At 60.8% G+C, this 57,671-nt stretch carries 31 protein-coding genes and 2 pseudogenes (2 of these 33 cut by a window edge); 17 read left to right on the forward strand and 16 right to left on the reverse strand.

What is annotated here, in order from left to right; all coding sequences use genetic code 11:
• On the forward strand, nucleotides 1–243 hold the 3' end of the coding sequence (locus N1037_21625; GenBank protein UWS81818.1) for a glycosyltransferase family 2 protein. It extends 723 nt beyond the left edge of the window; 243 of the gene's 966 nt are visible here — the last part of the coding sequence; its start codon lies beyond the left edge, outside the window; its stop codon occupies nucleotides 241–243.
• Entirely contained in the window at nucleotides 240–1,406 is a 1,167-nt protein-coding gene (locus tag N1037_21630; GenBank protein UWS81819.1) for a glycosyltransferase, read from the forward strand. The genes N1037_21625 and N1037_21630 overlap by 4 nt, the downstream gene beginning before the upstream one ends.
• A 55-nt stretch (nucleotides 1,407–1,461) precedes the next feature.
• Here N1037_21630 and N1037_21635 read toward each other — a convergent pair whose 3' ends face one another.
• Complete coding sequence (locus tag N1037_21635; protein ID UWS81820.1) at nucleotides 1,462–2,430, reverse strand: hypothetical protein; 969 nt, start codon at nucleotides 2,428–2,430, stop codon at nucleotides 1,462–1,464.
• Nucleotides 2,431–2,659: 229 nt separating this feature from the next.
• Between N1037_21635 and gmd the strand changes: the two genes are divergently transcribed.
• The 3 genes from gmd to N1037_21650 are packed head-to-tail and all read left to right on the forward strand — an operon-like array spanning nucleotide 2,660 to nucleotide 5,893.
• Nucleotides 2,660–3,778: a GDP-mannose 4,6-dehydratase gene (gene gmd, locus N1037_21640; protein ID UWS81821.1), complete on the forward strand. Its 1,119-nt coding sequence runs from the start codon at nucleotides 2,660–2,662 to the stop codon at nucleotides 3,776–3,778.
• A 4-nt stretch (nucleotides 3,779–3,782) separates the two neighbouring features.
• Nucleotides 3,783–4,730: a GDP-L-fucose synthase gene (locus N1037_21645; GenBank protein ID UWS81822.1), complete on the forward strand. Its 948-nt coding sequence runs from the start codon at nucleotides 3,783–3,785 to the stop codon at nucleotides 4,728–4,730.
• Nucleotides 4,727–5,893, forward strand: coding sequence for a DegT/DnrJ/EryC1/StrS family aminotransferase (locus N1037_21650; protein ID UWS81823.1), 1,167 nt, complete (start codon nucleotides 4,727–4,729; stop codon nucleotides 5,891–5,893). The genes N1037_21645 and N1037_21650 overlap by 4 nt, the downstream gene beginning before the upstream one ends.
• Here the strand turns inward: N1037_21650 and N1037_21655 are convergent.
• A complete protein-coding gene (locus N1037_21655) occupies nucleotides 5,890–7,074 on the reverse strand; it encodes a DUF2793 domain-containing protein (protein ID UWS81824.1) in 1,185 nt (394 codons plus the stop codon). The two genes, N1037_21650 and N1037_21655, sit on opposite strands and share 4 nt — an antisense overlap.
• A 384-nt stretch (nucleotides 7,075–7,458) precedes the next feature.
• On the opposite strand from N1037_21655, the gene N1037_21660 reads away from it, so the two are divergent.
• A complete protein-coding gene (locus N1037_21660) occupies nucleotides 7,459–9,507 on the forward strand; it encodes a hypothetical protein (protein UWS81825.1) in 2,049 nt (682 codons plus the stop codon).
• A complete protein-coding gene (locus tag N1037_21665; GenBank protein ID UWS81741.1) occupies nucleotides 9,477–9,749 on the forward strand; it encodes a hypothetical protein in 273 nt (90 codons plus the stop codon). The genes N1037_21660 and N1037_21665 overlap by 31 nt, the downstream gene beginning before the upstream one ends.
• Before the next feature lie 128 nt (nucleotides 9,750–9,877).
• On the opposite strand, the gene N1037_21670 is transcribed toward N1037_21665, so the two are convergent.
• The 3 genes and pseudogenes from N1037_21670 to N1037_21680 form a co-directional block, all read right to left on the reverse strand.
• The gene (locus N1037_21670) at nucleotides 9,878–10,204 is read right to left on the reverse strand and encodes a hypothetical protein (protein ID UWS81826.1); all 327 of its coding nucleotides are present in this window, start codon (nucleotides 10,202–10,204) and stop codon (nucleotides 9,878–9,880) included.
• An 18-nt stretch (nucleotides 10,205–10,222) separates the two neighbouring features.
• Nucleotides 10,223–11,233: pseudogene (locus tag N1037_21675) on the reverse strand (calcium-binding protein).
• 968 nt (nucleotides 11,234–12,201) lie between these two features.
• Nucleotides 12,202–14,427, reverse strand: a complete 2,226-nt coding sequence (locus N1037_21680; protein ID UWS81742.1) for a M10 family metallopeptidase C-terminal domain-containing protein — start codon at nucleotides 14,425–14,427, stop codon at nucleotides 12,202–12,204.
• Between the two features lie 1,279 nt (nucleotides 14,428–15,706).
• On the opposite strand from N1037_21680, the gene N1037_21685 reads away from it, so the two are divergent.
• On the forward strand, nucleotides 15,707–18,412 hold the full coding sequence (locus N1037_21685; protein ID UWS81743.1) for a HAMP domain-containing methyl-accepting chemotaxis protein: 2,706 nt from the start codon (nucleotides 15,707–15,709) through the stop codon (nucleotides 18,410–18,412).
• Nucleotides 18,413–18,497: 85 nt separating this feature from the next.
• On the opposite strand, the gene N1037_21690 is transcribed toward N1037_21685, so the two are convergent.
• A complete protein-coding gene (locus N1037_21690; GenBank protein UWS81744.1) occupies nucleotides 18,498–19,076 on the reverse strand; it encodes a hypothetical protein in 579 nt (192 codons plus the stop codon).
• A gap of 28 nt (nucleotides 19,077–19,104) precedes the next feature.
• On the reverse strand, nucleotides 19,105–19,398 hold the full coding sequence (locus tag N1037_21695; GenBank protein ID UWS81745.1) for a hypothetical protein: 294 nt from the start codon (nucleotides 19,396–19,398) through the stop codon (nucleotides 19,105–19,107).
• A 566-nt stretch (nucleotides 19,399–19,964) separates the two neighbouring features.
• On the opposite strand from N1037_21695, the gene N1037_21700 reads away from it, so the two are divergent.
• Both N1037_21700 and N1037_21705 read left to right on the forward strand, forming a co-directional pair.
• The gene (locus tag N1037_21700; protein UWS81746.1) at nucleotides 19,965–25,649 is read left to right on the forward strand and encodes a hypothetical protein; all 5,685 of its coding nucleotides are present in this window, start codon (nucleotides 19,965–19,967) and stop codon (nucleotides 25,647–25,649) included.
• 13 nt (nucleotides 25,650–25,662) lie between these two features.
• Nucleotides 25,663–26,361, forward strand: coding sequence for a CpXC domain-containing protein (locus tag N1037_21705; protein UWS81747.1), 699 nt, complete (start codon nucleotides 25,663–25,665; stop codon nucleotides 26,359–26,361).
• A gap of 38 nt (nucleotides 26,362–26,399) precedes the next feature.
• Here N1037_21705 and N1037_21710 read toward each other — a convergent pair whose 3' ends face one another.
• The gene (locus N1037_21710; protein ID UWS81748.1) at nucleotides 26,400–28,646 is read right to left on the reverse strand and encodes an EAL domain-containing protein; all 2,247 of its coding nucleotides are present in this window, start codon (nucleotides 28,644–28,646) and stop codon (nucleotides 26,400–26,402) included.
• A 671-nt stretch (nucleotides 28,647–29,317) separates the two neighbouring features.
• On the opposite strand from N1037_21710, the gene N1037_21715 reads away from it, so the two are divergent.
• Complete coding sequence (locus tag N1037_21715) at nucleotides 29,318–31,420, forward strand: DEAD/DEAH box helicase (protein UWS81749.1); 2,103 nt, start codon at nucleotides 29,318–29,320, stop codon at nucleotides 31,418–31,420.
• Nucleotides 31,421–31,593: 173 nt separating this feature from the next.
• Here N1037_21715 and glmM read toward each other — a convergent pair whose 3' ends face one another.
• From glmM to N1037_21750, 7 genes are all read right to left on the reverse strand, one after another.
• Nucleotides 31,594–32,937, reverse strand: a complete 1,344-nt coding sequence (gene glmM / locus N1037_21720) for a phosphoglucosamine mutase (GenBank protein ID UWS81750.1) — start codon at nucleotides 32,935–32,937, stop codon at nucleotides 31,594–31,596.
• A gap of 299 nt (nucleotides 32,938–33,236) precedes the next feature.
• Nucleotides 33,237–33,494 carry a hypothetical protein gene (locus tag N1037_21725; protein ID UWS81751.1) on the reverse strand — a complete coding sequence of 86 codons (258 nt, stop codon included), beginning with the start codon at nucleotides 33,492–33,494 and terminating at the stop codon, nucleotides 33,237–33,239.
• 146 nt (nucleotides 33,495–33,640) lie between these two features.
• A complete protein-coding gene (locus N1037_21730) occupies nucleotides 33,641–34,339 on the reverse strand; it encodes a YjbF family lipoprotein (protein UWS81752.1) in 699 nt (232 codons plus the stop codon).
• The gene (locus N1037_21735) at nucleotides 34,336–36,588 is read right to left on the reverse strand and encodes a YjbH domain-containing protein (protein UWS81753.1); all 2,253 of its coding nucleotides are present in this window, start codon (nucleotides 36,586–36,588) and stop codon (nucleotides 34,336–34,338) included. Before N1037_21735 ends, N1037_21730 begins: the two co-directional genes overlap by 4 nt.
• A 151-nt stretch (nucleotides 36,589–36,739) precedes the next feature.
• Nucleotides 36,740–38,614, reverse strand: a complete 1,875-nt coding sequence (locus N1037_21740; protein ID UWS81754.1) for a polysaccharide biosynthesis protein — start codon at nucleotides 38,612–38,614, stop codon at nucleotides 36,740–36,742.
• Nucleotides 38,615–38,911: 297 nt separating this feature from the next.
• Entirely contained in the window at nucleotides 38,912–39,523 is a 612-nt protein-coding gene (locus N1037_21745; protein UWS81755.1) for a sugar transferase, read from the reverse strand.
• Nucleotides 39,520–40,530: an NAD-dependent epimerase/dehydratase family protein gene (locus tag N1037_21750; protein ID UWS81756.1), complete on the reverse strand. Its 1,011-nt coding sequence runs from the start codon at nucleotides 40,528–40,530 to the stop codon at nucleotides 39,520–39,522. The genes N1037_21745 and N1037_21750 overlap by 4 nt, the downstream gene beginning before the upstream one ends.
• 104 nt (nucleotides 40,531–40,634) lie before the next feature.
• Here N1037_21750 and N1037_21755 point away from each other — a divergent pair, with 104 nt between their 5' ends.
• The 6 genes from N1037_21755 (at nucleotide 40,635) to N1037_21780 (ending at nucleotide 56,194) form a co-directional block, all read left to right on the forward strand.
• The gene (locus tag N1037_21755; GenBank protein UWS81757.1) at nucleotides 40,635–41,750 is read left to right on the forward strand and encodes a polysaccharide biosynthesis/export family protein; all 1,116 of its coding nucleotides are present in this window, start codon (nucleotides 40,635–40,637) and stop codon (nucleotides 41,748–41,750) included.
• Between the two features lie 249 nt (nucleotides 41,751–41,999).
• A complete protein-coding gene (locus N1037_21760; protein ID UWS81758.1) occupies nucleotides 42,000–42,434 on the forward strand; it encodes a hypothetical protein in 435 nt (144 codons plus the stop codon).
• Between the two features lie 60 nt (nucleotides 42,435–42,494).
• Nucleotides 42,495–43,727 (forward strand): hypothetical protein, encoded by a 1,233-nt coding sequence (locus tag N1037_21765; GenBank protein ID UWS81759.1) that lies wholly within the window; start codon nucleotides 42,495–42,497, stop codon nucleotides 43,725–43,727.
• A 115-nt stretch (nucleotides 43,728–43,842) separates the two neighbouring features.
• Nucleotides 43,843–44,643 (forward strand): methyltransferase domain-containing protein, encoded by an 801-nt coding sequence (locus N1037_21770; protein UWS81760.1) that lies wholly within the window; start codon nucleotides 43,843–43,845, stop codon nucleotides 44,641–44,643.
• Between the two features lie 33 nt (nucleotides 44,644–44,676).
• Nucleotides 44,677–47,883: an FG-GAP-like repeat-containing protein gene (locus tag N1037_21775; GenBank protein UWS81761.1), complete on the forward strand. Its 3,207-nt coding sequence runs from the start codon at nucleotides 44,677–44,679 to the stop codon at nucleotides 47,881–47,883.
• A gap of 376 nt (nucleotides 47,884–48,259) precedes the next feature.
• Nucleotides 48,260–56,194 (forward strand): Ig-like domain-containing protein, encoded by a 7,935-nt coding sequence (locus N1037_21780; protein ID UWS81762.1) that lies wholly within the window; start codon nucleotides 48,260–48,262, stop codon nucleotides 56,192–56,194.
• A 107-nt stretch (nucleotides 56,195–56,301) separates the two neighbouring features.
• Here N1037_21780 and N1037_21785 read toward each other — a convergent pair.
• Nucleotides 56,302–57,671: pseudogene (locus tag N1037_21785) on the reverse strand (Tn3 family transposase); it runs 214 nt beyond the window's last position.

The raw sequence follows: 57,671 nt of genomic DNA on the forward strand, positions 1-57,671 counted from the left end.
CATCAGGTCCTGCGAGAGACGGCGCAGGCCCCGCGCTTTGTGCTGCCAATGACCACATTTTATCTGCGCCTGTTTGATTGGGTCCAACTGACGCTTGAAGAGCACTACCATGCCGAGTTTCAGCACCGGATCGCGGCGTTCCTGTTGGCCAACCATGACCTGGCAACCATGACGCTCATTGCTGACCGCGCCCCAGATCTGGCGCATCGGATCAATGGGCATATCCGGCGGGGGTGGTCGTGAGATTTTCCTTCATCGTCACCTCCTGGAACATTGAGGACTATATTGCCCCCTGCCTGGACAGCCTGGCCCCCTGTCTTGAACCAGGGGATGAGCTGATCGTAGTCGATGACGGCTCGGATGATCGGAGCTGCGAAGAAATCACCGCCTGCCTGCGCCAACTAGAGGGACGGGGGGTCAGCCTATGCCCGGTCTTTCTGGGGGCCAATACGCAGGGGGGGGTTGGGATTGCCGGCAATGTGGGCCTCAATGAGGCCACAGGCGAGGCGGTGTTTTTTGTCGATGGGGATGACTGGGTCGATGCGGCAGGGTTTGGCGCTGCCCGGCGGCGCTTTGAAAGGCAGCCCTGTGATATATTGATTGCCAATTATAGGGTCTATGATGCGGTCCAGGACCGTTTTTTGAAACCTCCAGACCATACTTTGTGGTCTGGCGCGAGGGCGCGCATGACGCTGCAGGAGCGCCGCCATCTCGCACTGCAGATGGTTGGGGTGCCCTGGCGCAAGATCTATCGGCGGGGGTTTCTGGAGCAGCAAAAGATCCGTTTCCCCGAGGGGGATTTCTTTTACGAAGATAACCCGTTTCACTGGCAGACCTGTTTGAAAGCGGCGGAGATCGCCTTTCTGGATGTTCCCCTGTGCAGCCACCGGATTGGGCGTCCGGGGCAAACGATGGCGGCTACCGGGGCAGAGCTGGCGGTGTTCTTTGACCACTATGAACGGATTGTGGCGCAGTTGCCGGATCCGCAATATCGCCCGGATGCACTGCGCTGGCTGCTGGAGAACATGGCCTGGCATATGGAGCGGCTCAGCGCTGAGAGCCAGTGGACCTATGCGATGCGGGCGGAAGACACTCTGAAATCCATTGCCGAAGCAGATTGGCAAGCTCTACGTCATGATGTGGTGGCCCAGCGGGCCTTGGGGATTGCGCGCGCCTTGGCGCAGGGGCAATTGGCCGAGGTTATTGCCATCTGGCAACACCAGCGGGTGCAGCGCCAGCTTCAGGGTTTTGAGGAGCGGCTTGCGCAGATCGAACTGGCGCAAGATCAGGGGCGCGGGCAATTGGATCAGCTGGTGAGATGGAGCGAAGGACAGCGCGCGTTGCAGGAATTCCAGGCCCTGCAAACCCTTGCATCGCAGGGCGAGGACAAGAGTTTCACATCCTGAAGCAAGGCCAGAGCGCCGCTGAGGTGTCATTGCAGCGCAACCTCCGCAGCGGGGCCTAGCCTGAGGCTGGGGTCCAGATCTCGACGCGGTCCAATTTGGCGATGGCGTCGAGATCCAGTTGATAGACCAGATCAAGATCGTGCGACTGGCGGGAAGTCCAGGGGGTATAGGCGGTATTTTGGGCGCTTCTGGGATGCCTTTTAAGACATTGGGCCAGATCCGCTGGGCTGACCTTTCCCGTTTCTTGATGCAGATGATGCAGGGCTGTGACAGCAGCATGGGAAAACCCTTCGCGCCGCGCCGCTTTGTTGGGGGTCTTGTGTGGATCTTTGTTTTGTCCAATCCGCGGAGGGGGCAGACCCGCGATCCAGGCCAGGAGGGCGGTCTCTTGGCCGCGCAGGTCTTCGGCGCGATAGATCCGCAGCCGTGACTGTGGAAAAGCTGCCCGCAAGCGGTCGATGACAGCGTACCAGGAGAGGGCAGTCAGCGGCAGGGAGTTGAAACTACTGAAGGGTCGAAAGGGCATCGATTTTAGCACCTCGCAATAAAGCGAGGGCAGATATTGGGCAAAACCGCGGATGCCGAGCACGATATCGGGCGCCTCCAGATCCAGCGTTGTGGCTACGTGAAGGGCGCGTTCTGCACCTTCGGGATACAGGCCACTTGGGTGGAGGGCATCCTGGACCAGCGAGAGGATGTTTTCGTCAAAGAGCAGATAACGTGCCATGGTCTCCTCCGCATGTCTTGGCAGCGGTGCGACAGGCGTTTTCTGTGCTGTGGCTGAAGGATATAGCAAGGGGCGGGTGTAGAGGCTGCGAAAGGCCTGCATGCCAATGTAAAGATACTGCGCGTCGGCCAGGGCCTGGGTCGAGTCCGCCAGCAGCTCCTGCAGATAGGTGGTGCCGGTCTTATGCGCCCCAAGCCACAGAATATCGCGCCGCGGCAGGTTTTGCCGGGGGGAGGGGGCGGATCGGCTGGGAGAGGCGCTGGAAAGAGAGTTAGGCATCGGTTTTTGGGAAGTCATGCTGCGCCTGTGTCAGGGTTTTGAAATTCAACAGTTTTTCCGTTTTTTGAGAGCTCTTCGACAGCCCGCAGAAAGATAACCTAACAGGGGAGGCCTGTTGTCAAAAGCCATTTGATGAATGGTATCCCCTGCGGTCCTGATTTAACATGGGATGCCGCGTATTTTGATGTGCTAACCCATCGAGGTGATCCATACGGGAAACGCTGATTTTGTTTGGTAAGGATGATACATGAAAAAAGCTCTGATTACCGGTGTGACCGGCCAGGACGGGTCCTATCTGGCGGAGTTCCTGCTGGAGAAGGGCTATGAGGTACATGGCATCAAACGTCGTGCCTCGTCGTTTAATACCCAGCGGGTGGATCACATCTATGAAGATCCCCATACCGACAATGCCCGCTTCAAGCTGCATTACGGCGATCTGACCGACAGTTCGAACCTGACGCGGATCCTGTCGGAGGTGCAGCCCGATGAGGTCTACAACCTTGGCGCTCAGTCCCATGTGGCGGTCTCGTTTGAGAGCCCGGAATATACCGCCGATGTGGATGCCATGGGCACATTGCGCCTGCTCGAGGCGATCCGCTTTTTGAAGCTGGAAGGCAAGACCCGGTTTTATCAGGCCTCCACCTCGGAACTCTATGGTCTGGTGCAGGAGACGCCGCAGACCGAGACCACGCCGTTTCACCCGCGCAGCCCCTATGCGGTGGCCAAGATGTATGCCTACTGGATTGCGGTGAACTACCGCGAGGCCTATGGCATGTATGCCTGCAACGGCATCCTGTTCAACCACGAGAGCCCCCGGCGCGGCGAGACATTTGTCACCCGCAAGATCACCCGCGGCTTGGCCAATATCGCCCAGGGGCTGGAGCCCTGCCTGTATATGGGCAATATCGACGCGCTGCGCGACTGGGGCCATGCCAAGGACTATGTGCGGATGCAGTGGATGATGCTGCAGCAAGACGCGCCCGAGGATTTTGTCATCGCCACCGGTGTGCAGTATTCGGTGCGCCAGTTTATCGAATGGTCAGCGGCGGAACTGGGGATCACCCTGGCGTTCAGCGGCACCGGCCTGGATGAGATCGCCACCGTGGCGGCGATCACCGGCGACAAGGCTCCGGCGCTGCGGGTTGGCGATGTGGTGCTGCGCATTGATCCGCGCTACTTCCGCCCCGCCGAGGTGGAAACCCTGCTGGGCGATCCTGCCAAGGCCAAGGCCAAACTGGGCTGGGTGCCAGAAATCACCGTGCAGGAAATGTGTGCCGAAATGGCGGCTCATGATCTAAAGGCGGCGCAGCGCGCAAGGGTGCTGAAGGATCACGGCTACAGTGAACCCGTCGCGCGGGAGGATTGATCCCATGAGCGCAGAACAGGGCCGCAAGGCAACCATGCTCTTGACCGGCGGTGGTGGCCTGGTGGGGCGCAATATCCAAGAACACGCCCGGGCGGCCGACTGGACCATTCTGGCGCCGCGCAGCGCCGAGCTGGATCTGACCGATGCCGCAGCGGTGGACGCCTATCTTGCCAAACACCAGCCCGATCTGGTGGTGCATGCGGCCGGCCGGGTGGGGGGCATCCAGGCCAATATGGCCAATCCGGTGGCCTTCCTGGATGAAAACACCGCCATGGGGCGCAATATCATCATGGGCGCTTACCGGGCCGGGGTGCGCGGGTTTCTCAACCTGGCCTCGACCTGTATCTACCCCCGCGCCGCCGAAAACCCCCTGCGCGAAGACATGGTGCTGACCGGCCCGCTGGAACCCACCAATGAGGGCTATGCCCTGGCCAAGATCATGGCGCTGCGCCTGTGCGACTATATCCGCCGCGAGGATGCGGGCGCCCAGTACAAAACCCTGATCCCCTGTAATCTTTACGGGGCGCATGACACATTTGACCCCAAACAGTCGCATCTGCTGCCGGCCATCATCCACAAGGTGCATCAGGCGCAGAAAACGGGCGAGACCAGCGTCGAGATCTGGGGCGATGGCACGGCCCGGCGCGAGTTCATGTTTGCCGCGGATCTGGCCGATGCGGTGCTGCGCGCCGCCGCCGATATGGACAGCTTGCCGGGCAGCATGAACATCGGTCTGGGCCAGGATCATAGCATCAATGACTATTACGCCACCGTGGCCGAGGTGATTGGCTGGACCGGTGATTTCAGCCATGATCTGAGCAAGCCGGTGGGGATGAAGCAGAAACTCTGCGATCCCGCGCGCCAGCAGGACTGGGGCTGGCAGGCCCCGACCCCGCTGCGCGACGGCATTGCACAGACCTATCGTCACTATTTGGAAAGCGGATACGCATGAGCCCCATTTACCCCCTCGCCACGTCTTCCTGGGATCAGGCGGAACAGGATGCGCTGCAGCGCGTCATCGACAGCGACATGTATTCCATGGGCCCCGAGGTGCGCGCCTTTGAGGAAGAATTTGCCGCGCATTTTGGCAGCAAACATGCGGTGATGGTCAATTCCGGCTCCTCGGCCAATCTGCTGATGCTGGCGGCGCTGCGCTATACCAAAAATGACGATCTGCGGCTGATGCCCGGCGATGAGATCATCGTCCCCGCCGTCAGTTGGTCCACCACCTACTATCCGCTGCAGCAGTACGGCCTGCGGCTGAAATTTGTCGATATCGACCGCGCCACCCTGAACTATGACCTGAACGCCCTGGAAGCGGCGATCAGCGATAAGACCCGCGCCTTGATGGTGGTGAACCTGCTGGGCAACCCCAATGATTTTGCGGTGCTGCAGGCGCTTTGTGCGCCGCGCGGCATCGTGATGATCGAGGACAATTGCGAATCCATGGGCGCCAGTTTTGACGGCAAACAGGCCGGCACTTTTGGGGTCATGGGGTCTTATTCGTCGTTCTTCTCGCACCATATCTCCACCATGGAAGGCGGCATGGTGACCTGCGACGACGAAGAGCTTTATCATGTGATGCTGTCCCTGCGCGCCCATGGCTGGACCCGCAACCTGCCAAAGTTCAACCATGTCACCGGCGAGAAATCTGAGGATCCCTTTGAGGAGAGCTTTCGCTTTGTGCTGCCGGGCTACAATCTGCGCCCGCTGGAGATGTCCGGCGCGCTGGGGCGCGAACAGCTGAAGAAACTGCCGGATCTTATCAAAGGGCGGCGCGCCAATGGCGCCTTGGTGCAGGCGCAGCTGGGCAACCACGCCAAATTTGCCATCCAGCAGGAAATTGGCTGTTCCAGCTGGTTTGGTTTCTCATTGGTCATTCGCGAAGGCTGCGGGCTTGCCCGCGCCGATCTGGTGAAACAGCTCCTGGCCAAGGGCTTTGAGTGCCGCCCCATCGTGGCGGGCAATTTTGCCAAGAACCAGGTGATGCAGTATTTCGACTATGAGATCCACGGCAGCCTGACCAATGCCGATTACATCGACGCCAATGGGCTGTTTGTGGGCAACCACCACTATCCCATCCCCGAGGCCGTTGCGGCCCTGGCCGAGATCTAGCGCAGCAGCCATTCCTCGACCTGCTGCGACACCTGCCGCATGCGCTGCCAGCGGGCGGCGCAGGGCTGACCCCGGCGCAGGCGCAGTTTGCCCATCAGCCCCACCAGCGCCCACTCCGGGCGGCTGCTGCGGCGCTGATAGGGGCGGGTGGGGTCATAGCTGGGGTCTTCCTGGCGCTGGCCCGCCGCGTCCAGCAGCAGGGCGCCAAAGCCATCGCGTTGCCAGCGTCCTTTCCAGCCGCCCATATCATCATCGCCAATCAGCGCCGGGGCGGCGCTGATCACGCCGATGGGCTCTTCTCCGGCCTGGGCGGGGCGGATGCACGCCCCCTGCAGCACCACGGCCAGCCCGCGCCGATCTTCGCCTTCCGGGTTGCCATCGCCCCATTCAAACCATTCCGCATAGTCAGCGCCGCCCCCCGACCAGGCGCCGTCACAGGCGCCATTGCCATCTGACCCCAGCCGAAAGGCCGGGCCACTGCCATCGCCGGCCAGCAGATAATCCGCGCCGCTGCCGACAATCTCCACATGGGCCGAGGGGCTGGCCGTGCCAAAGCCGGCATTGCCGCTGGCGGTTAGCGCCAGGGCGGTGGCCCAGCTGCTGCCATCGCTGGAGAGCTTGACGCTGAGGTCGTCATTGCCCAACAGGCCGATCTCGGCGCGGCCGGACCAGTTGGATTGAAACAGCGCCGCGGCGGTTTCGGCCGGGGCAGATTTATTCAGCTTCATCTGATGGCCGGCGCCTGCATGGCTGAATAGGCTGGCCTCAGCGGCCACCGCCAGCCGGTTGCTGCTATCGGCGCTGGTATTGACCCCCACCTGGGCCAGGTTCTGGGTCTCGGCGCTGAATTGCTGCCAGGTGCTGCCCTGCCAGATCCGCAGCTCAGCGACATCAACCCCCCAGGCGCGCCAGCCGATTTGCGGTGCGATGAACAACCAGCCTTCGCCCTGCCAGATTGCCAGCTGTGCGGCCTGTCCGGCCCAGGCCCCGGTGGGCAGCGCCCCCAGGGCATAGGCATCGCCTGGGCTGGGGCTGAGCGGCGGGGTTTCAGCATCAAAGGCGCTGACCCGCAGCTGCACCAGCGCGTCCAGCAACTGCAGGGCCTCATTATGGGTCACATGTTTTTGCGCCTGCGCGGCCAGCAGATAGGGCAGGGCGAGGATGGGCGAGGTCTCGGACATGGGGTTTGGGCTCCTGTGGGGCTGCGGGAGAGGGGGGAGAGGGGCTGGAAAGGCGGCAAAGCTACGCGTCAGCATCGGCTTGGCGGATCAAAGCCGCGCTAAGGGCGCGTCCGCCGGGGCGGCAACAGCCCCTCGCAAACCTGTCAGATCCGGGCAGATCCGGGAAAATCCGGGGGACAGCGGCGGAAACAAAGCGCCCATTTGGCCGCGATCGTTGCCCAAATGAACAAAGAGTGACGGAATTTCCCCCGCAGGACCCGGCCTTAGGGATTGTCTTCAATCTGTAAACAATCTCCGCCGTTCTGCCCCATTCTGATCCCGATCCCTGCCGCGACCGCATGGGAGCTTGGCCTGGGTTCTCCAGACAGGCCGGGAGTGTGGGACATGGAATTTAAGTTTCAGCAGCGTTTTCAGACAGGCAGTGATCGCTTTGATGCGGATCTGCGCGATCTTGCGGTGGTGCAGACCGCAAGCGGCAGCTGGCTCTATGCCAGCAATGGGATGAATGGCGGGCTGAGCCTTTATCGTCTGGATGGCAGCGCTGCGGCACCGCAGCTGGTGCAGCGCTACTGGCATGAAAACGCCAGCCTTGGCACCGGCGGGATCACCTGTGGCGAGATCGGCGGCGAGATGCGCCTGCTGTCGCAGCTCAGCAGCTCGGGGGCCTTGTTGTCATATGAGATCGGCAGCAATGGAAACCTGGCCCGGCAGCAGCAACAGGGGCTGGAGAGTGGATCTGCTGGTGGGCTGGAGGCGCTGGTAACGGTGCCGGTAGAGGCGGGCCAGAATGGGGGGCACAGCCTGGTCTATGGCATCAATGCCGCAGGCGAGCTCAAGGGCTGGCAGCTGGATGCATCGGGACAAAGCCTGGGCGCGGTGGCCAGTAGCGGTGCCTCCGCCGCCTATCACCTGCCCGGACACAGCGCGCTGGAGATCAGCGCCGATGGTGATCTGTTGTTTGCGCTGGATGCCATGGGGCATGGGGTGCGCAGCTATCGGATCACCACCCAGACCGGGGCGCTGCAGGCGGCGGATAGCTTTGGCATGGCAGAAGGCCTGCCGGTGTCGGCCCCCAGCGCGCTGCACAGCTTTCAGGCCTATGGCGCCAGCTGGCTGCTGCTGGCCGCCTCCGGGACTGGATCGCTCAGCCTGTTGCGGGTGGCGGCGGATGGCAGTCTCGACCTCAGGGATCAGCTCAATGATACGCTGGCCACGCGGTTTGGCGGCGCTGCGGTGCTGGAGGTGGTGCAGGTCGGCGACCATGTGCTGGTGCTGGCGGCTGGGGCGGATGATGGCATCAGCCTGCTGCGGCTGCTGCCTTCGGGGCAGCTGTTGCATGTGACCAGCCTGGCCCATGCCCAGGGGTTGGGGCTGGAAAATGTCACCGCGCTGGAAACGGCCGTGCTGGGCGACCAGTTGGAGATCTATGTCACCTCCGACACCGCGGGCGGTATTTCCCGGTTTAGTCTCGATTTTTCGACCCTTGGGGTGGTGCGCAGTCTTGATCAGGGCACGCTCTGGGGCAGCGCCGGGGATGATCTGTTGCAGGGGGAAACGGGCCAGCCGGGGGCGGCAACGGGGGCGGTGACCCTGAATGGTGGCGCTGGCGATGATATTCTGGTGGCCAGTGGCGCTGGCAGCCGGCTGAGCGGCGGTGCCGGGGCTGATTGCTTTGTGGTGGGCCCGACAGCGGGGGTGGTGACGGTGACAGATTTCCGTCCCGGCACCGATCAGCTGGACCTGTCGCTGTTCTCTGGCCTGTACAGCCCGGCGCAGTTGCAGGTCGAAAGCCTCTCCGGGGGGATGCGCCTGACCTTTGGCGACAGCCAGATCGTGATCCTGCGGGCCGGCGGCGGGGGGCTGAGCCTGACGGATCTCTGGCCCGATGGGCGCTTTGCGACGCCGGACCGTCTGACCCAGGGCGACTGGATCGAGGATGGCATCACCTATGGCGGCGGGGGCGATGATCGCTTGCAGGGCCAGGCGGGAACGGACCGGATCCAGGGTTTGGGCGGGGATGACAGCATTCAGGGGCAGGGCGGTGGTGACCAGATTTGGGGCGGCGATGGGGCGGATCGCCTGAAAGGGCAAAAGGGCGCTGATCACATCTGGGGCGAGGCCGGTGCCGATAGGCTCTGGGGCGGTGGCAAGGCGGATCATCTGCAGGGGGGCACTGGCGATGACACCCTACGCGGTGGCGCTGGCAGGGACCGGCTCGAGGGGGAGGCCGGGGCGGATTTGTTGAAGGGGCAAAAGGGGGCGGACCGGATGACCGGAGGCACCGGTGCTGACACAGTGTTTGGTGGCGTTGGTAAGGACCGGATCTGGGGCGGGGAGGGCAACGATCGACTGATCGGCGACAGCGGTCGGGATCGGCTTTATGGGGGGCGGGCGAGGATCTCTTGCTGGCGGGCAGGGGGCGCGATGATCTGAGTGGCGGGGGCGGTGCCGATGTCTTTGTCTTTGGACGGAATCATGGTCAGGACCGGGTCCTGGATTTCACGCTCGGAGAAGATCTGATCGACCTGAGTGGCGTGTCGGGGCGCGGGTTTGACTATGACGATCTACAGATCCGTCGCAGTGGCACATCCACTGTGATTGAGACCGGAGCCGGCGAGATCACCCTGGAGGGGCTGCGCCCTGGCGAGATCACGGCGGATGATTTCCTGTTTTGACGACAAAATACCAGGGCTGATTCCGGGGCTGATTTATGTACCTGGCGGCAGCCCATATAAAACCCGGCCTTCCTGGAGAAGGCCGGGTTCAAAGACGCGTCATGAAAGATTTCTGTCTGAGGATGCCCCTAGAACAGGAAATCATCCGCGTTGAGGTTGTCCATATCCCGGTTCACCAGGGTGAGGGTATTGCCGGCGTCATCGCTGATCACTGCGTTGTTGCCGCTCTGCGTGGCATGGTTGTTGATCAGATCGTTGAAGTCATTGATTCCAAAGGCATTGCGCAGATCGATCTCATCGGTGCCGCCAAAGCCGACAACCCGGTCATCGCCTGAGGAGAAGACAAAGACATCAGCGCCGCGGTTGCCCAGCAGCACATCATTGCCGTTGCCGCCATCCAGGGTGTCGCGACCACCGCCGCCGACCAGACGGTCGTTGCCCTCGTTGCCCTGCAACAGGTCATTGCTGCCCTGACCTTTCAGGGTGTCATTGCCGTTGCCGCCATCCAGGGTGTCGCGACCAGAGCCGCCGTCCAGAAGGTCGCGGCCATCGTCGCCCTGCAACAGGTCATTGCCGCCCTGACCTTTCAGGGTGTCATTGCCGCCGCGCCCTTCCAGGCGGTTGTCCTGGCGGTTGCCAGTCAGGATGTCATTGCCCTCGCGGGAGCCGCGCACATGTTCGATGTTGCTGATATGATGGGTAAAGCTTTCGCCACTCCAGGTGCCGGTGGCCTCGCCGCTGCCCAGATTGACATTCACCGCATCGACCTCGCTCCGGTCATAGCGCAGCAGGTCAAAGCCGCCCTTGCCATTCAGGGTATCATCGCCTGCCATCAGGATGAAGCTCTCATCCCGGCCTGACCCGGTGACCTTGTCATCAAACATGCCGGTGCGGATCTCATTGACATTGCCGTCGCCGGTGATGCGGTCACTGCCGCCCTGGCCATCGTCATTGACGCGGCCGCGGCCCAGATGTGCCACCACGCCATCTTCGGCATTACGGTAATCCAGGCGCAGATAACCCTGGCTTTCACCAATGACAAACCTGTCATTGCCGCCCTGACCGCGCAGCTGTGCCCAGCCGCCATCGGTGACGGTGAAGCGGAAGATATCGTCGCGGGAGGTGCCATAGATCCCCAGGCCATCCGCCATCATCGGGTTTTGCACATCCACCAGGGTGGTGGTACCACGCCCGGATTTGCCGATGGTGCCGGTATTGGCATTGCCATCAATCTCGACCACGATGCGACGGTTCAGATCACTATGCCCAAGGCTGACAAACCCATGATCGATTCCTGACATGATGACACGGTCATTGCCGGTCCCGGCCTGCACATAGTCATCCCAGGTATTGTCACCGGTCACCAGGCGGTCATTGCCATTGCCGCCCAACAGGGTGTCATTGCCATCGCCACCAATCAGCGTGTCATTGCCACGCCCACCTTCGAGAAAGTCGTCGCCGTCGGTGCCGATGAAACGGTCATTCTGGGCCACATCGGCAAAGACACTGCTGAGCGGAATATCCTGGTTTGGTCCGGCGGCACCGGTGGCGGGGCCAACGGCGACAATGCTGGCTTCAAAAGCGTTCCATTGCGCGGCGGTCTGGAGGTTCGGGATCGGATCGCCGCCCAGAATAAACAGGGCATCGGCATCCACGTTGGAATATCCGGGCACATCGGCATCTTCAAAGAACAGCTGCAGCACCACAGTGGTGCGCTGGATGCCGCCGTCGTTCCAGGTCACCTGAAAAATAGATTCGCTTTGTGAATCAAGAGGATCACCATCAATCCGGGCCTGCCCGCCGGTGATCTGAATATCAGAAATCGGGGTATCCGCATCTGGATTTGGATCCACTGTATTGGTGTAGCGGAGGGTGGTTGTGCTGTCGGGCACTGCAACAGAGAAATTGATGTCTTGTAGAATGCCTTGAACTGGATAATTTCCGGTTTGGCCGCGCAGGACGGCAATGCCAGTCAGGGTATAGGTGGTCATAATGTCTGTCCCTAAATAGTCGAACTTTGTACATCTGTCTGTTTTGTGAATCAGAGAGGCTCAGTGTTGGTGGCCCTAAGTTAAGCGGATTTTTATTTAGAATGCAAAACAACACTCCCGGTTTTAGCGACCGGGATTGTTGTTTTGGCGTTAGTCTCAACCCCTAAGCTTTGGACCCATTAGTCTTACGTGTGCAGTTTGACAGGTTTTTTCGCTGGTTAGGAGCATATTCGCAGAAATAGTGGTTCTATTTCAATTAGATGTGACGCGTCCAGCGGGAAAACCTGTCAAACCCGAAGGGCGGCGATATCACTTCATTTCAATGTCTCGGATCGCTTGCAAATAGAACCACTATTGGCTGCGCACCCCAAGCCCCTGAAATCTCGTGAAATAGCCGCTGAGCATGTAAGATTAATGGGTCCAGAGCTTAGAGGCGCCGAGATCTCTTGGTGTTGAAGTTATCAGAACAGGAAATCATCCGCAGCAATATCATCAATGGTGAGATCCGTGAGGCGCATGCTGTTGCCCGCGTCATCGGTGATCACCAGGCCACGGCTGCCCAGGCTGGCGTGATTGGCGACCAGATCGGCAAAATCAGTGATGCCACTTGCACTGCGCAGGTCCAGCAGATCCCCCTCGCCAAAGCCAAAGGCCCGGTCATTGCCTCCGGAGAAGACGAAGGTGTCATCGCCACGGCCGCCATAGAGCCGGTCATTGCCATTGCCACCGTTCAGCTGGTCGCGGCCATTATTGCCAAAAAGCCGGTCATTGCCATTACCGCCATTCAGGCGATCATGATGGGTGCCGCCCAGCAGCCGGTCATTGCCATTGCCACCAAAAAGCCTGTCATTGCCACCATCGCCTTCCAGCCTGTCGCGCCCGCCATTGCCATAGAGCCGGTCGCGGCCACCATTGCCGTCCAGCAGGTTGGCGCCGTTGTTGCCGATCAGCCGATCGCGGCCAGAGCCGCCCCAGGCATCTTCGACATAGTTGATCACCTGGCCAGACTCGTCACGCACCGTAGCAGCGATGGCAATATTGTTATCAATCTCGCCAATCGAGGAGAAATTCCCGTTGCGCAGGTCGATCCGACTGCCGGTGCTGAGATCCGAGGCATCAATCAGGTCGTGACCGCCGGCATCCCAGATGGTCAGGATCACATCACGGTAGACACCGTCTTCGCCAAGCACCTGCATCCCAAGATCATTGGCCTCATTGGTGGCATATTGGTATTCCAGCTCGGGGCCATCGATGGCATCGGGGGCTGGATTGCCATCGCCAAAATAGACCGTATCTGTGGCCCGGGTGGTGGTATTGGCGCCATAAAGCTCTTGCAGGGCCTGGATGTCCCAGAGCATCGGCGTCAGGGAGAAGGCCTGATCAATCAGGGCTTCGCCGTCCTCTGCCGGGTGGGGCACATAGGACATTACCGTATACTGGCTGTTGGTATCCGGATCACCGGGGCTTTCATTGGGGTGGCGCAGCCCCAGGGCATGGCCCATCTCGTGCAGATAGGTGTTCCAGCTGGTATGGCCAAAGATCGGGCCGCCACTGTCGCCGACACCCGGCACAAATTGGCTGTCGTTGCTGCGGTTGATCCACATGTCACCGGCCCGCGACGGGCGGTCACCCAGATGATTGGGGTTGGGAAAATCGGAGACAAAGCCATAGAGGTGGGCGCTGTCGAATTCGGTACTGCCAAAAGCGATATCGCCCACTACGGCGCCCTCGCGAACTTCAAAGACCCAGAGCCCTTCGACGCCGGTATTGCCGGTGATGTTTTCCAGATTGGTGATTTCGCTTTCGATACCGGACTGGGGCAGCTCAAAGAAATCGGCGCCATTGCCGGCAGAAAAACCAGCGCGGGCCGGCACACCACCCAGCCCGGTTCCGTCCAGGGTGTCGCCGCTGTTGGAGGCATCGCCATTGGACCAGTTGATGTCCTCATAGCGGAAGACGATGTCAAAATCGCCGCCGCCGCGATCAAACAGCTGCATCTGGAACGAGTTGCTGGGCTCTGCATTGTGGCTATAAAAACCGACGTTTTCCCAGGTGATGGTGACCACATCGGCCTCGGCATCAACATCGACATAGATCGGCTCACCGGCACGGGTGTCCACATCGGCCCAGAAGGCGGCGATTAGCGGGATCGTGCCTGCCGAAATGCCGGAGGGCGTGTATTGGCTCAGCCCCGAGCCAAAGGTGATATTGCCATTGGTGTTCACAAAGATCTGGCTGGCGTCATACTCAGCGCCAAAGAAATTCAGCCCCTCTTCAAAGACGGCAGACATATCAACCAGGCTGTAGCCATCATCATTGACCGGCTGGGCGGTGCCGCCGGCCTCGACCAGGGTGCCATTGCCGGTGACCGGGTCACCAGTGCCTCCATCGGTGCCGCCACGGGCAATGGTGCCGGGTTGCAGATTGACATTGGCCACCTCGTTCCAGGCCTCGATGGCCTGCGAAGTCATGGCGCGCTGTTCAACGGTCATGGAGAAATCATTGCCAAAGGGGATATTCGCACTGCCAGCATTCCAGGCATCATTGGTGCCATCGCCATCGGTATCCACTTCCCGGTAATAATTGGGCAGATCCGTGCCCAGGAAGGAATAGGTAATGGTACCGCTGCCATCGTGCCAGCCTTCGGTACCGCTGACCAAGAGAGATCTATAGTCGTTAAAAGCCATGAGAATAATCCTTTGTCTTATTGATGAAGGGGCCCAGCCTGTGATCCTGGTAGTGTTGGGACCAGGGCATTGCCGATGCAGCACTGGAAATAGAGATCGCTTTCAAATTGGCTGAGGGCGTCTTTGGCCTGGCGCCGCGGCAGGGGGTCTCCGACCGCACATTGGGCAAAGAGTGGCCGCACCTGCGCCATGGCGGTGGCAGAGTCCCTGCAAGAAACTTTGGCCATGCAGACCACCGCGCCGCGGTCCTGCAGAATCTGACAGCCATCAGGTTTGCGACCTGCAGCCTGAGCTGAGGCAGTCAGCATCAGCCCTAAAGTCAAAACTCCAAAAAGCATGTGAGTGCTTGGAATCATGTTATCCCCCTGGGGGCCTTAAAGGTGAGGAACAGCTCCTTCATCGACCCCAAGAGAATTATATCACCTAAATATTCAAAATTTAAGTTGTTTCAGCTGCGCCAAATCGTGGCACCGGGCCAGTGCTGCGTGAACCCCAGATCCTCTCCGCTCCGAGAAGGGAAAGGAGTAAGCCGAATAAGTATGTCCCTTGGCGAGGTCGTTTCAGCGCGTAAAGCGGCAGAGTTGCTGCACAAATCCAGCGGTATTTGAAAGACGGTTTTCTGTTTGGAAAACACCATAGCAGGCGCTGGCAGATCACCGCTTTGGATTCCCCGGTTGATGCAGCTACGCTGAAGAAAGACGACTTTGACTATATAGACCCGGAGACACTTGTGAGCCCAGGAGACAAAAAATCTTAATGGTTACGTTCAAGGATTCAGCGCTCTATCAACCGGATTAAATAACATAATCAACATTATTGGGTTGCTCTATGTAGCCACGGCACATTCTAAACTGGGTTGCGAAATTCCCCCTATCTTGCTGGACCTGACGCGTCGGCAGATTTTCAGGCTTTTGAAGCGCTCCCAAACCGAAGGCGCATCGGCGATCCGACATCAATCCGCAAGGCTTATCAACCCTGCGACATTTGAGGTCTCCGGGTCGCTAAGCCTTGCCACTGGCGCGCCCGCGGTGACATCTCTGAAGGGCGTTTACAATCGGTGAAGGCGCGCGCCGCAAGTCCGCTAAAGTTTTCTGCGTTATTTTTATCTGCTGATCATGCTTCTTTTACCCTCTTATGACCTCTTTTGGGAACCGATCAGGTTTTTCAGGCGCGCCGTGTCCACAGATGCTGGATCCGGCCTCTATGATGTTTGATCGGGATGTATCGGCTCCACTGAGCTTTGGGGCTGCTGAAAATTAGGTGAAGGCGCGGGTACAGCATGACAGTCACAGGTGCGGAAAAGAAACCAGCGACAACCAAACGTAGAAGACTGCCCTTCTCCAGTATTGGTGCCAAGATCACCCTGATCCTGCTGGCGCTGGGGGCGGCTACGGCGGTTGGAGGCGTTCTGGTCTCTATGGTTTTTGGCGAGGTTGGCAGCCAGATGCAGCAGCTGTCGGGGGACAAGCTGCCGCATCTTGAGATGAGCCGGAAGCTGGGCGAATCCGCCAGCAAAAGCAAAAATGCCATGACCCGGGTCTTGCTGTCGACAAATGAGGCTGAGCTGGCGGTTGCCGAACAGGCGGTGCTGCAGGCGGCGGAAGCGCTGAGCGCCAGCATTGCGGCCCTGCCGGGGGATGAACAGGAAGGCTTCAAGGTTGAGGCAGCGGAGGCGGCTGAAACTCTAAAAAGCCTGGTGGATGCCCGTCGAAGCGCCTTTCAAAATCAGGAGCGGATTGAAACCCAGACCGCTGAATTGCAGGGCTATAGCGAGGCGCTGCAAAGTGAACTTCTGGTGGTGGCCGACGCGGCCTATCAAAATCTGATGGCGGGGGGCAACGCAACCATCACCCAGGTGGATGGGGTGCTGAGCGATCTGGTGGAGAAACAGTTTGGCGGCTTGCAGACCCTGCTGGAGGCGCGCGGCGACATCAACCTGTTGTCAGGGGCGGCGCTGGCTCTGGGCCATGTGCGTGATGTCAAAACCCGCAAAACCCTGGAGGCCATGGCCACCGAGGCGCTTACCCATCTGGAGCCGGTTCTGGATCGGCTGGAAGAGATTGGTCTGGATGCCTTTGGCGCCAAACGGGTGCGCGAAGGGGTTGAGGTCTTCAGGACCACCCTGAATGCCAGCCGCAAGGAACAGAAAGAAAGCCGCAAAATTGTGATGAAGGCGCGCCAGAGCAGCTCGGCGCCGTTGTCGCGGGCGCTGGATAAGATGGTCTTTACCCTGTCGATTGCGGCCACCCAGGCCAGCGATAACAACAAGCAGGCGATCCAGGACCTATTGGACAATCAGGTGGGGGTTTTGCAGGAACTCTTGCGGGTAACCGGCGCGATCAGCAGCTTCCAGCTGGCGGCTCTGGACGTTGTTGCCGCCTCTGATATTGCCACTGCAGAAGCCACGATTGCGCCGATACAACAGGCTTCTGAGGTGCTGAACACGTTTATGGACTTCAACGATGGCAGTCTTGCCGCCGAGCTGGAGGGGATGATTGCCCTGGCCGACCCCACCCAGGGGCTGGCCGCCTTTAAGGTGGGCTCGCTCAAAGCCAATGAAGCCGCGGCTGCGGCTTCGGATCATACCGCCGAGGTGGTGTTGAGCATCGCCAATCATGCGGCCGAGCTGGGCGCTGTTAGCCAGGTTGAGATTGCCGAGATGGCCAGTGGCATCACCACCCGCATGGGGCGGGCGCAACAGCGCATGCAGATGTTGATGCTGGGATTTGCCGGGGTGCTGGTGCTGGCGCTGGTGCTGACCCGGGTGTTGATCACCCGGCCGCTGGCCAGGATCAGCAAGACCACCGAACAACTGGCCGAGGGCGATCTGAGCCCGGTGCGCGGGTTTGAGCGCGCCAGTGCCGAAATCTACCAGATTGCCTGCGCCCTGTCGGTGTTCCGGGACGGGCTGGTGGAAAAGGCCGAGAACGAAAAATCCGCAAAGGCAGAGCGTGACAAGCGCCGCGCCGATCAGACCGCAGCGGTGACCGCCATTGGCGAAGGCCTGGCGCAGCTGTCGCGCGGCGATCTGACCATTCGCATCCATGATGACATGAGCCCGGGCTACGCCAAGCTGCGCGATGATTTCAACGCCGCCCTCGAAGGCCTGGAAGTCTCTGTCAGCAGTCTCAGCAGGAGCGGCAAATCCATTGCCGGGGGCACCTCGGAAATCTCCGCCGCCTCGCGCGATCTGTCGGAGCGATCGGAACGCACTGCGCAGACGCTGGCCAGCACGGCGGCAGCGGTGAACCAGCTTTCGGTCTCAATCTCCCAGACGGCAACCGCATCCGGAGAGGCCTCGGCCTCGGTGGAGGTGGCGCGGCAGAATGCAGATGAAAGCCTGGATGTGGTGCAACAGACCGTTGCCGCCATGGACAATATCAAAACCAGCTCGGACAAGATTGCCAAGATCATTGGGATGATTGAAAACATTGCCAAACAGACCAACCTTCTGGCGCTGAATGCGGGGGTCGAGGCGGCGCGGGCCGGGGATGTTGGCAAGGGGTTTGCGGTGGTGGCCTCGGAGGTGCGCACCCTGGCGCATCGCTCCAAGGAAGCGGCCACAGAAATTTCCATCCTGGTGGCCGAAAGCGGCGAAAACGTCGAGCTGGGCGCCGATCTGGTGACGCGCACCGGCGAGGTGATCGGGGAGATTTCCACCTCTGTGACCAGTGCAGCGACCTTGATGCAGGATATTTCCCGGGCCTCATCGGAACAGTCCGGCAATCTGAAAGAGATCAATGCCTCGATGGGCAATCTGGACGATGCCACTGCCAAAAACGCTGCCCTGTTCGAGGAGGTGACTTCCTCCAGCGTTGGCCTGTCGCAGGAGGCGCAGGCGATGGATTCTGCGCTTGGCGGTTTTCGCACCGGCGGCGGCGTGGCACCGCAGGAGCTAGGCCAGACGTCAGGCCAGACATCGGGCCAAACGTCGGGCCAGGACAGCTGGGATCTCAGCGCAGAAGATCAGCGCCAGGCCAGCTGATGGGACCTGTTGATGGGTCTGTTGAGCAGGCCCGTTGATTGGATGACTTGAACCGGTCCTCGGCTAGGCCCTCGGCTGGAGGGTGTCAGTTGCCGGAGGCGCTGGAGTGGCGCAGGCCGCGAAAGATCAACATCAGTATCAGCATCAGGAAGAACAGGCCCAACATATCGCCGATCAGATAGGCAATGTAATCCCGTGGGGCGCTGCCAAAGGCGTAGTTGGTCAACACCGAGCTGATCATGGAAATCACCAGCCCAATCCCCATGATACAGGGCCAGCAGGGCCTGCGGTCCGGCGCCGGTCTGAGATCCTGCCCCAGCAGGCGCAGCAGAAAGAAACAGGTGGCAGGCACGGTGACGGCAACAGCCATGGCGCTCAGGCGGCTGGGCTCAAAGGCCCCCCAGCCGGCTGCATAGACAAAGCCCAAGACGACTCCGGGCAGCAATGCCACCACAGAGCGCGGCCCCAGCAGCCAGGCGGCCAGCACCCGCACCCCATGGGGGAGGAACAACAGGCTGGCACGATTGTCAAAAGCGGGAACCAGGATGTTTTGCAGCGGCATCAGCACCTCAAAGGTGGCAAAAAAGGCGCCGATATAGGCCAAAGACACAATGGCGGTCTCTTTCCCCAGGTTGAGACCTGCCACTGTTCTTGCTGGTGTCACTGCTGCCCTCGTGTATTGCTACCTTGGGTTATCTTGCTGGGACCTTAACAATATAATAACCACGAACAGAGTTTTTGCACTGTTCCAGGTACCCTTTGCCCTGCAGGGATTTCAGTGCCCGAAAAAAGGTCGGCCGTGAGACATTTTCAAGCAGAGCGTGTTCTTGCAACAGGGTGGTCTTGACGGCCCCGGCACTGGTGGTGTGATCGCTGGCCGCATAGTAGATATCGCGCTCAACAGTAGAAAGATCCTGCAGCCCCATGGATCGCTCCATGTCCAAAAGGAGTTTTCTCAATTCTGTCAGTTTGGAAATTTCGGACATATGGACTCTGAATAATAAGATCTCTGAAGGGCTGTGCCCAGGGGGGTAATGCTGCCCATTTTGTGCCGAGTGTCGCACAAAAGTAAACAAATTCCTGACGGGCCGTATCATATTGACACTTGAATGTGTTCGCTTAAACTTACCCACAGTCCGACAGCTGTGAATAACCGTGAGTGGTGGCGAGTCGAAAAGCTCTTTTTAGCACCTAAAATTTTGGTGGCGCGGGGCCTTTGGGCCCCGCGTCTGCATCTCCTCTATCTCCTCTGCCCCACCTTCGCAGCGCGCCACAGTCGGCCCCGGTTTGGGGCCGGGTTTGGAGCCTAGGCCAGCCGTCGTCCTGCGCGCGGTGCAGGACAGGCCAGCTGGCAGCACAGCTTGGCGTGGGGGGGAAAACAGACCTGGCGGGTAAAAAACTGGGCGGGTAAAAAACTGGGCGGGTAAAAAACTGGACCACATTGCCATCTGGGTGCATCCTGACCGGGGAGACAGCTGCCACCGTGGCTTGGAATGGTCTCTGGGTCCTCGGTTTAAGTATTATTATCAGTTAATTAGTTGGGGGAATGGCCGTGCCGCTAGATGTGGAAACCGTAAAAGAGCTGAAGCAGAAGATTAAACTGGCCCGCAACAAGGAGCTGAGTTTTGCACTGGCTCTGGGTAAAAAGCCGGAAGACTGCGCCTTGATTATGCACAAGGAGCGGGGCGGTGATAAGCTGTTGTTGCAGGTCAAGAAAATCGACGGCGTGCAGCCGCAGAAATCCTGTTTTGGCACCCTGACGGTGGATGGCCAGCTGGTGAAACTGGCCTGCCGCAGTGACCCGCCGGCTGGCTTGGTGAAAAACTTCCGAATCTTCTTTCGCAGCAATGGCATTCAGATGAAGCTGGCGGTTATGGCGCCGGGTGACACCGAGTTCCAGCAGGAGCCCGAGGAGACCGAAGCTGTACCACAGAGCCAGGCCCAGGCTGAACCTCAGGCTGAAGCTCTGGCTGAACCGGCCCCCGCTGTGCCGGCAGAGCCGGGCGGCACAGGGCAGGCAGAAGCGGCCGCAACACAGGAACTGGCGGCGCTCAAGGCACGACTGGCCCGTTGTCGCGATGCAATTGCGCCTCTGTCAGGACCGGTCCAGGCCAAGCTGGTCGAGGGGTTGAAACGGGCGGTGGGGCTCTTGTCGAAGGGGGAGAGCTCCAAGGTCGCGGCCTTGCTGACGCAGTTGGAAAAGGCCCTGGAGCAAGTGGCAAAAGCCCAGGCCGCCAAAGAGGAAGCAGCCAAAGATGAGACCGGACCTCAGGATCTCGGTGCTGAGGAGCATAGCGCCCCCGGAGAGACAGAGGCTGCGGAGCCAGAGACAGCCACAGAGGATCCCGCTGCCGGGCGCTGGCAACAGGCTTTTTCCAAGTTAGAGCCGCATGTGACGCGGGTTTTGGCCGAGACACATGGGGAGATCGCCAAGATTCAGGCGCTCTGGGACTATGGTAAGGGTAAGGCTGCGACAGGTGATTTTACCGCTGCGCTGAAATCGGTGGGCCCATTGTCAACGCTATTGGCTCAGGCGGCGGAGGCCGCAAAAGCGGCGCGCGCAGCTGACCTGCCCCCCCCAGATGAGGTCGCAACCGAGCCGGCGCCCACCGAGGTGCAGCCCCTTGCGCAGTCAGGCCCTAAGCCACCGGAACAGGTCGAGCAAAGGGCAAGCGGCCCTAAGAAAGAAAGTGAGACCCCTGATAAGCCGGATGTCGAAGACCCGGCCAAGAAACAGGCCCTGGCCAAAATTGAAACCGCGCGCGGCGAGATGACTCGGGTTCAGGGGCTGATTGCCTCATTCGGCGCCCCTGCCCCCGGCCCCTGGGCCACGGCGATGCAGCGCGCCGCCGCACTTTTGGGGATCGCGCCGGAGAAGAAGGTTGCAGAGCTGGAACAGGCCGCCGCTGATGCCACCAGGCTGATGGTGGCGCTGGAGCCGCAGGTGAAAGAACTCAGCGAGGACAAAAAGACCTGGGCGCAGACCTATCCGCTCTTTACCGCGCGGCTGGTGCCAATCAAGGCCCATGCGATGAAGAGCATCGATCCGGTCAAGACCAAGCTGGAGGCGATGGAGGCGGAGATCACTGCGGCACAGGCCGAGGCTGCCAAGTTCGACTTCAAGAAGGCTTCGGGCGGTATTGTCTCTTTTCTCAGCCGGGGCGATGCGCTGGAGGCCCAGGCCGATGATCTGGCCCATTATCGTCAAATCCAGGCTGATCGGCTGAGCCTGGTCACCCCGCGTCGCACCAAGGCGTCGACCCGGGCACCGATCCAGGCCAGTATCGACGAGCTGGGCGATACCTATGATGAGGGCGTTACCAAGGCTGGGGCCGAGGATTATGAGGCCGCGGTCCGGCTGATGAACAAGATCCCGGCCCTGGCCGATCAGGTGGATCTTTTGCTCAAGCGTGAGCGCAGCACAACCTGGCTGCTGGGCAAGGTGAACACTGCCCTGACCACGCTCAACGCCCTGCCCGCCAATGTAAAAGCGGTGCTGCAGGCAGGGATCGACCGCTGTCAGGCCGCCTATGACGCCTGTCAGCCGGGGGTGGAGCCGGATGTCATCAAGGCCGCCGAAAAACTGACTCTGGCGCGGCGCGAATGTAATGACCTGGAGGCGCGCGGCAAAAAGGCCAAGGGCTATGTTGATCAGCGCGCGGTCTTTGATGCCCGGTTGAATGATTTCAAGGCCCATGCCGGCAAGGCGGGCATTGACGATGTGATCGCCGGGATGGAGGCTGCCTCTGCCAGTGCCGCCTCGGATGCAATCCTGCGCAAATTCGACAGCGCCACCCGCATTCTGGCGGCAGATCAGGGCAATTGGCCCGCCCATAAGACCCGCGCGGATGACTATCTGGCCTATAAGACCAAACGCGACGCGCTAGAGGCACGTCTGGCTGCCCTGCGCAAACTGCCCGAGGCGGCAGCCGCCACGGCTGAGCTGGCGATCTGTGATGGCCATCTGCGTGCAGCGGGCACCCATGGGGCGACGCGCGATTACAAAAGCGCGCTGGACAGCGTCATCGTCGGCGATGCGGCGGCAGATGTGGCCAAAAACCTGATCGAGATGCGGGCTGAGCTGGCCAAGCTGAAAAAGGATGATGTGCTGGCGGCAGTGGACAAGGATGTGGTGGCTGCCTTTAAGACTTATGGTGATCTGGAAAAATATGTCGAAGGCAAGGACGGTGGCACATTTGCCAGTCTGCGCGCCGCCGCCGCCGCCGAGGCGCAAAAGGGACGCGACGCCTCCATGGGTGCTAGCCCGGACCTGGGCAAGGTGCGCGACCATCTGGCCGCCGCAATCAAGGCGCTGGAGAATGTGCTTAATCAGGTGGCTTGCAAAGGCAGCTTCACCAGTCTGAGAACCACGGTTGCCCCTATAGTAGAGACTGAATTACCCACAGCAAACACCGCCAATGACACTTGTCTGGCCACGGAGGTTCACGCCTTGACCCAGCTTTTGACAGCGGCGGATGATGCGGTCAAAGCGCCTGGGCTTGATTTCTCCACTGGCCTGGCAAAACTCAATGAAGCGCAACAGGCGGTGCCCGGTGCCCGCCAAAAACTGGCGCTCTATATCGAGTCCAAACCGCTCAAGACCCAGCTGGCGGATGCGGAACGCCGTCTGATCCGCAGTCGCGACAAATCGCTGACCTATACCAATCCGATTGCGGCCAAACAGAGCCTGCAGCTCGAACTGGACCGGATCACCGGTTATGGTACCAGCTTTGATACGGATTGGGCGGCGGGCAAATATCGCGCCAGCGTTGCCAAGCTGAAGGCGGATGTCAAACGGGCCAAGGCCTATGAGGCCACCCGCGCCGATCATGTGGAAACCATTCGCCGACGGCAGAAGTGGATTCTGGATCGCGAGGCGTTGATTGCGGGAGATCCGTTGCTGGCGGCTGAGCGCAAACAGGTGGATGAGGCCAAGGTGGCGATTGCCGGATTGTTGGAGCAGCGCGCCCATGCCCCGGCGCATAAGATTTCCGCCAGCACCTATCATGTCATCAAACGGGGGCAGGAGATGCTCACGGCCCGCACCGCCTATGAGCTCAAACGCGTCGCGGCTGAGGCCAAGGTGCAAGAGGCCGAAGCCGAACTCGCCAAGGTCACGGCCAAGGGAGAGCTTGCAGCTCAGGTGGCGGCCCTCCGCAGCCGCTATGCGGCCGGACATGCTGAAACAGCGGTGGACAAGCGCCGCTTTGACTTTGCCGAGGCCGAGATGGATGCGCTGACCACCACCGCGTGCCAGCCGGTGATTGATGCGGCCAAGGCGATGCAGCTGTTTGAAGACAGCTGCAAGGCGGTGGCCGTCAAAGTGCAGGAGGTCAAGGACCATACCCAGGCCAAATACATCGCGCCGCTGATTGCCCGGCTGGAGGGGAAATATGCCAATATGATGGAGCTGGCGGCTGCCGGTCATCTCAGCCAGGCCAAGGCGCTGCTGGCGGCGCTGCCGCAGGATTGTGCTGATGCGCTGGTGGCGGCACAGAACAACGCCGCCCTGGCCGGGATTGGCGATGATCTTGCAAGCATAGGGGGTGATGACACCGCCGCCATCACCGCCGCGATCGAGAAGCTGCGCGCGGTCTTTGATGCGCTGAAATGGGAAAGCGAGGCAGAATATGCCAAGACCCTTGAGACCGCAGAGCGTCAGGTCGACGCCATCGAAGAACAGCTGAAAACAGAGCCTAAAGCAGCAAAAACAGCCCTGCCGGAGGCACTCAAGGCCTGTGAGGCCTTGCAGGAGGAAATCAGCCATCACAAGCAGTTGGACGCGCTGGCGACGCGGGTCCTTTCCCGCATCACCGACAAGACGGCGCCCTTTGTCAAATATAGCATCATCCAAGAGGACGTGGATGGGCTCAAGGCCGAGGTCACCGCTGCCCTGAAGGGGGCGCAGGCAGGCGGCGATTTGACCACGGCGAGCGCCGCCATCGAGGCGGTGATGGACAAGCACCATGCTTTGATGCGCCTGGCAGCACGCCATGATCAGCTGATTAAGGATTGCGACGGGTTGGAAACCCAGCACCAGGCCTTGATGGGCAGTGAGTATCGCTATGCCATTCGCGAAGATCTGGAACAGCTCGACGGGGGGATTTCCCAGGCGCGCGAGGCGGCGGCCAAACGCGACCATGACGCAGCCGAGGCGCATCTGAAAACTGCGCAGGCCCGGGCGGTGGATGCCACGGCCAAGGACAAGATGGCGGGCAATGAGGCGCCGGAGCCTGAGAATATCAAAGCAATCCTGGAGCGCCCTGGTGGCGACAAACAGCTTGATGAGATGATTAAGGGGCTGGATGCCTCAGTTCAGCGCAAAGTCCTGCGGGTGGCTTTTGAGGCGAAATATGGCTGCAAGCTCAATATCTACACCGATGCCAGCGGCAAGCCCTCCGACCGCCATGCGGCGGGCAATATCCAGGCGGATGGCGCCAAGAAGGGGCCCAATATTCGCCGCCTATACGAGGTGATGTCCGTGCTGCCAGCCAAGGACACCCGCGACAATGACTCGATGAAAATCTTTGGCTACGAAGATGTAAAAACGCAGGAGGGGTCGGTTTATTCTGGGGGCGTCAAAGAGGTGGTGATGCGCGAGGGCAATGCCAATCTCAGCTCTGTCTATGGTTTTGGCCGCCCGCATGAGGTGGGTGAAGTGGATGACAATTGCAAACCGGCGGATCAGGAGCAGGTGGATTTCTTCTCCTGGAACACCCTGCACGAGGCGGGCCATGCGGTGGATGATCAGCGCAGCTTTATGACCGGGGTGGCAGGCAACGCTGCCTATGGCGGTTGGCAGGAGCACGGCAAGAATATCAAACCCGTGGCCGATGCCATTGCGGATCACTATGATTATGACACCAACTATGTGGCGCAATATATCAGCGGTATTGCTGATCCAGCCGAACCGGAATGCCCGGCGGATGTGGATCCGGAAACCTGGGCGCGGCGGCGCAGCAAATGCCGGGCGTATGTGGATATGGCGCGGGCGGGCAATGATCCCTGGCAAAGCGCCGCCATCGCCGCCAAGCTCAATATCGCCGGCCGGGTCTATCACGAGAGCTACAAGAGCGGCACCTGGAATAGCTATGCCTATGCCGCCCGCAAACAGGCCATTACCGGCTATCAGTTCCGCGCGCCGGGGGAGTGGTTCTCGGAGCTCTATGCCGCCTATCACAGCAAGAAATTGAAAGATCAGCACCCGGCCGTCGATTGGCTGAAGAAGCTGGTATAAGGGGGACTAACCGATGTCACTATTTGTTCAGATGAATCTGACCTGTCCTGAATGCGCAGAGGTTTTTACCTATGAGGCGGTGGGCAGCGTCAATGCTGACCGCCGCTCTGATCTGCGCGATGAGATCCTCGAGGGCAGCTTTCAGACCGTAAGCTGTAGCGCCTGCGCCCATGCATTCCGCCTGGAGCCGGATTTCAACTATCTTGATGTGGGGCGGGGTCAGTGGATTGCCGCCCTGCCCGCCCGGAATTTGCGCGACCATCTGGAGATCGCAGCGGACAAACAGGCGGTGTTTGACCTGAGCTATGGGTCCCAGGCGCCGGCGGCGGCGCAAAGCGTTGGCCAGGGGCTGCAGCAGCGGCTGGTCTTTGGCTGGCCTGCCCTGCGTGAAAAACTGGTGCTGCAGGAGATTGGCTTTGATGATGTGCTCTGGGAGGTGGCGAAGCTGGATCTGCTGCGCAGCCTGCCGGAGGCGCCGCTGGCCGAGGGGGTGGACCTGCGTCTGCTGGGGCTGCAGCAGGATATGCTGGATCTGGCCTGGATCCGCGCGGACAGCGAGGAACATCTGAATGGCTTTCAGGTCTCGCGCGCGCTTTATGATGACATTGTCGCCGCGCCGGCCCCCTGGGCTGCGGTGCAGGCCTTGTTGGGGGCCAGCATGTTTGTCGACATCCAGAAGCTGTTTATGGGAGAAGGCGAGGACGCCGCCTGACAGGTCACCGGAGGCTGCCGGTTACCCATCCTGGGGTGTTACCCCTGGATCGTCATATGCAGCCCCTGGCCCGGGAACAGCCGTTGGGTGGCGGCGCGCTCGGCCAGAGGCGGGCCGTCAAAATAACCCTGCAGATAGTCGACGCCGCAGGCCTTCAGCAGCTGGCGGTGTTCGTCGGTTTCGGCACCCTCACCGGTGACCCGCATGCCCAGGGCATGGCCCAATTCGGCAATGGCACCAACAATGGCGCGGGTTTCCTCGGATTCCGGCAGTTTAGAGACAAAAGCCGCATCCACCTTGATCTTGTCGACCGGGAATTTCTGCAGATAGCTGAGCGAGGAATAGCCCATGCCAAAATCATCCAGCGCCACGGTGATGCCCAGTTCTTGCAGCGCCTGGATCTCGCGCAGGGCGGATTGGCCGCTGGCCAGCACCACGGTTTCGGTGATCTCGGCCTCGATCGCCTCGGCAGGGCAGTTGGTCTCAAACAGGCAGTCATTGACAAATTCATCCACCTGGGCGCCGAACAATTTTGGCGACAGGTTGACCGCAACCCGCCCCTGGAAGCCGGCATCATGCCAGCGCGCGGCGGCCAGAAAGGCCTGGGTCATCATCTGATAGGTGAGCTCGCGGATCAGCCCGCAGTCTTCGGCGATGGGAATGAATTCGGCCGGGGAAATTGTGCCCAGCTGGCGGTGGTGCCAGCGCGCCAGGGTTTCAAAGCCGATGACCTCGCCGGTCTGCAGATCGGTCTGGACCTGAAACACCGGTCGCAGATCCCCCTGGGCCAGGGCCTGGCGCAGCTCGCTTTCCAGCAGGCTTTTGCGTTTGATTTCGGTTTCCAGATCCTCGTGGAACACCTCGACCATGCCGCGGCCACCCCGCTTGGCCTCATAGAGCGCCAGATCCGCCCGGCGGATGCCTTCCGAGGGCTCGGACAGCGGCCCCGACAGGGTGGCGATGCCTGCGGACATGCCGGTATGCAGCACCTGGCCGCTGACCTCCTGGGGCTGGGCCATCTCTGCCACCAGGCGGTTGGCGATATTGGTCATCCGGGTCAGGCTGTCGGCGCCCTTGACCAGAATGGAAAATTCGTCGCCCCCCAGCCGGGACGCCATCACATAGGTATTGGCGCAGGATTCAAACCGATGCGCCACCACCCGCAACAGCGCATCCCCCGCCGGATGGCCGAGGGTATCGTTGATCTGTTTGAAATGATCGAGATCCGCCAGCAGGATCGAGACCTCCTCGCCCTGCTGCAGCCAGGTTGCCAGGGTCTGCTCCATCAACCGCCGATTGGGCAGCCCGGTGAGACTGTCATGTTCGGCCAGGAACCGGACGCGCTCGGCCTGGCGGGCCTGATCCGAATGATCCGAGGCCAGCAGCATCGCGCCCAGATACAGCCCGTGCTCGTCGCGGATGGGGCCGCCGCGCACCAAAAGATTGAGCACATGCCCCGACAGGTTATGGGTGGTGGTGGCCTCAAAGGCAAAGCTCTCGTTGTTCTTGATATGGGTGGTGGCCTGCTCGGCCAGCTCTGGCGGCAACCAGGATTTCAGGTTCAGCTGCCGCCCCACCTGGGCATCGCCAAAGAACAGCTCGCCATTGGGGTTACACAGCACCACCTCGCCGGTTTCATCGGCCAGAAGCACCCCGTCACGGGTGGATTGCAGCGCCCGGCGAATGCGCTTGTGCTCGCGGCGCACGCTTTCGTCATCCTGGGCGCGCAGCTCGGCGATCTCATGTGTTTTTTCGTGCAGCTGGTGCAGCGCCTGGGCCATCAGGCCTATTTCATCGCGGCGCTCCAGTCCGGGGACGGTGCCATCAAAAGTATCATTGCGCATGGCTGACAGCGTCTTGATGATCGCCGCCACCGGCCGCGACAGGCGCGACAGGGCCAGGAAGATGACAATGGTAATGATCACCAGCACGAAGCTGGAAAGCGCCAGGTGGCTGAGAATGGCGTTGCGCAGGGGCTCGGCGATGACCGAGGTGGGGAGGATGATTTCCAGATGTCCCAGATCCCGCGGCTGACCGGAACCGGTATAGACAATCTTCTGACTGGCGCGCAGGTCATCGGCTGCGGGACTATAGGCCGGGTTTGTCTGGGCAAAAATCTGGGTGCCGCTGGTGTCAAAAATCTGCATCTGCGCCACCCGATCTTCGCGCAGGATAATCTCGACCAGATTTTGGATCTGGGCCGGATCCTCATACTGCATTGGCTGTGCCAGGGCCGCAGCGGCAAACCGCAGCACCAGATCGCGCTCTTTCTCCAGGGCACTCATAAAGACGTCCCTGTGATCCAGAATCTCATGGGCAATGCTGAAACATTGAATCAGGAAAACCGGGACCAGCATGCTGAGCAACAGGCGGGTGCGGAAAGATGTATTGGCAAAAAAATTCATTTCTTTGCGGAGCCCTGTCCCTGGTTTGACCTGGTCCCTGTGGGTGGCCTGGCCTTTGTGCGTGGCACTACTTCCCCCCGTCGGCGAACCAGTGAGGGCAGCAGTCAGAAAGCGAATACCCCACATGGAAGGGGGCTTTGGTGTGATAATCTGCAGGCGGAGTGTGACAACAGATCGTTAAATGAGCGTATGGAAGGGGGGAGAAACGCGCCTCTTGGGGGGATGGTTTAGCGTTTGAAAATGTAAAAATTGACATAAAGGATCAGGCATAAACCCCTGCTCTGGGCTCTACAGTGCAGCCCCGGAGCCGGCAGCGGCGCCCCAGTCTGTGCCCCAGTCTGTGCGCCAGTTTGCAGCCCAGTCTGCGGCCCAGTCTGCGGCCTCTGCCGGGCAAAGCTGGGCCTGGGTCATTGGCTGCAGCCAGAGATCCCCAGAGATGACTATACATGGGCGCATGAATGGCCTATACGCGGCCAATTGCTGCCGGGGCCTTGGCCTTTCGAGCGGCAGACCTGGTTTGGCCTCCCGCCCCAATAGAAAAGCAGATCATCTTGAAACAGACATTAGCTCTGGCGCTTGAGCGCCGTGGATATTCCTCTTTGACCCCTGTACAGGAGGCGGTCTCTGATCCTGCCCTTGCCGGGGTCGACCTTCTGGTTTCGGCGCAGACCGGGTCGGGTAAGACCGTCGGGTTTGGCCTGGCCATTGCCGATACAATTCTGGGCGCAGAGGATAAATTTTCTCCCGCCGCGACGCCACTGGCGCTGGTGATTGCCCCAACCCGCGAGTTGGCGATGCAGGTCAAGCGGGAACTGGCCTGGCTGTATGGTGAGGCCGGCGCGGTGATGGCCTCCTGTGTGGGCGGCATGGATATGCGCGATGAGCGTCGTGCGCTGGACCGCGGTGCCCATATCGTGGTGGCGACGCCCGGGCGTCTGCGCGACCATATCATGCGCGGTTCCATTGACCTGTCCGATCTGCGCGCCGTGGTGCTGGACGAAGCCGATGAGATGCTGGATCTGGGCTTTCGCGAAGATCTGGAATTCATTCTGGGCGAAAGCCCCGATGAGCGTCAGACATTGCTGTTCTCGGCCACCGTGCCGCCAGCCATTGCCGGTCTGGCCAAAAGCTATCAGCGCGATGCCCAGCGGATCTCGACCGTGGCAGAGAAAAGCCAGCACAGCGATATCGAATATCAGGCGATGTCTGTCGCCGCGCGCGATGATGAAAACGCTATTATCAATGTGTTGCGCTATTTTGAATCGCCCAATGCCATTGTGTTCTGCAACACCCGCGCCATGGTCAACCGGCTGCTGAGCCGGCTGTCCAACCGTGGCTTTTCGGTGGTGGCCCTGTCCGGTGAGCTGTCCCAGGCCGAGCGGAGCCATGCGCTGCAGGCGATGCGCGATGGCCGTGCCCGGGTCTGCGTGGCGACGGATGTGGCGGCGCGCGGTATTGACCTGCCGAACCTGGATCTGGTGGTACACGCCGAGCTGCCCAACAGCCACGAAACCCTGTTGCACCGTTCTGGCCGGACCGGCCGGGCGGGACGCAAGGGCGTCAGCGCCCTGGTGGTGCCGCCCAAATCCACCCGCAAGGCCGAGCGCCTGCTGAAGATGGCCAAGCTCACCGCCACCTGGGACACTGCGCCCTCGGCGGAGATGATCAAGGAACGGGACGGCGAGCGCATGCTGGCAGATCCCGCCTGGAGCGAGGCACCGGCGGCGAGTGAAGAACCCATGGTGGCCAAGCTGGCCGAAGAGTTTTCACCGCAGCAGTTGGCCGCGGCCTATCTGCGGCTGTGGAATGCCGGTCGCTCGGCACCAGAAGAGCTGTCGGCGGCCAATGCCAAGCCCGAACCGCGGGCGCCCTTTGGCCCCAGTACCTGGTTCTCGCTGGACACCGGCCGCGACAAGGGCGCCGATCCGCGCCGCCTGCTGCCAATGCTGTGCCGCGCTGGGGACATCACCAAAAGCGATATCGGTGCGATTCGGATCCAGCAAGACGAAAGCTTTGCCGAGATCCGTGAGGCCCAGGTCGCGGGCTTTCTGAAATCCATGGGGTCCGAGATGGTGCTGGATGACGGCACCAAGGTGACCCAGCTGGCCAGTCCGCCCAATCTGCCTGCCGGCCGTCCTGGGGGGCGTCCCTCTGGCCCCGGTAAATCTGGTCCCGGTAAATCCGGTGGCTACCAAGGCAAGCGCGAGGGCGGCCCCCGCGAGGGTGGCTACAAGGACAAGAAACCCTATGGCGGTGACAAGGGCGGCGACAAGCCGCGCGGTGAGCGTTCTGGGGGCGATCGGTTTGAGCGTCCCGAACGTAAAGAACGGTCGGAACGGCCGCGGCACAAGGCGGCAGCCCCGCGTGAACCCAATGCGGTGGTGAGCGAAGTCAGCCCGCGCAGCAAGCCCGCTGCAAAACCGGCAGCCAAACCGGCGGCAAAGGCAGAGAGCAAGCCGAGCTATCGCGCGGGCGCGGGCGATCCCGGCAAGAGCTGGCGCAAAGAGGGCGGCAAACCTGGCGCAAAACGCAGTGATCCCAAAGGCCCGCCGCCGCCCAAAGGCAAGGCCAGCAGCAAAAAGAACCGCGCCCGCACGGCAGAAGCCAAAGCCGCCAAGGGCGGCGGCGCCAAACCCCGGCGCCCCAAAGCGTAAGGGCAATGGTCTGTTATAAATAGAAAAACGCCGCTGAGGAGCTCTCCTTAGCGGCGTTTTCCGTTTTGGATCTTCCTAAAAATGGGGCGCTGCCCCCGGCCCTTTTGGGCCTCCCCCGAGGTATTTTGGCTAAGATGAAATCCGGCAGCTGCGGCCCTGATGCACCCCTGGGGTCAGCTGGTTGCGGCCTCAACGGCGGCGGCCACCTCGGTTACGGTGGCGTTGAGGAGGGGCTCGTTTTCGCATTCGGCCATTACCCTGATCAGTGGCTCGGTGCCGGATTTGCGGATCAACAGGCGGCCCTTGCCCTCGAGTGCAGCTTCGGCGTCGCGGATTGCGGCCTGCACCGGTGGGCTGTCCAGCGGGGTCTGGCCGGCCGCAAAGCGCACGTTTTGCAGCAGCTGTGGCACCGGGGTGAACTGGGTGAGCAGATCTGAGGCGGGTTTGCCGGTTTCGACCATGGCGGCGAGCATATGCAGCCCGGCCATCAACCCGTCGCCGGTGGTGGCGTGGTCGCTCATCACGATATGGCCGGACTGTTCACCGCCCAGGTTGAAACCGCCGGCCCGCATCCGTTCCACCACATAGCGGTCGCCCACAGCGGTGCGTTCCAGCCGCAGCCCCTGGTCTGCAAGGTGACGTTCGAGACCGAGGTTGGACATCACCGTGGCAACCAGGGCATTGCCCGTCAGGGTTCCGGCCTTGGCCCAGCGGCCAGCCAGCAGGGCCATCAGCTGATCCCCATCGGCGACGCTGCCGGTCTCGTCGATCATGATCACCCGGTCGGCGTCGCCATCCAGACAGATACCCACATCGGCGCCATGGGCCACCACCGCTTCGGCGGCGGTTTGTGGCTGGGTCGAGCCGCAGCCGAGATTGATATTTCGTCCATTGGGGGAGACGCCCAGAGGCACCACCTCGGCGCCCAGCTCCCAAAGTACCTCGGGCGCGGTGCGGTGGGCGGCGCCGTTGGCACAGTCCAGCACCACCTTGAGCCCGTCGAGACGAATGTCCCGCGGCAGCGAGGATTTCACCCGCTCGCCATAGCGGAACCGGGCATCATCGATGCGTTTGGCATGGCCGATGTGCTGCGCCTGCGCAGGCTCCACACCGGCCGCGAGCAGGGCTTCGATTTCCATCTCCGCCTGATCCGACAGCTTGAAGCCGTCAGGGCCGAAGAACTTGATGCCATTGTCTTCGGCCGGGTTGTGGCTGGCAGAGATCATCACGCCCAGGTCGGCGCGCATGGAGCGGGTCATCAGACCCACGGCGGGGGTTGGCACCGGTCCCAGCAAAAGCACGTTCATCCCTGTTGAGGTCAGCCCCGCTGTCAGCGCGTTTTCAAACATATAGCCTGACAGGCGGGTATCCTTGCCGATCACCACCCGGTGGACGCCCCCCGCCTCGCGGCGAAAATACCGCCCCACGGCGGCACCGATGCGCAGCGCCATATCGGCGGTCATTGGATGGATGTTGGCGGTGCCCCGGACTCCGTCCGTGCCAAATAATTTGCGCATTTTGCATCCTATGAAATCATCGTGTTTGCCCGGCTGCAGCCAGGGGCACTAAGACAAAGCGATAGAAGGAAACCCAGAAGTCTGGCCTGTTTCCAGCATAAAGCCGAGCCTGTGTCGGACCACAAGAGCGGTCTCTTGTTGCCGCGAGATTGGCAGGGCTTTGGGCGGATTCTTGCAAACCAGCCAAGGGCAGCCGGCAATCTGAGCCAAAAGAAAACGGGCCCAAAGGGACCCGTTTACTGAAGTCTTCAACACATGATAGCAGGCCAAGCCTGACCGGGCCCAAGGGCCCAAGAGGCTTAGTTGCCGCCTGTTGCTGTTGTTGTTGTTGTGGTGCTGGTGGTGCCGTCTTCGTTGGTGACCGCGATTGTCACGATCGCAACACCCAGAGCAGCTGCACCCACAGTTGCTGCGGTGATGCCGGTGCCAAATGCGCCGCCGCCAGCGCCAGCGCCAGCGCCGCCGGCACCTGCGCCAGGAGCAGGTGGAGTGGCTTGAGCCGCAGCAGTTGTTACGGTCGCTGCGGTGAGCAGCAGGGCAGCAAAGGTATTTTTCATAATCCAAATCTCCTTTGGAATGTCATTTGGTACAACTCTATGCGAGCGGGATGATAATTTCAACGTAAGCCATAGCGGCAAATTGCTTGAAGAATGGTTTTCTCCCACATATTGCCGGAAATTTTAGCAACCTGTGGCAAAAACGCTTAACTTGAGAGGTCCCTAATGCGCAGATAGCCGGTTTCGGGACCTGCCCACTGCCGTGATTTCCAGACTTTCTGACTGCGAGAATCAACCCAATAGTCATTGATAACCACAGTTTGACCCGGCCCTTCGCAGCGCTCCTGTAAGTGGCGGGTATTGTAATACTTCTCGTAGATCTCCAGTTTCTGCGCCCCCAGGTCGCTGAGATCACAGGCTAGGGTGACGATGCGCTGCTGGTTATCGCCGCTGCGCAGATGATAGCTGCGTTCTCCGCCCTGTGCTGGTCCGGCAAGCCCCTCTTGGACCGGGACCCCGGTCGATATCAGGTTTCCCGGCAGCCCTCGGGTGGCAATCAGCAGGCCATTGCGAAAGGATAGAGCGCTGCCATCATCGGCACTCCAGGTGACGATCTCGCCTGGGAGATCATCCTGGCGGATTAGCCTCTGGGCCATGTATCCGGTCACCTCCTGTCGCTCGACAAGGACTTCCAGGTGTGGCCGGTGCTGATCCAGAAAGGCGCGGGTGATCTGCAAGGGGGCTGGATCGGGTGCCCATCGCGCCGCAATGGCATCGCGCAGAGCGCGGCCCACTTCGATGGAGCCGCTGGCTTCCTCGGGGCCTGTACTGCAGCCCGTCAGGATCAAAAGACTGGTCAGGGTGATGGCTTTTTTCAGCGGCTGAGCCAGGGGCAGAGATGTCATTCCCAGAACCTCGCGCGTTGATTTTGCAGGCTGCTGCGATGGGCGGCGCGGATGGAACCATAAAGCCGCCCCGGAACGGCGACGCGCTGGCCGCCATCGCGTTGCGTTGGGCGAATGGTCAGGCCATAGCCCCGGCGACTGGGTTTGCCCAGCATCCAGCCCAGCGGGATCCGAAAGCGAAAGCCCTTGTCAAAGGAGCCTTCACCAAAATCCGCAGCGGAGACATTGGTCAGGGTAAAGAAGGCCCCGACCGACCAGCCATTGTTAAAGACCCGGTCCAGGCTGAAGCTTCCGCCATAATCCCCGGCCAGATAGCGTCCGGCATCCAGCTGAAGATGATAGTTGTTGCTCAGCTGGTAGTAGAGCGAGGCATGGCCAGTAAAGGTCTTGTAATCGCGGAACGACAGGCGCTGGTCATAGTCCCGCTGGACCACGTAGTTGGCCTCGACCCCCAAGGCCAGGGGGCTATTGATGGGTTTCCACAGGACTTCACCGGAGATGCCGCCAAACATGGTTTCAAACAGGCCCACCGTGGTGCGGGCATAGAGATTTTGGCCGGGTTTCCAATTATGGGCGACATAGAGGTTTTCCAGAGTGGTGCCAAACTGAGCATATTTCGAAATATCGGTGCGCACACGGGGCAGCTTCGAGTTGGAGGCGCGGCTGTTGCTCACATTGCCTGCAAGGCGTTGACGCAGGGCGCCGGCAATGATCCAGCCTGGGGCTGGTGCGTAGCTGGCGGTCAGATCGACGCCAAAATCAATGCGGAAGGGGCGCGCCGGGTCAAAATAGGAGGGTTTGGTATAGGGCGCAAAACTGCTGGAAAACGCCGGGTAGAGCTCATCTGAAAACAGCGCATCCTCCGCCAGTGGCTGGGCTGCGGTTATCGCGCTTACGGCACTGATGCCATTGCTGGCATCGGTGGCGAATTCCTGGGCCTCAAGATCCGAGCGCCGCACCGTGATGGTCGACAGGCCAATCCCATTGCGCACCGGGGTGATGCGGAAGGTTTCAACCGAGGCGGGCTGGGTTGCAGCCATGGCCCGCGCCACCCGCCCGGCTGCCTGCATCTCGGATTGATAGCGCGGGTTGCGATAACGCACCTCGGCGCCGGTACCCTCAAAGGTGATGGCCTCGAGAATGAGATCGTCCTTTTTCAAAGCCTCGGCCAGAGTATCGCGAAACAGCGTGGTTTTTTGGCTGCTCTCCACCCAGTCCTGGCTCCAATCCTCTTCGTTGACCGCCCATTGGCTGCGCGGGTAGATCGGCTGCGCCGCGGGCACCACCATGGGGGTCAGCGGGTGATGGGGATTGAGCTGGAACTGGGCGGTAAAGCCGATTTTAGAACCATAGAGATAATAGGCACCGAGCCGGGTGCGATCACTATACTGGTATTCGGCGCCAAAATTCAGCGCTGATTTGCGCTCAAACACATTCGACACCTGTGTCTCGGTGACATAGGCATCGGTGGAATATTCCGCTTTCAGGCTGAGCCGCTCATTGGGCTGCCACTCGATACCGCCAAAGGGGGCAAAATCGCCGCGAAACCATTGGTCATAAGACAGCTCGCCCCCGGTGGAGCCGCCGACAAATGTGGGCCGCACCCCGCCGATATTGCCAATGGCCCCATGCGAGCCCAAGCGTCCCCAGCCGAGACCTGCGCTGATTTTCAGCTGGCCGGGGCCGCTGCGGCGTGACAGGGCTGGCGTCTGAAACCGTTTGGTGGCGACAAAATATTCCGCCGCATAGACCCCGGTGCCGGCAAAATCCTGCAAACCCATGGTGACCTCGGGCAGCCAGCCACGTTCTTTCCACAGCCGGGCGCGCACATCAAAGCCGCGGTCATAATAGGTGGAAAAGCCAAAGAGATTGAGGTTCCTGATGCCATTGTAGCGAAAGCTGGCAGAGAGCCAGGGCAACGCCTGAAAGGTGACATTGTAGCGACTAGTGCCGCCAAACCAGGAATAGCTCACCGCATAGGTGCCATCGGGCAGCATCTCGGCTGAGGGGGTGTCGATGATGCCGGGGGTGCCATAGAAGTTCAGCGCAGGCGGGGGCAGCGGTTTGAACCGCGGCGCCGCCGCATCACTGCCGGGCTCTGGGTTTTGCGGCCTGCGGGTGATCTCGGGGAGCCAGGCCTGGGCGGCAGGAACAGGGAGACAGGTCACCGCCACGGCAACCAGCAGCTTCCAGCCCAGGGCTGGTTTGGAGAAGGAAGCCCTGAGCAGGCGGAAAAAACTGCGAGTCACGAAGAGAATTGCCTTATGCCTGTCGATTCGCCCCTCTGAATGAGGAAACTATGCCTATCGGTGTCAGTATTGCCAGTTTTGACCCGCCGCGAATAGAACATAAAACGGACCATAGGATCAACGCAGTCCCTCTCGCAACCTGCCAGACAGATCAGGAGGTCTTGCGATCTGTATCCTGGCTGCCATAGCCTTCGACCCAGCGCTGCAGCACCTGACGCGCGGCCAGTGCATCTCCGGAGGCCAGAGACTGGCGCAGCCCGCGCATAAAGGCCGCAACCTCGATCTCTGACAGCACGGTTTCACGGGCACAAAAGATCTTCGGATGGCGGGTGGTGATCAACTCATTCGTCAGGGTGAGTTCTTCTTCCATCTTTTCACCAGGCCGCAACCCGATGATCTCGATACTGATATCCCCCTCGGGATTGGTTTCGTCGCGTAGGGTATAACCGGCGCTTTCGATCACCTGGCGGGCCAGCTGCAAGATCGATACCGGTTCGCCCATATCCAGCACAAAGACTTCGCCGCCACGGGCCTGAGCGCCGGCCTGCAACACCAGTTGGACAGCTTCCGCGGTGGTCATAAAAAAGCGCTTCACCCGCGCATCGGTCACTGTCACCGGCCCACCGCGGCTGATCTGATCCTGAAACAGGGGCACCACCGAACCGGAGGAGCCCAGTACATTGCCAAAGCGCACCATGGTAAAGATAGTCTGACTGCTACGGGTGGCCAGATCCTGCAGCAGCAGTTCGGCCATCCGCTTGGAAGCCCCCATCACATTGGTCGGGCGCACCGCTTTATCGGAGGAAATCAGGATAAAGCGCTCTACCCCGGCCAGGGCCGAAGCCTGCGCCAGATTCTGGGTGCCAAAGACATTATTGGCCAGCCCAGGCAGCGGGTTGGCCTCGACCAGGGGAACATGTTTATAGGCCGCCGCATGCAGCACCACCTGGACACCATGGGTTTCCAGCACGCCGCGCACCTGGCGTGGATCGGTGACCGTCCCCAGGATCGGCACTATTTCGACCCCGATTTCGGCGGCCTGCTGTTCCAATTCCTGGTGCACGGTATAAAGGGCCAGTTCGCTCAGCTCGAACAGCACCAGCTTGGTGGGGCGGCAGCGCAGCACCTGACGGCACAGTTCCGATCCGATGGAGCCGCCGGCTCCAGAAACCAAAATCACCCGATTGGCATAGGAGCTGCTGGCTTCATTCAGCGGCAAATTATGGCTTTTACGGCCCAGGAATTGCTGCGGCGGTACTGGCGTCAGCTTATCGACCAGAGCCTCCTCGCCAATGAGCTGGGCAAAGGAGGGCAGCGCCTGCACCTCGAGCCCCATACCCTGCAGGCGTAGAATGACCTGAGCCTGTTTCGGTTGGCTCTGCGAGGGCATCGCCAGAAGCACCCGATTGATCTGACGGGTTTGCACCAGCTCCTGGATGCGGGAGGGGGCAAAAACCTGAAGCCCCACCAGGGTCATGCCCTGCAACGATCCATTGTCATCAACAAAGGCTACCGGATCGATACCATCATGGGATTTCAGCGCCTGCGCCAGTTGGGTGCCGGTGGTGCCGGCGCCATAGATCAGTACCCGGCAGCGCGGGCTGGCGCGGCGGTAGATCATCAGAACGATCTGATGCAGGAACGCCCGGGTCGCCATCATGAACAGCATATAGCTGGTGGCAAAAACCACATGGGTGCCCGAGGGCAGATCCGGTCCAAACAGATGGGTCAGCACAGCCAAGACCACCGCCGTCATAACCGCAACCACCCCGGTCAGCGCCACAGCGTGACGTTCATAGGCATTGAGCTGCACCATCGGCAGGCCCAGCCAGACAGAGCTGGCCGCCATCACCAGCATCACATAGGGCAGCACAGGCAGCATCGCAGCCAGCGTGTGCAGGGCCGGATCCGGCAGCGGCTGTACGGTCAGGGTAAACAGCAGGGCCAGTGGGATCAGCCCCAGATCAATCGCCAGAAAGACATAGGATTTCTGTTTCCGCGAAAGCGCACTAATTAGGTTGAACATCCCACAGCCCTATTCAATATTTTGCCCCCCGCAGAAGGCCTGGTGCGATCTATTTGTTGAAAACACGGTCTTTGGCAGCCGTCAAAGGCGTTGAATTGCGCCTCGTTAAAAGCAAATTTCACTCACTCTTCCATGGTTTAATCGTCCACCGCTAGCACAGAACCGCAGGAGAGGCAAAGCCAACAGGCCTGCCCTAGGCCACTCCAGCCCCCCCTGTTGGCCATGTCGGCCATAAAGCGCCGAGAGGCTGTCATGGAATTGCGGGGTCACACGGATTTTGCCCCTTCTGACAGCGCTTCAGCCGCGCCGAAACAATCCGCCGATGGTCTGGAACACCAGATCCAGATCATAACAGACACTCTGGTGGCGCTGATACATCAGATCCAGGCGCGCCTTGGCTGGCACGCAGATGCGAGAGTAGACCGCATCGGTCTCTTCGGCACTCTGGCAGCGCTTCAGCAGGGCGGTCTCATGCTTGTGATAGGTGATCGAGGCAAGCCCGGTCACGCCAGGACGTGATTTCAATACCTCGGCGTAGATTTCGGGGTGGGCTTCGACATATTGGCGCAGCGGTGGGCGGGGGCCAACAAAGGAGAGATCCCCTTTCAGGATATTCCACAGCTGCGGCAGCTCATCCAGCCGTTTGGCGCGCAGCCAGGCGCCAGTCTTGGTGATCCGCGCGGCCTTATCGCCGCCTGAAACCCCGGAGTCTTCACCCACCTGGGTCATGGTGCGCAGTTTCCACAGCTGAAACCCGCGGGTTGGAGTGGTCATCCGCTCTGACAGGTAAAATATTGGCCGCCCCTCTTTCCACAGGAGCAGCAGCAAGATCAGCAGCAAGATTGGCCCCAGGATCACAATCAAAAGGCTGACAAAGAAAAGGTCAAAAAGACGTTTGCGCCAAGTCATGAGCGATAAAAATCCTTTGTTTGCAAAAGCTTTTGCAAGGTTTGAACAGGGTTTTTCTCCGCCTCTTTCCCGTGGCGGGACGAGGGCTGCACGGCCGCCCATTCGGTCACCATATAGGCCGCATCCGCAGGGGGCGACAGCGCTGTCTGCAGGCGAGCGTCCCCGGCTTCCGACAGGACCTGACGCAGGCGGCTCACATCGAGCTCGACTTCGGAAATGGCGCTGGCAGGGGCCGGGCGCCAGGCAAACTCCAGCTCCGCCGCGCGCAGCAGTGCTGCCATCTCGATGGCACCCGACTGCGCCAGATTAAGCAGCGGCGGCAGGTCGGATTGGCGGACCAGCGCCGCCAGGACCCGGGCCAAGGTCACACTGCCGATGTAGCTGCGTTGCGGGCTGCGGCCATCGGCAAATTGATCCAGGGTAAACCCCGGCTGCCAGCCGCCCAGGATAGCATCCAGCCCAGCGATATTGCCGATGCGCAGCGCCGTGACCGGCACCCCCAGTTGCTGCCCCAGCGCCAGCGCCTGCTGCTCCATTTCCGCCTTGGCGGCGCCATAGGCATTGGCGGGGCTGAGTGGACTGTCTTCGCTGAGCAACCCTGGCTGGTTGCCATAAACCGCCGCCGACGAGCTGAGCAGCACCCGCGCCGTCGGCGCCCCTGATATTTCGGCGGCGCGCGCCGCTGCCTGCACTGCCGCGCAGGCCAGGCGGGTGTTATCCGCCAGATCCATGCCCCGCCCCGGAATACTGCCCGCCAGGCAGAGCACCGCCTCGGCTCCAGCAAGTAGCTGCACCAGCCCTGCCGGATCCTTTAGAGGGTCCAGCAGTGCAGGCGCTGCCACCTCTGGTCGCTGCAGTAACGGGTTACGGCTTTGCCAGCGGATTTCAACCCCCGCCAGGGGGGCGGCCAGGGGGCCGGACTGGGATACGATCTCGGGCCAGCAGTGGCGTAGCACCCTGCCGATCCGCCCCGAGGCCCCTAGAACGACTGTGACCGGAAAACCCATATGCCGCCTCTGTTTGTATCAGATGCGCAGTTCAGTTGACGCGCCGTCTAAGCCCAGTATCTTGCGGGCAGCAAAAATCAAGACCATTCCTGAAAAGAGCTTCTATGCGCCTTCCGATTCTTCTGTTCGCTGCTGTCAGCCTGCTTTTGTTGCCAGTTGCCTGCGGGCGTTTGCCCGGTGGCGCCCCCGCCAGTGAAGAGATCATCAAACAATCCTCAGATGTGGATGCGGATTTTGCTCTCTACGCGGTCAACCGGGCCTTTTTGCCAACGGCGGCGCAGTGGCCGTCCACCGGCAAGCAGGAGCGGCTCAATTGGATCGGGGCCAGCAATGGTGCCAAGACCCAGATCATCCAGCCGGGTGACACACTCACGCTGCGGATCTGGGACAGCAGTGACAATTCCCTGCTGACCTCACCGGAACAAAGGGACGTGCAGTTGCAGGATGTACGCGTTGCCGCAAATGGCAGCGTCTTCATGCCCTATGTCGGCAATGTGAATGTGCTGGGGCTAACGCCGGATCTGGCCCGCGAGCAATTGCAGGTGGAGCTGGAAGCCATCGTGCCCTCGGCACAGCTGCAACTGGACATGGCCGAGGGGCGCAACAACTCGGTGGATCTGGTCTCGGGCGTTGCCAGCCCCGGCACCTATCCGATGCCCAATCGCAACTTTTCGGTGATGGGGCTGATCTCCATGGGCGGTGGCATCAGCGCCAATCTCAACAATCCACAAATTCGCCTGGTGCGCGGCCGCAGCATCTATGGCACCTCGGTGGATGCGCTGCTGAATGATCCAAACAAGGACAGCCTGCTGCGCGGGGGGGATCGGGTCTTTGTCGAAGAGGATGAGCGCTACTTCCTCTCCTTTGGCGCCACCGGCGAGGAAGATCTGCATATCTTCAGCAAAGATGAAATGTCGGCGATGGATGCCATGTCGGTGGCCGGCGGGTTTCAGGACAGCCGCGCCGATCCTCAGGGTCTGTTGATCCTGCGCGAATATCCCCCCTCTGCTATAGCACCCGGAGTGCGGGGGCCGCGCCATACGCGGGTGGTCTTTACCCTGGATCTGACCTCGGCGGATGGGCTGTTTTCCGCCCGCCAGTTCCAGATCAATCCCGGAGATCTGGTGATGGCAACGGAATCGCCGCTCAATGATGCGCTCACCATCTCCAATATCATCGGCAACTTCTTTGGCGTCTTCAGCCGCGCTGGCGTTCTGTAACCGGGATAGCACCGCCAAAGAGGCTTCTTTGGCGCCAAAACCGCAGGGGGGGGGCGTAACGACCACAGCACAGATGCAAGAGAGGTAAAAACAACCGCGGGACTCAAAAAAAGCTTAAGATTCTTCGCATTTACCCCTATTCTAACGCAAATGTGTAGAGGGTGTCAGAGATGGTGCCTTTGTTTGTTCCGATCATATCTAGCTGTTTTTGTTCCACAAAACTGCCCTAGGGCAATGAGGCAACCAATGATGAAAACGATCACGTGTCGCGCCCGTCAGGCGGGCAGAATTCTGAGCCTGGGGCTTGGTCTCGCCCTGGCCAGTGCCGCAGCGGCGCTGACGGTGGATCCGGTCCAGCAGTATAATTCCAATGCCGTTTGGTTCGAAAACTGGACCGGTCTGAGCAATGCTACCCTGATTGTGGCCGCCCCCAATGGCAAGGTAACCGAAGTCTTTGCCGCCACCGGTACCCCGGTGTTTGAGCTGTCCCGCGACCAGGTTCAGGACGGCACCTACCGCTATGAGCTCAAGGCTGCCACGGACGAGCAAGTTGAAATCGTCAATCCCATCGACAATGGCCGCGGTGAGACCGCCACCACCAGGGGTAAGGGGTTTTACATGAATGGGTCTTTTGTGGTGTCGCGCGGGGTAATCATTACCCCCGAAGAGATCCGCGAAGACTGACCCTTACGCAGAATAACCGCGACACAGCAGGGGCTGCTTCGCACCGAAGAAAGGATTTTTATGACTTATATGTTCCAGCGCAGCCTGATTGCAGGCGTTAGCACCCTGGGTCTGATGGCCGGTGTCGCCCAGGCAGATCAGGTCATCTCTGACGACCTGATCGTGCAAAACAGCATCTGTGTCGGCCAGGATTGCGTCAATGGCGAAAGCTTTGGCTTTGACACCATCCGCCTAAAAGAAAACAACCTGCGGATCCGCGCCATGGATACCTCAAATTCCGGCAGTTTCCCAACCCGTGACTGGCAGCTGGTCTTCAATGACAGCACAAACGGCGGGCAGGACAGGTTCTCGGTCGAGGATATTGATGGCGGCCGCACCCCCTTTACCATCGAAGCCTCGGCGCCTTCGCATTCGCTCTATACGGATGACGGCGGCCGCATCGGCCTGGGGACCAGCACTCCAGTGGTCGAGCTGCATGTGGTGGATGGGGATTCCCCAACCATGCGCCTGGAGCAAGACGGCTCCTCTGGCTTTACCCCCCAGACCTGGGATGTGGCCGGCAACGAGACCAACTTCTTTGTACGCGACGCCACCAATGGCAGCCTGATCCCCTTCAAGATCCGCCCCACGGCACCGAACAACTCGATCTATGTCGATACCGATGGCGATATTGGCCTGGGCACCACCAGCCCGGATGCAGGGCTGCATATCACCCGCGGCTCGCTGCTTGTGGAACAGGGGGACGGTGGCGCTGGATCGGCGCCCCTGCATGTGCGCCGGTCTGATGGCAGTGCTATGATCTTGGTTGAGGAGACCGCTGCGGCCGCGGCTGCCAGACAGCTTCTGAAGCTGCAAAACAACGGCACAGTCTTCATGAGCCTGACCGAAACCGGCAGCAATTTCACCTGGAACGTGCAACACCAGACGGACAATAGCTTCCGGATTACCAACGGGGCCAACGCCGGCGAAGAATTCCGCCTGGAAAGCAACGGGGATTTGCGGATTTCCGGCGGCCTGGTGACCAGCACCGCAGGCAGCTGTACCGGGGTCACGCCCTGTGACCGCGTGTTCGACCCCGAGGTCTATACTGTTGCTTCGATCGAAGACCATGCCGCCAGTATGTGGGCCAACAAGCATCTGCCAGCGGTCGGAGCAACCCGCCCGGATGAGCCGCTACGGGTAACCAACAAACTCCTGGCCATGCTGAACGAGCTTGAGCATGCTCATATCTACATCGAGCAACTCAATACCCGGGTGAAGGATCTCGAAATGCAGCTGGCCAAGGCCGAATAAGCCTCTGGCTCTGTAAACCCGCCTGATATGGCTGCGACAGACTGAAAGTGCACCGCTATCGTGCCTTTTGGTCTGTCTGCGCGCAGATCCGCCTCTAGATGAAGATCATTAAACCATGCCCTCCAATACCCCCCCCGGCCTGCCTGCATCCGGTCTCTCGGCAACAGGGTCTGAAACAACTCTGGAAGAAGACATCCTGGCCACACGGAAAATGGCCCCGGGCGGCGAGAATTACCGAGCCTATGTCGGCCCGCCTCAGCAATATGATTTCATGGGGGCCACCCAGTTCCGCCTAGTCACCTCTCTGGGGCTGCGCGAAGACCATCATCTGGTGGATATCGGCTGCGGATCTCTCAGGGCAGGGCGGCTTTTACTGCAATATCTGATGCCTGGGCGCTACACTGGGATCGAGCCCAATTCATGGCTGTGGCAGACAGCGGTCGCACAGGAGATCGGCCAGGATGTTCTGGACATCAAAGCCCCGCGGTTTTTTGACGAAAGCGATTTGAGTCTGGCTGGTGTCGCCGATCACAGCAGCGATTTCATCGTGGCCCAGTCGATATATTCCCATGTCGGCCTCGACTTGTTGCAAAGCTCCTTGGCAGCGGCTTCACGCTGCCTGTCGCAGCAGGGCCAGTTCTTGTTCACGGCCATTCTGGCCGACTGTGCCGGGGCCGCCAATAAGACCAAGGGGAGCGCCTATTCCGGATGGCTTTATCCAGAGTGCACCCTGTTTGAGGAAGATGCCATCACAGAGGCCTGCCAGCAGAGCGGCTTGCATGTGCAAAAACTGTCTTGGTACCATCCGCGGCAGGTCTGGTTCCGGGCGGTGCGGGATCCTGATATGTGTCTAACAACGCATATGGTTCAACAATTGGGAACCGGCCGCCCCCTGTTCGACACTCGGTTCAAATAGATACCCAAAAATGCGGAATACGGCCAGGATACCATGTTACTGATACGCGCTCTGACCTCTCACAAACCTCTGGTCCTGTCCCTGCTGATTTTGGGCACGCTGGCCTATCTGTTCTGGACCGGCTCACGCTATCCGGCGCTGAATGAAAAGCTGATGATGTCGGGGGCGATCCAACTTGAGGATCCCTTGAGCTTTGAGGCAAAATACCCGCTAACCGAGGCCATGAGCATCCCGGAGAGGGTGTTTTATTCCACCCTGAACTGGATCAATACCAATAAGAAGGGGATGACATTTGGCATCCTCTTTGCGGCCGCCTTTATGACCACGCTGGGTTATCTGCGCCGCCGCAGCCTCGCGAGCGGCTTTGCCAATTCCGTGCTGGGGCTGTTTCTGGGCGCGCCGCTGGGGGTCTGCGCCAATTGCGCCGCCCCCATTGGCCGCGGGCTTTATGCCTCGGGGATGCGGGCCGAGACGGCGCTGTCGGCCATGGTGGCCTCCCCCACTTTGAACTTTGTGGTGCTGACCATGCTGCTGGCGCTGGTGCCGTTTTATATGGTGGTGATCAAGGTGGCCCTGTCGCTGGTGGTGATCCTCGCGGTGGTGCCACTGCTCTGCCGCCTGCTGCCAGTTCCGCAGCAGGCAGAGGTCTCTGCCGCCACCGCCTCCGTGCCGCCAAGCTGGAGCGCCGCCGAACTGGCCGCAGGTGATCTGGAGGCTGGTAATCTGGAGGCGGGCGCCCCCCACCGCGAGGGGCTGATCCGCGCCCTCGGGGAGGTGATCAAGGCCTATCTGGGCAATCTGTGGTATATCGTGCGGATGACAGTGCCGCTGATGCTGGCGGCGGGGTTTCTGGGCGCGCTGGTGGGCACATTGCTGCCCTCCGAGATGATTACCACCTTGCCCTTTGGCCTCGGTATCCTGCTGCTGGTCGCCCTGGTGGGGCTGTTCATGCCGGTGCCGATTGGCTTTGACGTGGTGATGTGCGGGGTGTTGATCGCCAGCGGGCTGGCGCAGGGCTATGTCATGGCACTACTGATGACCCTGGGCAGTTTTTCGATCTATTCCTTCTTTATTATCAATCAGATGCTGGGGCTGCGCATCGCTGCCCTGCTGGGAGCGGCAATTGCCAGCCTTGGCATTCTGGCCGGCCTCGGGGCGCAGAGCTATCACAATTGGCAAAGCCAGCGCGCCCTGGAGATGCTGTTGCAAAGCGCGGCGCCACAGGCGGTTCAGCCCGCCGCCACAGCCAACCCGTCTGCCGGCCTGTCAGACGGCCTGTTCTGGAGCGCCGCCCAGGCGGCAACCCTGGATGCGGATCCGCTGCTGCAGGTGACCAGTGCGGATACCAGTGCAGATGCCAGTGCGATCCAGATCACCACCACGCCCTTTGCACCGCGCTCAGCCGCCGCCGAAACCCTGTTCACCCGCGCCGAGGCCCGTGAATTTGGCATTGATAAACCGCTGGAATTCTCCATGCGCGATATGTGGCCGCCCTTCTGGGAGGGGCGCAGCCTGTCTTCGGGCGATATCGACGGCGATGGCGACATCGACCTGGCGGTGGCCTCCACCGAGGCGGGGCTTTATCTGTATAGCAACGATGGCCAGGGGCAGTTTTCCCGGGTGGATCTGGATCTTGGACCGCTGGCGGACCTGCAGGTGTTTAATGCGGTGCTGGTGGATATCGACAATGACGGCTGGCTGGATCTGTTCCTGGCCAGCTACCTCAAGGGCAATTTCTGGTGGCGCAACCATGGCGGTGCCTTTGGCGCCACGCCGCTCAGCCCGGTGCAAAACCAGGCCGAGACACCGCTCTCCATGGCGCTGAGCTTTGCTGATCTGGACGGCGATGGCTATCTGGACCTGGGGCTCGGCAACTGGGCGGCGGGCTGGTACCGGCGCATTCCGGGCGAGGAGTCGCGCAACCGGGTGGTGTTTAACCCCGATGGCGCCCTGAGCGGCCAGAGCTTTCACGAGTTGCCCGGTATTCCCGGCGAGACCCTGTCGCTGTTGTTCAGCGATTTTGACGGCGACGGCGCCCAGGATCTGATTGTCGGCAATGATTTTGACATCCCCGATTACTTTTATCGCGGCGATGGCCAGGGCGGTTTGCAGATGGTGACCCAGCCCGAGGGGCTGATCCCCCACACCACCACCACCACCATGGCGGTCAAGGTGGCGGATCTATTCAATGACACCCGCCCCGAGATCTATCTGGCACAGATCGCCGGTCGCTCCTCCGGGGTCTCCGAGCGGTTGAAGATGCAGCCGCTGGCGCTCTATTGCGATGCCATTCAGGACGCTCAGGCCCGGGCCACCTGCCAGCAGAACATGGCGATCAAGGAGTGGTATAAATCCGGCAACCGTTTTGATCCCTCTTATGCCGGGCGCTGCCAGACCCTGGCCGAGCGCAACCGCGACGTGTGCAAGGCGATGCTGATCAAGGATCTGGCCATTCAAAAGCGCGACGCCAGCCTCTGTACGCTGATCCCGGCGCCGCAGGTGGTGCCGCGGGCCTATTGTGATCTGCATTTCAAGCCCAGCCGCCAGCCCCTGGCGGAAGAAATCGCTCTCAGCCATCCGCAGATCCTGCGGGCCAATGTGCTGCTGGACTGGCAGGGCACGGCCTATGCGGATACGGCGGCGGCCCATGGGCTGGAGGTGGGCGGCTGGAGCTGGGACACCAAGGTGGCGGATTTTGACCAGGACGGCTGGCAGGATCTCTATATTGTCAATGGCACCTGGGTCCCCAATGAGGTCTCACCTTCCAATCTGTTCTTTCACAACACGGGCGACGGCAGCTTCCGCGAGGCCTCGGCCGAGATGGGGCTGGAGGATTACCTGATGACCGCCGCTGCCACCCAGTTTGATATGGATGGCGATGGCGATCTCGATTTGCTGGCGCATCCGGTCAATGGCCCGCTGACCCTGTGGCGCAACAATGGCCAGCAGCCCGGGCTGGTGGTGCAGCTGGAAGATCACCGTGGCAACCGCGCCGCCATTGGCGCCCGTGTCACCCTGGAAATGGCGCCTGGATCCGCAATGGGCGCCACCCAGACCCGCGAGATCCAGCTGGGCGGCGGTTTCATGAGCTTTGATGCGGCGCGCGTCCATTTTGGTCTCGGCCAGAGCGGCGCCGCCCAGGGGCTGCGCATCCGTTGGCCCGATGGGGAAGAGACCCATCTGCAGGGGCCTCTGGTGCCGGGACAGCTCTATCATATTCGCCGCCAGTCGGCGCAGTGAGGCAGCAAAACCTGCAGGGGACCAAGGGAATCACATCAAAAAGCCGGATCTAAACCCCCCGGGTCAAAAAAACCGTCAAAGAGCAGGGTTGCGGCATTTTTTCCGCTCTTGGGTGGCTGTCTGAAGATCGCTCTGAGGCGGCACCCTGTGTGTTTCTTTATGTGTATTCCGTGCGTATATCACGCAACCCCAGCGGTTGCCGGGGCGGCCATCAGCGGAAACTGGCCAATCTGCGACAGTTGTCGAAAATCTTTATCTTTTAAAAATGTGTCATTGCTGCGCGGCGCATCAAAGCTCTACGCTACCGCGAGCCTGTAAGCTGCCGCGCATGGGTTTGTTCGCATTTTGAAGACCTCTCATATTTCCGGGATAGCCCATGACCGATCTGCTGCGCCGTGTTTCACATCTGCTCCTTGCCAGTTTCCTGTTGCTGCCCGGCCTGGTTCAGGCGCAGTCCGCCCCCAGCTTTTCGGCGGTGTTTTCACCCGATTCGATCACCAGCGGCAACAATAGCACCCTGACCCTGACCATCACCGAGATCTCGGGTCTTCCCGCCAGCGATCTGACCGTCAGCGCCGCCCTGCCCGCCGGTGTGACCGTGACTGGCGGCAGCCAGTCCAACACCTGTAACGGCACGTTCACGGCAGTCTCGGGCAGCAGCAGCCTGAGCCTGAGTGAGGGACGTCTGGGCGCCAGCCAAAGCTGTGTTATGACCCTGCCGGTGACCTCCAGCACGGTGGCCACGCATACGCTGGTCACCGGGGATCTGACCTCCTCGTTGGGCAATAGCGGCACCGCCACGGATGATCTGACCGTCACCCTGCCAACCCCTGTGTTTTCCCATAGTTTTGCGCCCAGCACCGTCAATCCTGGGGATATCAGCACCCTCACCTATACCATCGACAACAGTGCCGGCGCGCTCGATATCTTTTCGTCCAGTTTTGACGAAACACTGCCAAGCGGGCTGGCGCTGACCACCCCGGCCTCTGTTGTCAACAATTGCGGCGGCAGCATTCAGGTCACCTCTGGTGGCAATAATGTCGATGTCGATAGTGTCAGTCTCGCAGCCGGGGCCAGCTGTACGATCACTGTCGATGTCGAGGCCCTGAGCCTGGGCGACCAGGTTACCAGCAGCACTCTGTTTTCGACCTTCTCCAACTTCTCCAACAGCCAGGTCATCGGCACTGGCACTCTGGTGGTCGAGGCCGCAGCCTCCAACCCGATCAATTTCTCCAAAAGATTCTCAGTGACCCAGGTGGGCCTGTCGCAGAATGTGACCCTCAGCTTTACCCTGCAAAACACCAACCGCGATGACGCGGCCACCAATATCACCTTCACGGATGATCTGGATGCCATGCTGTCGGGGCTGACGGCCACCAGCCTGCCCGCCAGTGGCTTTTGTGGCGCGGGCTCCACGATCAGTGGTTCCAGCAGCCTGACAATTTCTGGCGCGACGCTGGCCGCCGGGGACAGCTGCAACTTTGATGTCACCCTGCTGACGCCCGCCGGGGCAGCCACCGGGGATTACACCAATACCACCAGCACCCTGAGCGCCGATATCGGCGGCAGCCCCTATAGCGGCACTGCGGCCCAGGCGAATCTGCGGGTGCTGGGCGATGGTGGCCAGGGCGCGGTGCTGAGCAAGTCCTTCATCAACAATCCGACGACCCCCGGCACGAACGCGACCCTGCGCTATACGGTGAGCAACCCCAATGCCAGCTTTGCCCTCAGTGACATCGCCTTCAGCGACGTCATCAGCGATATCACCGGTGCCGCTGATGTGACCATCGACACCCTGCCCTCGACCGGCTCTTGCGGGGTCGGCAGCAACTTTTTCCAGAGCGTTCCCTCAGCCGATAGTTTTGCTTTCAACCTGTCAGGCGGCGTAATCGCGGCTGGCAGCAGCTGCGTCTTCGATCTGCTGCTCGACGTTGAGACCACAGCCACCCCAGGGAGCTACAGCTCCACCAGTGGCGATGTGATCTCCACCGTCAATGGCGGATCGGTTATCACCCTGGGCGCCAGCGATACTCTGCAGGTGGCGGGTGGCGCCAATCTCACCTTTACCCAGGTCTTCAGCGAAGACCGTGTGGGAGCGGGAGATACCGCAACCTTGACCTTTACCATCACCAGCGCGGCGGAATCCCCCTCCACCGCCACCGGTCTGACCTTCAGCAATGACCTGAGCACCTTCCTGTCCGGGGCCACCTTTGGCATCACCAGCAACAGCTGTGGCGGCAGTGCCGCCTTGTCTGCCGGCGATACCCTGCTGAGCTACAGTGGCGGCTCCCTGGCCCCCGGAGACAGCTGCACCGTGGTGACCGCCGTGTCGATCCCCGGCGGCAGCAGCAATGGCACCTATGCCAGCACCAGCAGCACCTTGACCGGCATGGCCGGCGGCGAGGCTCTGGTGGTGCCGCTCAGCAGCGATGACCTGCAGGTGCTGGAAGGCGCGCCTCTGGAAGTCTCCAAGAGCCTTGCTCCCAGCGCCGCCCTGCCTGGTGAAACCATCACCCTGACCTATACGCTGACCAATCCGGATCCGACCCTGGGCTATACTTCGGTGTTTTTCACCGAGTCCTACTCCTCTGCCCTGTCCTCGCTGGCCATTGTTCCGGCCTCGCTGCCCGCCGGAGGGTTCTGTGGCGGCAGCAGCAGCGCCAGCGGTACGACCTTTGGCATTTTTTCGGGGATCGAAGTCCCGGCCAATGGCAGCTGCGTCTTTTCCGTTGATCTGCTGGTGCCCGCCGGGGCCTCGGATGGGGCTTATGCCTTGATCAGTTCCAATGTCACCGGCTCGCTGAACGGCACCTCCGTGACCCTGCCGACCATGAACGACACGCTGACAGTGCAAGGCGCGGCGCTCTCGCTGGTCAAATCCTATGCCAGCACCCCAACCGCCCCCGGTGATACGGTCACCGCAGAATATACCCTCACCAATCTGAGCAGCACCCATGCCATCGACAGTATTATCTTTAGCGATGATCTGGATGCGCAACTCTCTGGCTTGACCTCCAGTGCCGGCGCTCTGTCGGATATCTGCGGCACAGGCTCTGCCCTCAGCGGCAGCTCGACCCTCAGCTTTAGCGGTGGCACTCTGGCGGCGGGAGCCAGCTGTAGTTTTGATGTCACCCAACTGGTTCCAGGTGGCGCCAGTGCTGCGACCTATGCCGGCACCCCCGGCACGCCCAGCGGTCAGAGCTCTGGCCTGGCCGTTGGTGGCTCTGCAATACCGGCCAATCTCACGGTCTCCAGCACCTCCCTGCCCAGCTTCAGCAAGAGCTTTACCGATCCGGCCCTGGCGGCAGGCGGCAGCACCACGCTGACCTATGTGATCACCAATACCGACCCCAGCGCCAGCCTCACCGCGCTGCGCTTTAGCGATGATCTGGATGCGGTGCTGAGCGGCCTTGTGGTCAGCGCAGGCACTGGCAGCGATCTGTGTGGCAGCGGCTCCAGCGTTTCGGGCACTGGCCTGATTACGCTGACTGGGGGCGAGCTGGCCCCCAGTGCCAGCTGCACCATCGCGCTGACCGTCTCCCTGCCCGGCTCGGCCTCCTCCGGCAGCTACAGCAGTACCTCCGGCGACCTCTCTGCCGGCGGCAGCTTTGCCGCCAGTGGCGCCACGGACAGTTTTTCGGTGGAGCCAGCACCGGGCTTTGCCCAGGCCTTGTCGCCTGCAACCATTGCCCAGGGTGGGGTCACCACTGCCACCTTTACCATCGACAATAGCGCCTCTGCCCTGGCGGCCAACAGTCTGGATGTCAGCAATACCCTGCCCGCAGGTCTGGTGGTGGCGCCGACACCCAACGCCAGTGTCACCTGTACGGGGGGAACCGCCACGGCTGTGCCGGGTGGATCGGTGATTTCATATACCGGCGGCACCGTTGGCGCCGGCGCCAGCTGTACCATCTCCCTGGATCTGCGCGCCACCGCGGTTGGCTCCCTGGTCAACACCACCGGCGACCTAACCTCCGGCCTGGGCAATTCCGGCACCACCACAGATACCCTGACCGTTACCGCAGCGCCCGCTCCCGGTTTTACCAAGGGGTTTGCCAGCAGCACCATCGTCCAGGGCGCCAGCACCAGCCTAGGCTTTACCATCGACAACAGCAGCGCCTTGATCGAGGCCTCATCGCTGGATTTCACCGACAGCCTGCCTGCCGGGCTCGTTGTGGCCGACAGCCCCAATGCCGCCAGCAACTGTACCGGCGGCACCCTGACCGCCACAGCGGGCAGCAGCAGCATCAGCTATACTGGTGGTAGCGTTACTGCCGCCGCCAGCTGTCAAATCAGCGTTGATGTCACCGCCGCCACAGTGGGTGCCCTGGCCAATACCAGCGGCGATCTCACCTCCTCCTTGGGCAATTCCGGCACTGCCTCGGATACGCTAACTGTCACCGCCGCCCCCGCGCCGAGCTTTGCCAAAAGTTTTGACGACAGCAGCGTGACCCTGGGTGCCAACACCACCCTCACCTTTAACATCGACAACAGCACGGCTCTGATTGCCGCCACAGCGCTGGATTTCACCGACACCCTGCCTGCGGGCCTCACCGTGGCCAGCACCCCCAATGCCAGCAGCACCTGCACCGGAGGCACCCTGACGGCCACCGCTGGCGCGGGCAGCATCAGCTATACTGGCGGCAGTGTCTCGGCTGCAGCCAGCTGTGTTATCATCGTCGATGTTACCACCAGTGGCAGCGGTACCCTGGTCAATACCACTGGCGACCTCACCTCCTCGCTGGGCAATTCCGGCACCGCCACAGCCAGCCTCAAGGTCGCCACGCTTGGCTTTGACAGCCCGCTGAGTGGCGATGATATCGTCAATGCCGCCGAGGCCACCACGGTCACCCTCTCGGGCACAACCAGCCTGATCGAAGACGGCCAGAGCGTCAGCGTCAGTGTCACCGACAGCGCCAGTGGCACGGCCAGTGGCAGCGCCACGGTCAGCAGCGATGCCTGGAGCCTGGTGATTGATCTCAGCGGTCTGAGTGATGGCAGCCTCAACCTGACAGCGGATGTCTCGGATGCGGCGGGCACGCCAACACCACAGGCCAGCGCCAGCCTGACCCTGGACACAGATCAGCCTGCGCTGAGTTTCGACACCCCGCTGGCGGGCGATAATATCGTCTCCGCTGCCGAGGCTGGCAGCCTGACCATTTCCGGCGGCGCCGCTGGCCTGGTAGATGGGCGCAGCGTCAGTCTTGTCATCACCGACAGCGCCAGTGCCACAGTCAGTGGCAGCACCACGGTCAGCAGCGATGCCTGGAGCCTGGTGGTCGATCTCAGCGGCCTGAGTGATGGCACGCTGAGCCTGACGGCGGATGCCACGGATGCGGCCGGAAACCCAGTGGATCAGGCCAGCACCAGCCTGGAGTTGGATCTCAATACGCCCTCTGGCTATAGCGCCAGCTTTGATCAGAACTCGGTCAATAGCGGCAATGAGGCCGCGGCGAGCTTTACCTTTGCCAGCGCTGAGGTTGGAGCGCTTTATGATTATTCCATCTCCTCGGATGGGGGCGGCAGCCCGGTCAGCGGCAGCGGCACCATTGCCAGCGCCAGCGAGCAGATCACCGGACTGGATCTCTCGGGGCTTGGCGATGGCATCCTGACGCTGTCGGTTACCCTGACCGACAGCGCCGGTCAGGCCGGATCTGCCGCCAGTAATACCGCGGCCAAAGACACCAGCCGTCCCACCGTCACCCTGACGGGCCCAACGACGGCACAGAGCAGCGCCTTTGTGGTCAGCCTGACCTTCGACACCAGCGTCACCGGGCTTGCCGAGGCGGACTTCACCATTGATGGCGGCACCGCCTCTGGCCTGACGGGCAGCGGCACCAGCTACAGCGTCACCGTAACCCCGGATCACGATGGTACCATGACCATCACCCTGCCCGTCGACAGCGCCGTCAGCGCCACCGGCAATGGCAATGAGATCAGCAATGTGCTGAGTGTTGAGGCAGATCTGACCGGCACCCCAGATCCAACACCGCCCGCCGATGCCGATGGCGACGGGATCCCCGATAACCTGGAAAGCAGCACCGCTGACCGCGATGGTGACGGTATTGTCGATAGCGCCGACTACGATCCGCAGGGCTATTTTTACTGCGAAGACAATGGCAATATTCTGTCAGGCGGCGGCATCACCGTCACCGGTCCAAGCGGCTCCAACAGCTCCGTCGGGATTTCCAACAACATCAACATCGTGCGTGATGGCTCCACCGGGGAATATCAGTGGTTCGCCCTGGTGCCGGGCAGCTATAGTGTGAGCTACAGCTATCCCGCGACCGGGGTTGCCAGCACCACGCGCCTGTCTTCTGGCACCCTGGATGTGACCTCGCTCTTGCCCGCCAACCCAGCGGTTCTGGGCTCGACCCAAGTAGGCTCCACTGGCGTGCTGGCGGACCCCTCTCTCGCGGCCAACCCGGTGTTCTACGATACCTTCGTAATCGAGGCCGGTGATCCGGATGTGCTCGCCAATAACATCCCGATGACCAATTGCAGCGCCGTGATCACTGTCAGCGCCAGCGACAATGGTGCCGAAGCCAATGGCGCCGCAACTGATAGCGCCAATTTCACCATCAGCCAGACAGTGGCGACCACTCTGGACAGTGTCATCAGCTACACTCTGACTGGCACCGCCACCTCGGGGGCCGACTACACCGCCCCCTCGGGAAGTGTCACTATCCCGGCCGGTGCAACATCGGCCCTGGTGGATTTGCCGGTGCTCGAAGACGGGCTGATCGAGGGCGACGAGACCGTCATTTTGACCCTCACCAGCGTGACCAGTGCTTCCGCCGGAGTGGCGCTCTCGACCACCGCATCTGAACTGACTCGCTCTGCCACTGTGACGGATGACGATTTTGCCGTCATCGCGGTGACCAATGACGACCTCACCGCCACCGAGGGCGGCAGCGATACCGCGGCGATGAGTTTTGTATTGCTGGGCCAACCAACCCAGGATGTGGTGCTGAGCTTTGCCGGCGATGCCCAGTGTAGCGTCTCGCCAGCCCAAGCGACCTTTACCAGCGCCAATTATGCCAGTGCCCAGACCCTCACCATCACCGCGATTGATGATACCATCGTCGAAGGCACCCACAGCTGTCAGCCCACGGTCACCGTGACCTCGACTGATACGGCCTTTGATGGGTTTGGCCTTGCCCTGGCACAGGTGGTGGTGACGGATGATCTCATCGATCAGATTCGCACACCGCTGACTGAGATCCTGAAAAACGACCTGGAAGACACCGTTGGCAGCCAGCAGCGTCATTTCAGCGGCATCGCCAAGGGGGCGCTGGCGCGGTTGCAGGCAGGCGAAGCCGGGCTGGGCTGCGGCACCCTGGCCAGCTTTGACGTCGATGGCAGCATCAACACCCAGGGCGACACCGGCGGCAGCGACGGCACCTTTGGCTATGATGTCTACAATTGTGGCACCGGCAGCCGGGACATCCTGGCGGGCAGCTTCAGCCTGACCCGCACCGAAAACATCGGCACCCAGGCGCTGGTCCAGTTCTCCCGCCAGCGCGAGCGTTTCCTGTCCGAAAGCGACCTGCGTGGCCGGTTCTGGGGCGGCTATCTCAGCCGCACCAATGTGACCGGGCTGGCCGATGGCGCGATCCACGGCGTTGGTGTCAATGGCGGCCTCTATGGCGCTCGTCAGCTCGGCGATGGCCTGTTCCTGGATTACTACGCCGCCGGGGGCTTTGGTCATCACCGCTTTGATCTCAGCTTTGCCAATGCCGGCGGCGCCATCCAGGCCGATGGCAGCTATGACTATGCCGCCGCCTATGCCGGGGTGGCCCTGTCGGGACGGCATCAGCGGGACAAGCTGCTGATCATCCCACGGGTTGGGCTGGATCTGGCCTATGCCCTGGCCGGGGATGCCGATGTCACCGCCACCCAACTGGGGCTAAGCAGCACCGGCAGCATTGATATCCCCGATTACAACGGTGGTCGTTTCTTTGCCGAGGTCGAAATCGCCGGGCTGGGCAGCCAGGACGGCGACAATCCCCGCGCGATATCGAGACTGATGTCGCTGACCCCAAGGGTGATCTGCGAGGTGTCGTCTTATGACAGCGGGCTGGGCTGTGGCCTGGGGCTGAATTTCAGCCAGGAGCTCTTCAACCCAGCCACCGGGCTGATCTTCAGCTTTGAGATCGATTATGAGAGCGTCGATGACACCGATCGCTTGAGCGTCGATTTCCACCGCGAGCGCCGATTTGCCAATGGTGCGGGCGCCGTTGTCACCCGGTTGTCGATGCCCAGCACCGCGACGCTGAAGGTCGAACACGGGCTGCGCCTGGACTTCTGATCCAGCCAAGGCAGACCAGCGCAAAACAGCTCCACCCAACAGTCTAGCACAGACCGTTGGGCGGAGTTCTGATGGGGGCCGAGTGGGGGTGAGTGCAGAAAACCTCTTTAAGCGATTTGAGGTGGTATTTTCCGCCAACGATATTCGCCGGGTAGGATGATGTGCGCACATCCAAGCGGTGATATGTGGGCAAGGAGTTCGGGCGCGCAATCGAGCCCCGCCCTTTGCCGTTTTGCTACAGCGATGCCGAGCTATTTGGAATTCCAGTAAATGATGATGGCCGTCAGCAGATTGAGGCCAGCAATGCGGAAATGTTGCCCTTCCGTGGACCGGCCTCTGATTTCGCCCTGTCGTCCAATGCGTAGGGCACCTTTCAGCGCGTGATGAGTCTCCCCCTTGTTCAAGCCGATGTTGGCGCGGCGCTGCATGTCGGTATCGAACAGCCATTCGATGATGAACAATGTGCGCTCGACTCGTCCGATTTCCCGTAAGGCGATGGCCAAATCGTGTTGCCACGGGCGAGCTGTCAATTTCTTGAGGAGATGGCTCGGCTGCATCCGACCTGACAGCATTGTAGCGATACAGCGTAATACGTCTGGCCAGTTTTCGACGATTTTTGCTTCCCAGATCTTGTCCCCGGTCAACCCTTTCAGCTCTTTGGGAACAGCGCGGAGGGCAAACACATGTAGTCGTTTGGAGGCTAGGTCGCGAATGCGGGGATGGAAACAATACCCGAGCAAAGACGTGGCAGCGAAGACGATATCTGTGAAGCCGCCGGTGTCGGCGTATTACTCTTTGATTTTCTTGCCAGCGTCATTCATCAGCAAGCCAATCTTGTCCCGGCACGGTGCGCCAGTATGCAGATGCGTGAAGGATTCGGTAAAGCCGGTGTCGTTTTCAACCTCAGTGAGGATATCAGTGATCCGCGCCTCTGGCAGACGGCGGTAAAGATCGAGGACGAGATCACTGGCCTCTTCCGGCACATCGGCTTCAAGACGTTCGACGCGCAAAACGCCGTCTTCAATGACCCCACTCGGCAAGGTTTTGGAACGCACTGCCTTGGCCAGCCGTTCCAGCCCATCTTCCAAGCGGCGCTTTCGATCAGCCATCCAGACCTCTGGTTCCAGTGGCATTGAAAGCCCCATGGCGCGGGCGGCATCGATAGAGACAAGAGCTTGTTTCATATCGGCGTGACGCCGTGAATGGGGGAGCCAGATATCACCTGACCGGAACGCATCGCGCAGCTGGCACAGGACGGCGACAACCCACAGCCGTTCTTGATCGGTATCGGCCGCGCGGAATAGTGGTCGCCATTTCGAACATGGTAGCAAAAATGGCTGCGATGTGACTGGGATATCCTGTTTGTCGCCGATGATCTGCGCTGCCGCGACCAATGGCTGGGCCAGACTGGCGCAGGTCATATCCAGAGCATTCAACATGCGCCGAGCGTAGCGTTTGAACCGATGAAAGCCCTTGG

This window comes from Phaeobacter sp. G2, from assembly GCA_025163595.1.
GTDB lineage: Bacteria > Pseudomonadota > Alphaproteobacteria > Rhodobacterales > Rhodobacteraceae > Pseudophaeobacter.

What these genes read in the sequence shown, in the direction of transcription:
- glmM (UWS81750.1), bottom strand. Translation starts at nt 32,937, where the DNA reads ATGCGCAAATTATTTGGCACGGACGGAGTCCGGGGCACCGCCAACATC.
- N1037_21770 (UWS81760.1), top strand. Translation starts at nt 43,843, where the DNA reads ATGCCCTCCAATACCCCCCCCGGCCTGCCTGCATCCGGTCTCTCGGCA.
- N1037_21655 (UWS81824.1), bottom strand. Translation starts at nt 7,074, where the DNA reads ATGTCCGAGACCTCGCCCATCCTCGCCCTGCCCTATCTGCTGGCCGCG.
- N1037_21780 (UWS81762.1), top strand. Translation starts at nt 48,260, where the DNA reads ATGACCGATCTGCTGCGCCGTGTTTCACATCTGCTCCTTGCCAGTTTC.
- N1037_21775 (UWS81761.1), top strand. Translation starts at nt 44,677, where the DNA reads ATGTTACTGATACGCGCTCTGACCTCTCACAAACCTCTGGTCCTGTCC.
- N1037_21685 (UWS81743.1), top strand. Translation starts at nt 15,707, where the DNA reads ATGACAGTCACAGGTGCGGAAAAGAAACCAGCGACAACCAAACGTAGA.
- N1037_21760 (UWS81758.1), top strand. Translation starts at nt 42,000, where the DNA reads ATGAAAACGATCACGTGTCGCGCCCGTCAGGCGGGCAGAATTCTGAGC.
- N1037_21635 (UWS81820.1), bottom strand. Translation starts at nt 2,430, where the DNA reads ATGACTTCCCAAAAACCGATGCCTAACTCTCTTTCCAGCGCCTCTCCC.
- N1037_21725 (UWS81751.1), bottom strand. Translation starts at nt 33,494, where the DNA reads ATGAAAAATACCTTTGCTGCCCTGCTGCTCACCGCAGCGACCGTAACA.
- N1037_21750 (UWS81756.1), bottom strand. Translation starts at nt 40,530, where the DNA reads ATGGGTTTTCCGGTCACAGTCGTTCTAGGGGCCTCGGGGCGGATCGGC.
- N1037_21650 (UWS81823.1), top strand. Translation starts at nt 4,727, where the DNA reads ATGAGCCCCATTTACCCCCTCGCCACGTCTTCCTGGGATCAGGCGGAA.
- gmd (UWS81821.1), top strand. Translation starts at nt 2,660, where the DNA reads ATGAAAAAAGCTCTGATTACCGGTGTGACCGGCCAGGACGGGTCCTAT.
- N1037_21645 (UWS81822.1), top strand. Translation starts at nt 3,783, where the DNA reads ATGAGCGCAGAACAGGGCCGCAAGGCAACCATGCTCTTGACCGGCGGT.
- N1037_21705 (UWS81747.1), top strand. Translation starts at nt 25,663, where the DNA reads ATGTCACTATTTGTTCAGATGAATCTGACCTGTCCTGAATGCGCAGAG.
- N1037_21730 (UWS81752.1), bottom strand. Translation starts at nt 34,339, where the DNA reads ATGACATCTCTGCCCCTGGCTCAGCCGCTGAAAAAAGCCATCACCCTG.
- N1037_21755 (UWS81757.1), top strand. Translation starts at nt 40,635, where the DNA reads ATGCGCCTTCCGATTCTTCTGTTCGCTGCTGTCAGCCTGCTTTTGTTG.
- N1037_21765 (UWS81759.1), top strand. Translation starts at nt 42,495, where the DNA reads ATGACTTATATGTTCCAGCGCAGCCTGATTGCAGGCGTTAGCACCCTG.
- N1037_21660 (UWS81825.1), top strand. Translation starts at nt 7,459, where the DNA reads ATGGAATTTAAGTTTCAGCAGCGTTTTCAGACAGGCAGTGATCGCTTT.
- N1037_21695 (UWS81745.1), bottom strand. Translation starts at nt 19,398, where the DNA reads ATGTCCGAAATTTCCAAACTGACAGAATTGAGAAAACTCCTTTTGGAC.
- N1037_21680 (UWS81742.1), bottom strand. Translation starts at nt 14,427, where the DNA reads ATGGCTTTTAACGACTATAGATCTCTCTTGGTCAGCGGTACCGAAGGC.
- N1037_21740 (UWS81754.1), bottom strand. Translation starts at nt 38,614, where the DNA reads ATGTTCAACCTAATTAGTGCGCTTTCGCGGAAACAGAAATCCTATGTC.
- N1037_21710 (UWS81748.1), bottom strand. Translation starts at nt 28,646, where the DNA reads ATGAGTGCCCTGGAGAAAGAGCGCGATCTGGTGCTGCGGTTTGCCGCT.
- N1037_21745 (UWS81755.1), bottom strand. Translation starts at nt 39,523, where the DNA reads ATGACTTGGCGCAAACGTCTTTTTGACCTTTTCTTTGTCAGCCTTTTG.